We start from the raw sequence: 56,657 nt of genomic DNA on the forward strand, positions 1-56,657 counted from the left end.
CCTCGCGGCGGGAGTGGGCGGCCGTGCGGGCTGCGCGGGCCAGGGAGGAGGCGATCACGCCGTCGTCCACGACCACGGCGAGGCGGTCGTCGTCCACGGTGTGGCGGGCCCGGGCTCCGGGTGCCAGTGCGAGCACCAGAAGGACCAGAGCGAGGACGCCCGCGCCGACGGCCACGCCGATGAGGGCGGGGTTCGCCAGCGACGCGACTCCGACGATCGCGCCCAGCAGGGCGGACGGTGCGGCGAGCAGGGGCGCGGCGCCGAGGATCGCGAGCACCGCCTCCGTGCCGACGTAGGCCGCGACCAGGGCGATGAGCACCAGGACGACGATCTGCGCGGCGGAGCGGGACTTGTGGGTCTCGCGACGGAGGTAGCGGCTGTAGCGGGTGTCGGGCGCCGACGGTGCGGGGCTCATGCGACTCTCCTCGTGCTTCGGGTGCGGGTGCCCGTGACCCGGATGTCGATCCGGCTGACGGTGCGCCCGGTCAGCGCCTCCATGCGGGAGGCGATGCGGGTGCGGTCGCCGTGCAGGCGCTCGAGCAGGGAGCCGCCGGCCGGGGCGGTGCCCGGCTCGACGACGACCGGCGCGGTCACCGCGAGGGCGAGGCCGCCCCGGTCGTCGGAGAGGCGGACGCGGATCGCGGAGACCTCCACGCCCAGCTCCTCGTGGACGATCGCCACGGCGGCGCGCTCGATGGAGCGGACGGTGATGGTGACGGTGCCCGCCACCGGCGATGCGGGACGCGTGTCGAGAGCGGTCACGGTGGGCTCCTAGCGGGAGGTGGTGCGGCCGCGGAACACGTCCACGAGGCTGCGCACGTCGAGGGTGCCGTCGGCGATGCGGGCGATCACGACGCCGAGGGCCATGAAGAGGGCGGTCAGGACGAAGCCCCAGAAGCCGAACATCAGGGCCGCGAAGGCGAGGATCGCGCCGATCACGACACCGAGCACGGTGCTGCGGCCGCCGGGGGCGGTGGGCGCGGGTCGCTGGAAGTCGCTCATCGGACGCGGCTCTCGGTGGCCTCGTCGTCCTTGTCGTCGCCGGGGATGTGCACGTCGACGACGGCGACGTTGATCTCGGAGACGGCCATGCCGACGAGCTCGGTGATGGCCTCGGAGACGGCGGCGCGGACGGAGTCGGCGACCTTCTGCATCGGCACGGGGTACTCGACGACGATGGTCACGTCGGCCGCGACCTGGGTCTCGCCGACCTCGACGCTCACGCCCTGGGCGTGGTCGGCGCCGCCGACGGCCTGGCGGATCGCGCCGAAGGCGCGGGCGGCGTTGTTGCCGAGGGCGAAGACGCCGGGCACTTGACGGGCCGCGATGCCGGCGACCTTGGCCACGACGCTGTCGTCGATGACCGTGGTGCCCTGAGCGGTGCCGGAGGTCCGCGAGCCGCCGAGGGTCGTGACCGTGTCGACGGAGGTCTTGTCGACGCGGGTGGTGGAGGGGGTGCGCGTGGTGTCGCTCATGAGGTCTCCTGGACGTCTCATCGGCTGCCGTTGCTGAGCAGACCGGGGTCGAAGGCCCGGCGGGAATCCGGTCGGGCTGTGCTTTCATGAGTGAGACGGAGCCCGGACGGCGTTCGTCACGGTGCTCGGCGGACTTTTTCCTGAGCGTCACCTGTAAGGCGGCCCGAGGCCGCGTGAGCGGAGAGGGAGGAGGCGCCGTGCCCGGACTGGAAGCGGCGAGCGACGCGCTGCTCGCCGAGCGCTCCGCCGAGGGCGACGTGCGCGCCTTCGAGGTGCTCGTCAAGCGGCACCAGTCGATCCTCCGCGCCTACGCCTGGCGCCTCACCGGCTCGCAGGCCGACGCCTCCGACGCCGTGCAGAACGCGCTGATCACGGTCTGGGCGCAGCTCCCGCAGCTCAAGGAGCCGGCGAGCGTGCGCAGCTGGATGATGCGGATCGTCAGCCGCTCCAGCGTCGACCTGCTGCGCCAGCGCCGCCCGACCGACGACGTCGACGCCGTGGAGCATCCCCCGGCCCGAGAGCCCGGCCCGTTCGAGGCCGCCGAGCAGAGCGACGCCATGCGGGCTCTCGCGCACGCCCTGTCCGAGCTGCCGGAGTCGCAGCGGCAGTGCTGGGTGCTGCGCGAGGTCGGCGGGGAGTCGTACAACGAGATCGCCGATCACCTCGGTCTCACGGTGACCGCCGTGCGGGGCAAGCTGGCCCGCGCGCGCGAGTCGCTGGTCGTGGCGATGGAGGACTGGCGATGAGGGAGCAGACGCGATGAACGCGGACCAGGGTCCCGGCGACGGGCCGGAGCGCGCGGGGGAGCACGACGTCGTGCTGCCGCCCGCGCTCGAGCAGGAGGCGGACGCGACGGAGCAGGAGGGCGACGGCATCGGCATCGACGAGCTGAGCGACTACCTCGACCGCGGGCGCACGCCGTACGACCCCGCCATCGAGGAGTCGCCGGAGCACCGGCGCACTCTGCGCGCCCTCGAGCGCGTGCGCGCCCTCTCCGGCGCGCTCATCGACGACGACGCCGCACGCCTGCCCGCGCCGGAGGAGAGCTGGTTCGGCTCGATCCTCACCCAGGTCCGCCGCGAGTCGCGGGCCGGACGCGACATCCCGCTGGCGAGCGTCCAGCCCGACGTGGCGCTCACGATCACCGAGGGAGCGGTCCGCGGACTCGTGCGCGAGGCGGGGGACAGCGTCGCCGGCGTGCTGGTCGGCCGCTGCCGCCTGGTCGGCGACATCGCCGAGCCGGGCGCGGAGGTCGTGGTGGAGCTGACGATCTCGGTCTTCTGGGGGGTGCCGATCGCCGAGGCGGCCCAGCAGGTGCGCGAGCGCGTGCACTCGCGGCTGCTGACCCAGACCGAGCTGCGGGTGTCGAGGATCGACGTCCGCGTGGAGGACGTCTACGTCCCCGGGACGGAGGAGTCGTGAGCGGCCTCGAGTCGGCGGCCCCGGTCGATCCGGTGTCCGCGCTCGTTGCGGAGCTGCGCGCCCTGGACGGCGTCGCGACCCTGATGCCGGCCAGGCCCGAGGTGCGCGACGTGCTCGCGCACGCGGCGACGGCGCTGAGCGCGACCGGGATCGTGGTCGAGCCGCTGGGCACCGCGAGCGGCGGCACGTTCGCCGATCCGGTTCTGGTCCGCGTCGCGGGGGACGAGGTGTCCGTGGCCGTCGACCTCTGCGTGACCGCGGAGGCGTCCGCGCCGGACGTGGCGCGCGCGATCGGAGCCGCGGTGCGCGAGTGGTGCGTCCGGGTGCATCCGGAGCTGCGGCCGCGGGTGACCGTCCGGGTCGCCGCGATCGACTAGCCGGATCGGGGAGCGGGCGCGGCTGTCCGCCGGGCGGGACGCCCCGCCGTGAGGAGCGGAGCCGGGCCGAGCGCTCTCGTGCTTCTCCGGAGTGCACCGTGCCGACCGGAGCGACGGTGCTGCAGGGCGCCCGAGGTCGGTGTCCGCTCCGTCCTCCCTGAGGAGCTTCCCGCTCAGGCGAGCCTCCCCGAAGAGCTTCCCCCTCAGGCGCGCTCGGCGAGGAACGCGTCCGTCTCGGCCGCCGTCGGCGCGGACACCGCCGCTCCGGCGCGTGTGACCGAGATCGCCGCGGCCGCGCTCGCCCAGCGGGTGAGGGCGACCAGCTGCTCCGGATCGTCGAGCCGTGCTCCCGTGGCGGCGAGCCGGGCCGAGAAGGCGCCGCAGAAGGTGTCGCCGGCGCCGGTGGTGTCCACGGCCTCCACCCGGAAGGCCGGGGTGCGCTCCGGCTCGCGGTCGCGGACCGCCACGACGACGCCGTCGGAGCCGAGGGTGACCAGCACGAGCGGCACCAGCGCGGTGAGGGCAGCGGCGAGCGCGTCGTCGTCGGCGGCGGTGATGCCGCGATCGGCGGCGAGCTCGCGGGCCTCGTGCTCGTTGACGATCAGCACGTCGAGCACCGCCAGGAGCTCCTCCGGCAGCGGTCCGATCGGAGCGGCGTTCAGGATCGACACCGTGCCGCCGGCGCGCGCGGCGCGGGCCGCTTCCGTCACCGTCGCTGTCGGGATCTCGAGCTGGAGGAGCAGGGCGTCGGCCGCCGCCACCAGGGCCGACTCCTCGGCGGTCAACCCGACCAGGGCGGCGTTCGCTCCGGAGTCGACGACGATCGCGTTCTCCCCGCGCTCGTCCACGGTGATCTGCGCGGTGCCGGTGCGGACGTCGCCGCGGCGGGCGCGCAGCTCCAGCGGCTCCTCGCCGAGGACCGCGGCGAGCCGGTCTCCCGCCGAGTCGCGTCCGAGGCTCGTGACGAAGACGGTGCCGGGCTCGGTCCGTGCGGCCGCGACGGCCTGGTTGAGGCCCTTGCCGCCCGGGAAGGTGCTCGCATCGAGGGCGAGCACCGTCTCTCCGGGAGCGGGGATGCGGGCGACCCGGTGGACGTGGTCGAGGTTGGCGCTTCCGAGCACGAGGAGGGGCATGCCCTCGACGTTAGAGCACGCGCAAGGGGGTCCGCCGCGGGCTCGGCCGCACCTACGGTGGAGGCATGGAAACTCGAATCCTCGGACGCACCGGCGCCCCCGTCTCCGTCGTCGGCCTCGGAACCTGGCAGCTCGGTGCCGACTGGGGGGACGTCGCCGAGACCGACGCCCTCGCCGTGCTCGACGCAGCGGTGGAGTCGGGGGTGACCCTCTTCGACACCGCCGACGTCTACGGCGACGGCCGCAGCGAGCGGACGATCGGCGCCTACCGCGCGGCGCACCCCGACGCGCAGGTCTTCGTCGCCACCAAGATGGGCCGTCGCGCGGAGCAGATCCCCGCCAACTACGTGCTCGACAACTTCCGCGCCTGGACCGACCGCTCGCGCGCCAACCTCGGCGTCGACACCCTCGATCTGGTGCAGCTGCACTGCCCGCCCACCTCCGTCTACTCCGACGACGCCGTCTACGACGCCCTCGACACCCTCGTCGCCGAGGGCGCGATCGCCGCCTACGGCGTCTCGGTCGAGCGCACGGAGGAGGCGCTGACCGCCATCGCCCGCCCGAACGTCGCGAGCGTCCAGATCATCCTGAACGCGTTCCGCCTCAAGCCGCTCGACGAGGTGCTGCCCGCCGCCCGCGAGGCCGGCGTCGGCATCCTCGCGCGCGTCCCGCTCGCCTCGGGCCTGCTCAGCGGCCGCTACACGACCGAGACCGTGTTCGCGCCGGAGGACCACCGCAGCTACAACCGCGACGGCTCCGCCTTCGACGTCGGCGAGACCTTCTCGGGCGTCGACTTCGCGACCGGCGTGGAGGCCGCGCAGGAGTTCTCCCGCCTCGCCGACGACCACGGCCTCGCCCCCGCGGCGGCCGCACTCGCCTGGATCATCCAGCAGGAGGGCGTCACCTCGGTGATCCCCGGCGCCCGCTCGCCCGAGCAGGCCCGCGCCAACGCGGCCGCCGCCTCCGCCGCGCCCCTCGGCCCCGCCTTCATGGAGGCCGTGAACGCCCTCTACGACACCCACTTCCGCCCCACCGTCCACCCGCGCTGGTAGCCGGCCCTTTCCTCACCGCCGCTGAGTCGCCCGAGAAGGCTCGTCCTCCTGGGCGGGAACGAGCCTTCTCGGGCGACTGAGCGCAGCGCCTAGGAGTTCAGCGCCGCGTCCACGATCGTGCGCGCCTCGGCCTGGACCTCGTGCAGGTGGTCGAGGCCGCGGAAGCTCTCGGCGTAGATCTTGTAGACGTCCTCGGTGCCGGAGGGGCGCGCGGCGAACCAGGCGTCCTCCGTGACGACCTTGACGCCTCCGACGGCCGCGCCGTTGCCGGGCGCCTTCGAGAGCTTCGCGGTGATCTCGGACCCTGCGAGGGTCGTCGCCGCGATCGCGTCGCCGTCCAGCTTGCCGAGGGCCGCCTTCTGCGCCTTCGTCGCCACCGCGTCCACGCGCTCGTAGACCGGGTCGCCGAAGCGCTCGGTCAGCTCGCGGTAGAGCGCCGACGGGCTCTTCCCGGTGACCGCCACGATCTCGGAGGCGAGCAGCGCGAGGAGGATGCCGTCCTTGTCGGTGGTCCAGACGGTGCCGTCGAAGCGGAGGAACGAGGCGCCCGCGGACTCCTCGCCCCCGAAGCCGACCGAGCCGTCGACCAGCCCGGGGACGAACCACTTGAAGCCCACCGGGACCTCCCAGAGGCGCCGGCCCAGCGACTCCGCGACCCGGTCGATGATCGAGGAGGAGACCAGTGTCTTGCCGATCGCCGCGTCCTCGCGCCAGCCGGTGCGGTGGCGGTAGAGGTAGTCGATCGCGACGGCCAGGTAGTGGTTGGGGTTCATCAGCCCGCCGTCGGGGGTGACGATGCCGTGCCGGTCCGCGTCGGCGTCGTTGCCGGTGAGGATGTCGAAGTCGCCGGCGCGCGCGACCACCGAGGCCATCGCGCTGGGGGAGGACGGGTCCATCCGGATCTTGCCGTCCCAGTCGAGGGTCATGAAGCCCCAGGCCGGGTCGACCTCCCCGTTCACCACGGTCAGGTCGAGGCCGTGCATCTCGGCGATCAGCTGCCAGTAGTGCACGGAGGCGCCGCCGAGGGGGTCGGCCCCGATCCGCACGCCGGCCTTCCGGATCGCGTCGAGGTCGATGATGTTCGCCAGGTCCGCGACGTAGTGCGTGCGGTAGTCGTAGGTCTCGACCGCGGAGGGCTCGGCCGAGGTCACGCCGCGGTTGCCGTCGGCGATGAGCTCGTTGGCCCGGTCGGCGATCCAGGTCGTCGCGTCGGAGTCGGCGGGGCCGCCGTGCGGCGGGTTGTACTTGAAGCCGCCGTCGCGGGGCGGGTTGTGCGAGGGGGTGACCACGATGCCGTCGGCCCGGTCGGTGTGCGCGGGGTCGTTGTTGTAGCGGAGGATCGCGTGGCTGAGCGCCGGGGTCGGCACGAAGTCGTCGAACTCGTCCACGAGCACGCGGACCTGGTTGCCCACCAGGACCTCGAGGGCGGTGGTGAGGGCCGGGCGGGAGAGCCCGTGCGTGTCGGCGCCGATGAACAGCGGGCCGGTGATGCCCTGCTCGGTCCGGTACTCGACGATCGCCTGGGTGACGGCGGCGATGTGGTCCTCGTTGAAGGCCGTGTCGAACGAGGATCCGCGGTGGCCCGAGGTGCCGAACACCACCTTCTGAGCCGGGTCGGAGACGTCCGGCTTCTTCTCGTAGTACGCCCTCACGAGGGCCTCGACGTCGATGAGATCGGAGGCCTGTGCCGGCTTCCCTGCGCGATCGGTCATGCGGTCCATAGTGGCAGTCCGGCCCCCTCCAGGGGTACCGCGGCTGGCTAGGCTTGCGCCATGCCCGACAGCGCCCCCGAGACCCGTGCCTACAGCTATCTCGGGCCCAGCGGCACGTTCACGGAGGCGGCCCTCGCGCAGGTCCCGGAGGCGCGCGGACAGCTGTGGCGCAGCGTCGCGAACGTGGGGGAGGCGCTGAGCGATCTGGTCACCGGCCGCAGCGACGGCGCGGTGATCGCGATCGAGAACTCGGTCGAGGGCGGAGTGACGGCCGCGCAGGACGCGCTGGCGCGGATCCCGGGGCTGCGCATCGTCGGCGAGTACCTGGTGCCGGTGTCGTTCATCCTGGTCGGCCGCCCGGGGACGAGCCTCGAGGAGGTGCGCACCGTCGCCGCGCACCCCGTCGCCTACGGGCAGTGCCGGGTGTGGCTCGACCGCGAGATCCCCAGCCACGAGCACCTGACGGCCTCCAGCAACGTCCAGGCCACCGTCGACCTGCTGGGCGGATCTCCCGCGGACGCGGCCATCGCCCCTCCCGGGATCGTCGCCCACCACGACGTCGCGGTGCTGGCGGAGCGGATCGGCGACAACCCGAACGCCGTCACGCGCTTCGTGCACGTCTCGCGCTCGCACGCGCTGCCCGAGCCGACCGGCGCCGACAAGACCAGCGTGATCGCCGAGCTCCCGGCCGACCAGCCGGGCGCCCTGCTCGACATGCTCGAGCAGTTCGCGACCCGCGGGGTGAACCTGAGCATGATCCAGTCGCGGCCGATCGGCGACGCCCTGGGCCGGTACCGGTTCGTCATCGACCTCGACGGGCACGTCCAGGACGAGCGGGTCGCCGACGCGCTGATGGGGCTGCGGCGCTTCAGCCCGAAGGTGATCTTCCTCGGCTCGTATCCGCGCGCTGACCGCCGCCCGGTCACCTCCGTGCGACGCTACGACGACGAGGTGTTCCTCGAGGCCCGCGACTGGCTGCGCGGGATCCTCTCCCATGAGCCGGAGGTCGACGATGACCGGGGACGACGATGACGGGTCGCGACGATGACTGACGACGACGAACGGGTCGACCCGCGCTACGACCCGGCCTTCCAGCGCGGGTTCTCGGGACCGGTGGAGCGTCTGAGAGGCGACGAGCGGGCGTTCGCCAGGCCCGGCACGGGTGCCGCCCCCGGCGCTCCCGCCGCCACGTCCGGAGCCGCCGCTCGTCCCGCGCCCCCGGAGTCGCGCGTGGTCCGCCCCGGCTCCTCGTCCGTGCCGGGACCGCGCCGCATCATGGCCCTGCCCGACATCGCCGGAGCCGCCGAGGGCCGGCGGTCGCACCGCCTCGGCGCCGAGACTGCGCCCGCACCCCTGCCGGAGCCGGCCGCCGACCCCGCTCCCGCACCTCCCGCCGAGCCCGTGCGCGAGGCGCCCCTGCTGCGGAACCCGTGGCTCCTCGTGCTCCTGCTCGCCGGCCTCGCGGGGACCCTGATCGGCCTCGCGCTCCTCTACACCGGCTACTCCTCGCCGCCTCCGCCCTACTACGGCGACTCCGACGTGCCCTCGCCCGCGTGGATCCAGCGGCAGCTCCTCTACTACTCCTGCATCCCCCTGCTGGGCTGCCTGCCGGCGTCGCTGCTGCTGGCGGTCGGAGTGGCCGCGCTGCGGTGGCGCGGCGTCGTCGTGCGGCCCCGCGCCGAGGAGCCGCGCGAGTCCGCGCAGCTCCTCGAGGCCGAGGCTCAGACTCCGGACGCGCCGAAGAGCAGGCCGAGGAGGTAGGTCACCAGTGCCGCGCCGTAGCCGATCCCGAGCTGGCGCAGCGCCCGGGCCAGCGGCGGGGCGCCTGAGAGCAGCCCGACGACCGCGCCGGTGGCGAGCAGGGCGATGCCCACGAGCACGCAGGCGACGACCACCGCGGCGAGCCCCGTCAGGCCGAGCAGGTAGGGCAGCACCGGGATGATCGCGCCCGAGGCGAAGAAGCAGAAGCTCGACAGCGCCGCGCCCATGCCCGTGCCGATCGACTCGTGCTCGTCGACGTCGGGGTCTCCTGCGGGACCGCCCAGCGTGATGGGGGAGGTGACGGCGCCGCCGCGCAGGCCCGTGAAGACGGAGGCGGCACGCGCGTCGGCCTGCTCCTGGGTCATCCCGCGAGCGCGGTAGACCAGGGCGAGCTCGTTCGCGTCGACGTCCAGATCGGGGACGATGCGGTTCGCGTCGAGGTCCGGGCTGGAGGCCGAGAGCAGCTCGCGCTGCGAGCGCACCGAGACGAACTCGCCCGCGCCCATCGAGAGGGCGCCGGCGAGCAGGCCCGCGATGCCCGTGAACAGGACGACGCCCGTCCCGACTCCGCTCGCCCCCACTCCGAGCACGAGGGCGAGGTTCGAGACCAGGCCGTCGTTCGCTCCGAAGACCGCCGCGCGGAACGTCCCGGAGAGGCGGTTGCGACCGCGCTCGGCGAGCCCGCGGACGACCTCGCCGTGGATCCGCTCGTCGGCGGCCATCGCCTCGGTGGCGTCGTCGTCGTCGGCGTAGGGGGAGCGGGCCTCGGCGCGCTGGATCAGGGCGAGGACGAACACGGAGCCGAAACGGCGGGTGAGGAAGCCGAGGAAGCGCGTGCGGAGGTCCGGGCGGGGCGCGGGCTCCGCCGCGGAGCCGAGCAGCTCGCGCCAGTGCTCCTCGTGGCGTCCCTCGGCCACGGCGAGCGCGAGCAGGATCTCCCGCTCCTCGCCGGAGCGGCGGCCGGCGAGGTCGCGGTACACGGAGGCCTCGGCGAGCTCGTCGGCGAGGTAGCGGCGCCAGCGGCGCACCTGTGCGGGACTGGGGGTGGGGGCGGTGGTCGCCATGCGATCTCCTGGCTCAGGTCCGCCGACCCGCGCGAGAGGACCGGTCAGGACGTGCGTCGACTGACCGAAGGTCTCGTTCGCCCCGGCCGGAGCCGGGGTGGAGCGCCGGGCCCGGATCGTCCCGGACCAGCATGTCGACGCGCCTCGTCGTCCGCTCGGCGGACGGTGGGAACTACTCCCCTTCGCGGGGACCACCGTAGCCGAGATCGGAGGAGAACGCCCGGCCGATCCGCGGGCCGTCGGGCGGACGTCCGCCCGGCCCGGAGCCGGAGCGTCGTCGAGGACGCTCGCGCCGGGTCAGAGCGAGGCCGTCGCCCGGGCGGCGCGTCGGGCCTGGCGCTCGTGCTCGGCGTCCAGGAGCGTGCGCGTGGCGGGGACCGCCAGGAACTCGACCAGGGTGTCCGTCTCCTCGACGATGCGCTCGGCGCGGTCGAGCGGGTCGGTGCGCAGGAGGCGGCGGGCGGCGGACGCGACGTGCGCCGGCTTCGCCGCCAGGGCGCGCAGGCGCTCGTCGACGCGGCCGGCGAGGTCGGCGCGCGGCACGACCTCGGTCACGAGCTGCCACTCCAGCGCCTCGGCCGCGCGGACCGGGCGGCCGGACAGCACGAAGTCCAGCGCGCGGCGGCGGCCGACGACGCGGGGGAGCGCGGCGGTGACTCCGACGTCCGGGACGAGCCCGACGTCGCCGTACGCGCTGAGGAAGAGGGCGGCGGGAGTCGCTATCACGATGTCGGCGGCCAGAGCGAAGGCGATGCCGGCGCCGGCGACCATGCCGTCGATCGCGCAGACGACGACGGCGCGGCTGTCCTCGAGCAGGCGGATGACCTGGGCGGTCGTGGTCGCGACGTCGCGCAGGTAGTGGTCCGGGTGCTCGGACCCCATGATCGCCGAGATGTCGCCGCCCGTGCAGAACGCGCGGCCGGCCGCGGCGATCACGATGACGGAGCAGCCGGCGTCGGCGTCGAGATCGGCGACGGTGCTCAGCAGCAGTCGCGCGGTGCCGAGATCGATCGCGTTGAGGGCGTCGGGGCGGTTGAGGGTGATCCGGGCGACGGAGCCGTCGCGCTCGAGGACGACGCCGGGGGTCGCGTCGATGAGGGGGGTGGCGTGCATGGGAGAGCCTTCAGGGGAGCAGGGGTGTCGAACGCGGGGGGACGTTCTCGGGGGACGACTCACATTCGCAGCCGCCCGCGCGATCGGATGCCTCCTCGCGGCCGATGCTCAGCCGGCCCCGGGGGTACGCGCGGGCGGCGGCCCGTCCCGGCCCTCCTCTACACTGCTGGGGTGATTGATCCCGTACTTCTGCGCGAGAACCCGGACGTCCTGAAGCGCTCGCAGGAGGCGCGCGGCGACTCCGTCGAGCTGGTCGACGAGGCGCTCGAGGCCGACCGCGTGCGCCGTGCGGCGATCACCGAGGCGGAGCGGCTCCGAGCCGAGCAGAACGCCTTCGGCAAGACCGTCGCCAAGGCTCCGAAGGACGAGAAGGCGGCCCTCGTCGCCGAGGCCCAGCGCCTCGCCGCCGCCGCCAAGCAGGCCCAGCAGGAGGCGTCCGAGGCCGACGACGCCTTCACCGTGCTGGTGAAGCGCATCGCCAACCCGATCATCGAGGGCGTCCCCGCGGGCGGCGAGGAGTCGTTCGAGCTCGTCAGGACGGTCGGCGAGCGCCCCGTCTTCGACTTCGCCCCGCGCGACCACCTCGAGCTCGGCGAGCTGCTGGACGGCATCGACATGCAGCGCGGCGCGAAGGTCAGCGGCGCGCGCTTCTACTTCCTCAAGGGCCTGGTCGCCCGCCTCGAGATCGCGCTGATGAACCTGGGCCTCGAGAAGGCGCTCGCCGCCGGCTTCACCCCGCTGATCACGCCGACCCTCGTGCGCCCCGAGATCATGGACGGCACCGGCTTCCTCGGCGAGCACGACGACGAGGTGTACCGCCTCCGCGACGACGACCTCTACCTCACCGGCACCAGCGAGGTCGCCCTCGCCGGCTACCACGCCGACGAGATCCTCGACCTCTCCGGCGGCGCGAAGCGCTACGCGGGCTGGAGCACCTGCTACCGCCGCGAGGCGGGCTCGGGCGGACGGGACACCCGCGGCATCATCCGCGTGCACCAGTTCAGCAAGCTCGAGATGTTCGTCTACGCCCTCCCCGAGGACGCCGAGGCGGAGCACGCGCGCCTCCTCTCGTACCAGGAGGACGTCCTGCAGAGCCTCGGCCTGCACTACCGCGTCATCGACACGGCGGCCGGCGACCTCGGCCAGAGCGCGGCGCGCAAGTTCGACGTGGAGGCGTGGGTCCCCACGCAGGAGACCTACCGCGAGCTGACCTCGACCTCGAACTGCACCACGTTCCAGGCCCGCCGCCTCGACACCCGCTACCGCACCGAGTCGGGGAGGACGGCTCCGGTCGCCACCCTCAACGGCACGCTCGCGACCACCCGCTGGATCGTCGCCCTCCTCGAGACCCACCAGCGGGCGGACGGCTCGGTGCTCGTCCCCGAGGCGCTGCAGCCCCACCTCGGCGGCCTCGAGGTGCTCGAGCCCGTCGCATGAGCGCGGCCCGCGCCTCCGGCCGCCGCCTCGTCGCCCTCGACATCGACGGCACCGTCATGCACGAGGACGGCACCATCACCCGCGCGGTGACGGACGCGATCACCCGCGTGGCCGCCCAGGGCGACGAGGTGATGCTCGCCACCGGGCGCTCGCCCTCCTCCACCCTGCCCGTCGTTGAGCGCCTCGGGATCTCGCCCGAGTACGTGATCTGCTGCAACGGAGCGGTCACGCTCCGCCGCGACGCGTCCGGTGCGTACGTCCCCGAGACGGTCGAGACCTTCGACCCGACGGAGGTCCTCGAGACCATGCGCCGTTCCCTCCCCGACGCGCACTACGCCGTCGAGGACGCGGACGGCGCCTTCTTCTACACCGAGGCGTTCCCGGGCGGTGCCGTGATGGGTGCCGAGACGACCCACGTCCCCTTCGAGGAGCTGCTCGGCCGGCTGTGCACCCGCGTCGTCGTGATCTCGCCCGAGACCGGCATCGAGGAGTTCACCTCGCTGGTCGAGGAGATGGGCCTGCACCAGGTCAGCTACGCGATCGGCTGGACCGCCTGGCTCGACATCGCCCCGCACGGCGTCAACAAGTCCACCGCGCTCGAGGTCGTCCGCGAGGAGCTGGGCATCGAGCGGAGCGACGTGGTCGCGCTGGGCGACGGCCGCAACGACATCGAGATGCTCACATGGGCCGCCGCCGAGGGCGCAGGGCTCGCGATGGGGCAGGCGCCCGACGAGGTGCGGGCCGTGGCCTCCGCCGTGATCCCCTCGGTCCACCAGGACGGCGTGGCGGTCGCGCTCTCGGCGCTGCGCTGACCACGGTCCCGCGCGCTCGGCGGTTACTATCGGGTGTCGCTCCTGCGGGAGCGGCCGGGAGGGCTGTCCGAGCGGCCGATGGAGCCAGTCTTGAAAACTGGTGGGCGGAAACGTCTCGTGGGTTCGAATCCCACGCCCTCCGCCACGCCGTCCCGTTCTTCGCGTCGCTTCTCGCCGGCGCCTTCCGATGCCCGTCCTGGCGCGCGACGACGGAGGGCCGCCCGCTCTCCTTCGGAACGCGCCACCCCTCTGTATAGGATTGCGCGACGCCCGGGACCGACGCCCGGCCCTCACCTCCGCACCACTGACGCCTCGACACCGGGAGACGGATGCGCCGCACGGGCCCTTCGACACAGACGAGCGACACTCCGCGCACGCCGCGCCCCTTCGTGCGGCACGGCCGCCAGAAGCGGCACACCCTCGCGCGGACCCTGGTGAAGGGAGCCGCCCTCGTGGGCGGTGTCGGCGTGGTCGCCTCGGTGTCGGTGGTCGCGATCGCGGCGACGCTGATCGTCCAGTCCGTGCAGCCCTCGGTCGACCTGCACCCGGGCGCGGCCGGCTCCAGCGTCGAGGCCGGAGGCGCCCCGGAGATCGGCGCACTGGAGGGCGGCTTCAACGTCCTCGTCGTCGGCAGCGACTCGCGGAAGGGCCAGGGCGACGCCTACGGCGACCCCGATGAGGAGACGAGCGTCCTCAACGACGTCAACATGCTGATGCACGTCTCGGCCGACCACAGCAACGCGACGGTCGTGAGCTTCCCCCGCGACATGTACGTCGACATCCCGGAGTGCGTGAACGCCGCCACGGGTGAGACGATCCCCGCCCGGTACGACACCAAGATCAACGAGGCGATGGGCAGCGACGTCAGCCTCGGCTGCGTGGCAGGGGTCGTCGAGGACCTCATGGGCGTCCGGGTCGACTACGGCGCGGTCGTGCAGTTCAACGGCGTGATCGAGATGTCGAACGCGGTCGGCGGAGTCGACGTCTGCGTCGCGACCGAGATCGCGGACCCCTACACGAACACCTACCTCGAGCCGGGCGTGCACTCGCTCGAGGGCATGGCGGCGCTGCAGTTCCTCCGCAGCCGCCACGGCATCGGCGACGGCAGCGACCTGACCCGCATCAGCAACCAGCAGGTCTTCCTCTCGGCGCTCGTGCGCCGGATCAAGAGCGCGGACACCCTCCTCAACCCGGTCGCGCTCTACGGGCTCGCGAAGGCGGCGCTCGGCAACATGACGCTCTCGACCGGTCTCGACAACGTGAACACGATGGTCCAGATGGGACTCGCGCTGAAGGACGTCGACCTCGCGGACGTCGTCTTCGCGCAGTACCCGACCGGGGCGACTCCGAGCGGGGTGGAGCCGGACCGCGCTGCGGGCGACGTCCTGGCGAGCGCCCTGCAGACCGATCAGCCGATCGCCATCACCGGCGGCACGGGCGCCGGCGCGACCGTGGAGGGCGAGGCGGCGGCCCCGGCCGACACCGCCGCTCCGTCGGGCCCGGCGACCGCGGATCCGCTGGCGACGGCCGAGGCGGCACCCGGCACTCCGGCACCCGGCACTCCTGCACCCGGCACTCCTGCAGCGACTCCCGAGGACGGATCCAAGGTTGCCCTGCCAGAATCGGTCACCGGCCAGAGCGCCGACCAGCAGACCTGCTCGGTCGGCTTCTTCGGCTGAGCCGAGGGCGGGCGGCACCACGGGTGCTCTCCACCTCGCGCGCTGACTCCGGGACGACACGCGTCCCGCAGCCGAGAGAGAGTACGACCCGATGAGCGAACGCGCGTCCACCCGGACCACAGCAGCACGGCACGGCCGCCTGCGCCGCCCGAGCGGCGTGCGCTTCGCCGCGCGGATCCTCGCAGCCTGCGTGGGCGTCGGCGTGCTCAGCGCGGTCTGCATCGTGGCGATCGCCGCCTCGCTGATCGCCGGGAGCGCGCGTCCGTCCGTCGACCTAGGGATCGACTCGGGCGGAGGCGACGTGCCCGAGATCGGGGCGATCGAGGGCGGCGTCAACATCCTGCTCGCCGGCAGCGACAGCGCCGACGGATCGGCCGCCGGGGCCTACGGCGAGCGTGCCGAGAACCTCAACGACGTCACGATGCTCATGCACATCTCGGCCGACCACTCGACCGTGGAGGTCGTCAGCTTCCCCCGCGACCTCTACGTCCCGATCCCCTCCTGCACCGACCCGGCCACCGGCGCCGTCTCGGACGCGGTGGACTCGGCGAAGATCAACACCTCGCTCGAGGCCGGCGGGCTGGCGTGCACCGTGCAGACGGTCGAGCAGCTGACCGGGCTCGAGATCCCCTACGCGGCGCTCATCCAGTTCGAGGGCGTCATCGAGATGTCGAACGCGGTCGGCGGAGTGGACGTCTGCGTCGCCACCCCGATCCAGGACGAGTACACGGGGCTGAACCTCGACGCGGGCACGCACACGCTCGTCGGCGCCGAGGCGCTGGCGTTCCTCCGCACCCGGCACGGCGTCGGCGACGGCAGCGACCTCACCCGCATCTCGAGCCAGCAGGTGTACCTCTCATCGCTGGTGCGCAAGGTGAAGAGCGCGTCGACGCTCTCGAATCCGGTGAACCTCTACGGCCTCGCGAAGGCGGCCGTCTCGAACATGCAGCTCTCCACCTCGCTCGAGAACGTGAACACCCTCGTGTCGATCGGCCTCGCGGTGAAGGACGTCGACCTTGCGAACGTGGTCTTCGTGCAGTACCCGACCTTCATCGACGGCAACGGCGTGTACCCCAGCGAGGACGCGGCGGCGGCGCTGAACGCGGCGCTCCTCGCCGACCAGCCGATCGCGCTGAGCGGCACCACCGGCGGCGGCTCGCAGTCGACGGGGGAGGAGCCCGGGGCGACCAATGCTCCGGCGGCCACGGAGTCGCCGGCCACCGACGCCCCCGCGACCGACGCCCCCGCGACGAGCGCACCCGACGGGCCGGTCACCCTCCCGAGCGACGTCTCCGGGCAGACCGCGCAGCAGGAGACCTGCACGATCGGCCGGCCCCTGTCGGACCAGTAGGCGGCTTCTCGCCTTCCCGCGGAGGGGCGGGCGCCCGTGTCGCGAGGCCCTCGCGGGTGCGGTTATGATGGTCGTCGTGCGTCCGCCAGCGGGCGCTCGGGAGTCGTCGCATAGTCCGGTCGAGTGCACCACCCTGCTAAGGTGGAGAACCCTTTATTGGGTTCCGTGGGTTCAAATCCCACCGACTCCGCATCGTCCGAAGGCCCCGCTCAGGCGGGGCCTTCGTCGTTCCCGGCGGTGACTGCGCCTGCCGCAGTACCGGCGTCTCCCGGCGGTGCCGGTGTCGCCGCAGTGCCGGGGTCTCGCGGTGCCGGAGCCCTCCGGCCGGCGCTCCGTCGCTCGCGCGCGGCGTCGGCGGCCCAGGCGACCCGACGCCCCGGCCGCCCGGGATCCGCCGCCGATCCGCCGGGCGGGTGCGCTCCCGGAGCGGCTACCCTGATCGGATGCCCAGCCCGATCCTCGACGCCCTGTCCGCCCCTCCCGCGCGGAGGGACGTCGCCTCGATCCGGGGTGCTCTCGCCGAGGTCGCGATCGGCGACTCGGTGCGCGTCCTCGTCCGCTCCCCGCGCTACGGCCTCTACGGGATCGAGGGGGTCGTCCGGCAGGCCGTCGGCGGCGAGCTCGTCGTCGCGGACGTCTTCCTCGGCACGGGGACCGAGATCCAGAGCATCGCCCTGGCTCCGGACGCCGACGAGGTCGGCGGGGAGCGCTCGGCCGAGGGACTCGAGCACGGGGATCCGGTGCGCGTGGCGTTCTCGACTCCGGCGCTCGGGTCGTTCACGATCACGGGCCCGCTGACGGCCGGCGGCCGCGACGGGTTCCTCCTCGTCGGCAGCTGGATCGTCGCGGACGGCGGCGAGCCCGGCCGCCACGTCGACCGCATCGAGCGCCTGACGGACGTCGGCGTCCACGAGAAGCACGTCCCCGGGCGCCGCTCCGCGGTCGAGGAGTAGCCCCTCAGCTCTGGCAGTTCGGGCACCAGTAGGTGACCCGCAGCTGCAGCTCGTCGTCGCCGAGCTCGCCGCGCTCGATCGGAGTGCCGCAGCGCCGGCACGGCTTGCGGTCGCGGCCGTAGACCCAGAGCTGCTGGCCCGGGCGCAGGTTGCCGGTCGTCGTGCGCTCGATCCGCTCGCGGTTCACGGTGATGAGCCGCTTCGCGAGCGCGATGGTGCGCACGAGGTCGCCGCTCCCGCCGACCGGGCGCGTGGGCAGCACGCCGCGCAGGAAGCACAGCTCGGCGCGGTAGACGTTGCCGAGTCCGGCCATGATCCGCTGGTCGAGCAGCGCGAGCCCGATCGGCCGCTCCGGATCGGCGGACAGGCGTCGCAGCGCCTCGTCCGCGTCCCAGTCGGCGCCGAGCAGATCGGGGCCGAGATAGCCGACCACGTCCTCCTCGGCCGAGCGCGGGACGATCTCGAGGAGCCCGAGCTCGAAGCCGACCGCCTGCCAGTCCTCGGTCTCGAGGACGATCCGGGCCTGGAACGCCGGCCGGTGCCACTTCGGCCGCTCGCCCTCGCCGCGGGCGTAGAGGTGCCAGCTCCCCTCCATCTTGAGGTGGGAGTGGATCAGCGCGTCGCCGACCCGCATCAGCAGGTGCTTGCCGCGGGGGACGACCTCGTCGATCGTCTCGCCGGTGAGGTCGACCGTCGCGTACTTCGGCACGCGGACGTCGCACCGGGTCAGGACCTCGCCGTCCAGCGCCTCGGCGAGGTTGTGGGCGGATCGGTAGACGGTGTCACCCTCGGGCACGCGGGCTCCCTCCGGCGCTCACGAGCGCATCCTCAGGCCGCGCGGATTCGCGACGAAGCCGGCGGCGACGAGGGCGTCGCCGAAGGGCGTGCCGAGCGCGAAGACGCCGTCGATCTTCTCGACGGTCAGCTTCTCGACCCCGCGGGAGCGGACGAGCTGCGAGAGGGCGCCGGCCGCGTCGGCGAGGGCCGCCTCGTCGGCGGTGAAGGTGAGGGCGGTCTTGCCGCCGCGCTCGAGGTAGACCGCGAGCGCTCCGTCGACGACGGCGACCAGCGCGCCGGCCTTCCGACCGGGGCGGTGCCCCTCGCCCTGCGGCCACGGCAGAGCGGCGCCGAACGGATTGGCGGGGTCGGTCGCCGCCAGCGCGAGCACCGGTCGTGAGCGCTCCTGCGCCTCGTCCTGCGGGGCGAACGTGCGGAGCCGGTCGACGCTGCCGGCGGTGCCGAACTGTGCTGCTCCCAGCTTCTCGATGAAGTAGCCCCTCCGGGCGCGGCCCTGCTGCTCGAAGCCGCTCAGCACCTTGTAGGCGAGGGCGAAGCCGCCCAGGACGCCCTCGGCCTGCACGGAGCCGCGGGTGACGATCCCGTACCGCTCGAGCAGCGTCTCGCCGAGCGCGTGCCCGCGTATCGTCGCGTCCGACTCCGCGAGCGGCACGATCGACCAGCGGCCGCCGGCGGTCGGCGGCCCCACGCGGGTGGCCATCGTGGGGCGGGCGGTCATCCGGCCCCGGGGCGCGCGGGCGCGGGCGGGGGCGCGCGGCTGGCGGTGGGCGCCGCCGGTCGAGCCGACGAGGGTGCGCAGCGGCGCCAGGGTGTCGTTCGTGACGAGCCCGGCCCAGACCAGCTCCCACAGGGCCTCGACGAGGCCCGCGTCGTCGGTGGAGCCGACCGCGTCGGAGAGCTGGCGGAAGAAGTAGCCGCCGCCCGAGCCGAGCACGCCGACGATCTCCTGCTGGAGCTCGGTCAGGGTCACGGACTCGGCGGCGGGGACGGGGAGGGTCAGCCCTGCCGTGTCGGCGAGATGGAGGCTCACCCAGCCGTCGTTGCCGGGCAGGGTGCCCGCGCCGGCCCAGAGGACCTCGCCGGTCGCGGTGAGCTCGTCGAGCATCGCGGGGGAGTAGTCGCGCACCCGGGCGGGCAGGATCAGCGACTCCCAGGCGGACGCGGGGATGGGCGCGCCGGCCAGCTGGTCGATCACGGAGGCCACGCCGTCGATGCCGCGGAGCGAGCCGCCGACGTGCTGCCAGGCGGGGAGGAAGCGGGCGTACGCGGCCGCGTCCACCGGCTCCACCTCCTTGCGGAGTGCGGCGAGAGAGCGGCTGCGCAGGCGGCGCAGCACCTCGGCATCGCACCACTCGGTCCCGGTGCCGGTGGGGCGGAACTCGCCCTCCGAGACGCGGCGCTCGCCCGCGAGGCGGCGCAGGGTGTCGGTGACGACCGCGACTCCGAGGCCCAGGCGGGTGGCGACCGCGGCGGCGGTGAAGGGGCCGTGGGTGCGCGCGTAGCGGGCGACGAGGTCGCCGAGCGGATCGCGGACCGGGTCGATGAAGGCGACGGGGACGCCGATCGGCAGGGGCACGCCGAGAGCGTCGCGGAGCCGGGAGGCGTCCTCCATCGCGGCGTACCGCTGCTCACCGCCGAGGCCCACGGGCAGGACGCGCTTGGCCTTCACGAGCGCGGCCACGTCGGCCTCGAGCACCGCGCGCTCGATCGCGGGCGCCTTCGCGACGTCCGCCGAGGCGACCGATTCGTCGACCAGGCGCTCCCCGAGCTCGTCGAGCGTCAGCGGGCCGAGCAGCCGGAGCAGGTCGGCGGCGCCCTCGAGCCCGCGGAGGCGGCGCTCGGGCTCGACGCGCTGCAGCTCGCGCTCGATCTGCGCGAGGACGGCCGGGTCGAGCAGCTCGCGCAGCTCCGCCCGGCCGAGCAGCTCGCCGAGGAGCGTCGCGTCGACCGAGAGCGCCGCGGCACGGCGCTCGGCGAGCGGGCTGTCGCCCTCGTACATGAAGGCGGCGACGTAGCCGAAGAGCATGGACCGCGCGAACGGACTGGCGGTCGGCGTCTCGACCTCGAGGATCCGCAGCTCGCGCCCGTCCAGCCGCGCGGCGAGCCGGAGCAGCGCGGGCAGGTCGTAGACGTCCTGGAGGCACTCGCGGACGGTCTCGAGGATGATCGGGAAGGTCGGGTAGGTGCGGGCGACGTCGAGCAGCTGCGCCGCCCGCTGCCGCTGCTGCCAGAGCGGGGAGCGCTTGCCCGGGTTGTACCTCGGGAGCAGGAGCGCCCGCGCCGCGCACTCGCGGAACCGGGCGGCGAAGAGGGCGGAGCCGCCGACCTCGCTCGTGACCAGCTGCTCCAGCTCCTCGCGCTCGAACAGGAACAGCTCGGAGCCCGGCGGCTCCGACTCCGTGTCGGGGATCCGCACGACGATGCCGTCGTCCCCGGCCATGGCCGCTCCGTCGACGCCGTGCCGCTCGCGGACGCGAGCGCCGATGGCGAGCGCCCATGGCGAGTGCACCTGCATCCCGTACGGGGAGTGCAGCACCAGCCGCCAGTCGCCCAGCTCGTCGCGGAAGCGCTCGAGCACGAGGGTGCGGTCGTCCGGGATCTGCCCTGTGGCCAGGCGCTGCTCGTCGAGGAAGGAGAGGAGGTTGTTGGTCGCGTACTCGTCGAGCCCGGCCGCCGTGCAGCGCTCGCGGGCCGTCTCGGGGGCGGCGGCGCCCACCTCGCGGGTGAACGCCCCGATCGCCTCGCCGAGCTCGGCGGGGCGCCCCTGCGAGTCGCCCTTCCAGAACGGGAGGCGCCCTGGCTCGCCGAACGCCGGCGTCACGATCACGCGGTCGTAGGTGATCTCCTGGATGCGCCAGCTGGTGGCTCCGAGCGCGAAGACGTCGCCGACGCGGGACTCGTAGACCATCTCCTCGTCGAGCTCTCCGACGCGGTTGCCGGTCGAGCCCGGCTCGCCGACCATGAACACGCCGAAGAGCCCGCGGTCGGGGATGGTGCCGCCGCTGGTGACGGCGAGGCGCTGGGCGCCGGGCCGGCCGGTGAGCGTGTTCGCGTCGCGGTCCCAGACGAGCCGCGGCCGCAGCTCCGCGAACTGGTCGGAGGGGTAGCGGCCCGAGAGGAGGTCGAGGGTCGCCTCGTAGGCGGAGCGGGGCAGGGACACGAAGGGGGCGCTGCGGCGGACGGTGTCGAACCAGTCGTCCACGTCGAGGCTCTCGAGGGCGGTCGCGGCGACGGTCTGCTGCGCGAGGATGTCGAGCGGGTTCGCGGGGACGGCGATCGCCTCGATCAGGCCCGAGCGCATCCGCTCCGTCGTCACGGCGGAGTGGAGGAGGTCGGCCCGGTGCTTGGGGTAGAAGGACCCGCGCGAGACCTCGCCGACCTGGTGGCCGGCTCGACCCACGCGCTGCAGGGCGCTCGCGACAGAGGGCGGCGTCTCGACCTGGACGACGAGGTCGACCGCGCCCATGTCGATCCCCAGCTCGAGGCTCGAGGTCGCGACCACGCAGCGCAGGCGGCCGGACTTCAGGTCGTCCTCGATGATCGCGCGCTGCTCCTTGCTCACCGAGCCGTGGTGGGCGCGGGCGAGCAGCGGCTCCTCGTCGGGCGCGGACTGCCCGCTGCCGCTCGTGCCCCCGGCCGCTCCCATCGCCTCGGCCGGGGAGCGGCGGACGGAGGAGGAGGCCGCCTCGGCGAGCAGGGCCCCGACGGCGACGGGCTCGCCCGCCTCGCGCGCCCGCTCCCCGGCGAGCTCGCGGCGCTCGGCGTAGATCTCGTTGAGCCGGGCGGTCAGCCGCTCGGCGAGGCGGCGGGAGTTCGCGAAGACGATGGAGGAGGTGTGCGCGAGGACCCGGTCGACGATCGACTCCTCGACGTGCGGCCAGATCGACCCGCTCTGCGGACCGGTGGCCCCCATCGTCGATCCGTCCTGCGGAGCCGCCGTCCCCAGCTCGGACATGTCCTCGACCGGGACGACGACGCTGAGGTCCCACTGCTTCTCGGACGCCGGAGCCACGATCGCGACCGGGGAGCGGCCGGCGAGGAACCGGGCCACCTCCTCGCGCGGACGCACCGTCGCCGAGAGGCCGATGCGCTGCACCGGCTTCGGGAGCAGGGCGTCGAGCCGCTCGAGGGAGACGGCGAGGTGCGCCCCGCGCTTGGTCGACGCGACCGCGTGGACCTCGTCGACGATGACCGTCTCGACGCCGCGGAGCGACTCGCGCGCCGCCGAGGTGAGCATGAGGTAGAGCGACTCGGGGGTCGTGATCAGGATGTCCGGCGGCGTCTTCTGCAGCACGCGCCGCTCGGCGGCGGGCGTGTCTCCCGACCGCACCCCGACGGTGACCGTGGCCGGCGCGCTGCCGATGCCCTCGGCGCTCAGCCGCAGCGCCGTCTGGGTGACGCCGACGAGCGGCGAGCGGAGGTTGCGCTCGACGTCGACGCCGAGAGCCTTCAGCGGCGAGACGTAGAGCACGCGCGTGCGGTGCTGCGGATCCTCCGGCGGCGGGCCCTGCACGAGCCGGTCGATCGCCCAGAGGAAGGCCGAGAGCGTCTTGCCGGAGCCGGTGGGAGCGACCACGAGGGCGTGCGCTCCACTCGAGATGGCCGACCAGGCGCCCTCCTGGGCGGCGGTCGGCGCCGGGAACGCGCCCTCGAACCACGCGCGCGTGGCGGGGGAGAAGCGCTCGAGGACGTCCGGCATGAATCCATCCTCCCTGCCACCTCCGACATTGCCGGGGCCGCGGCCCGGGGGCGAGCCCTTGACGCGGGGGAGTCCGCCCGTCAGGCGAAGCCGAGACGCACGAACGTGCCGATGTCGGCGAGCTCGGCCTGCCCGACTCCGTGGGCGACGCCCTCGTAGACCCGGGCGTCGAGCGCCGTGTGCTCCGGGAACCAGGCCGCCGCGTCCCGCACGAGCTCCTCCGGGATCACCGTGTCGAGCGTCCCGCGGCCCCAGAACACCGGCGGACGCTCGCGGGCGAGCCGCTCGTCAGCGTCGTCGCCCTCGGCGAGCGGGACCACGAACCCGGACAGGGCGACCGCGAAGGCGAAGCGGCCCGGCGCGCGCCGCAGCAGCTGCACCGCCAGCGCGGCGCCCTGGGAGAAGCCCAGCAGCCCCACCGGGCCCGGGTGCTCCAAACCGTCGAGCCACTCGATCACCCCCGCCGCCGCCGCTTCGACGGCCTCGGGATCGGCCCGCGGCTCGTCCGGCACCAGCGGGACACGGAGGGGCCACCACGCGTTCGCCCCGCCGCCCAGGGCGAGAGGCGCCCGGAGGGACGCGAGGACCGGCTCCAGCGGCAGGTAGGCGCCGAGCGAGAACAGGTCCCCCTCGTGCGAGCCGTAGCCGTGCAGCAGCACCAGGAGGGGCCTGCCGACGCGGTCGCGCTCGGAGGAGGACCACAGCACCGCGTTCGCGTCGATTCCCATCGCACCATCATCCCCCTGAGTGCGGGATCGCCGCCGCCGGTCGGAACACCAGCCGCGAAGGGTGAGAATGGCTGCATGAGCGTGCGCACCCCTGACCCGAACTCCGGGTGGCTGTCCGACGACGAACTCGCCGAGATCCGCCGGCGGCTCCCGCTGCTGTACGTGGAGGCCGTGCCCGTCCGGGTCGACGGGCTCGGGCAGGTCACCGAGGTCGGCGTGCTCCTGCGCGCGACCCCCTCCGGCCAGATCACCCGCACGATCGTCTCGGGCCGCGTGATGTACGGCGAGACGTTGCGCGACGCGCTGTTCCGCCACCTCGAGAAGGATCTCGGCCCCATGGCCTTCCCCCTCCTCCCGGCGAGCCCGCTCCCCTTCCACGTCGCCGAGTACTTCCCGATGCCCGGCATGGGACCGTTCACCGACGACCGCCAGCACGCGGTCTCCCTCGCCTACGTCGTGCCCGTCACCGGCACCTGCGACCCCCGCCAGGACGCCCTCGAGCTCACCTGGATGACCCCCGACGAGGCCTGCTCCGACGCGATCTCCGCCGAGATGGAGGGCGGGCGGGGCGCGCTGATCCGCGCCGCGCTCGCTTCCGTCGGCCGCCTGTCCTAGCGGCGCGGATCGGCCGCGGTGCTTCCTGCGCCGATAGCGGCGCGCCGCGGTCGGCTCGCAGGGACAGCAGGCCGCCTGGAGCATCGTGCGTCCGCCTGGACCGATTCGCCGGCACGCGACTCGGCCGTTCGGCTTGTGGATCCGGCATCCACGGGACCTCTGTGACCGGGCGAGGAGAGGCGGCGCTCCTGCCCGACGACGGCGCAGCAGGGGACCGCCTGATCAGGACGCGGTGAGGACTTCCGGAGCTCCCTGCGCGGGACTCCGCTCGAAGAGGTGAAGCGGGAACGACGAAGGGCCGGGGCCCGCGACCAGTAGTCGCGGGCCCCGGCCCTTCGTGATGTCGGCGCCCTGATCAGGACGAGCGCTGAGGTGCGATCACCGAACGCTCAGCCCGGTCGCGACACGCTCTGCGCGTCGCAACCGTGCTTGAAGCCGAGCGCGGAGCGCCGCTACGCGGCGCACAAAACGGTTCAGCCCTGCGCGCGGCGGCCGCCGCGGCGGGCGCCGCCGCCGGCGGACTCGCGGGCGGGAGCGGCCGAGGCCGCTCCGCCGGTCGCGGTGCTGTAGAACGAGCGCGATCCGCCCGAGGTCGAGGGGGCACCGGCGGCCGAGCGGCTGCGGCCTCCGCGGGCGCCGCCGCGGGCGGGTCCCTCGGCGGCGGTGCGGTCGCGGCGGGGGCGGTCGCCTCCGCCGGTCGCGGCACCCGTCGAGCGTCCGCCGCGGGGTGCGGCGGTGCCCTCGGTGCGGGCCGCGCGCTTGCGCTGCGCGTTGGCGCCCTGCGAGCGTCCGCCCTGCGACTGGCCGCGGACGGGCTCGACGACGGCGCTGGGGGTGACGTACGGAGCGACGTCGCCGACGAGCTTCGCGACGGCGGCCGAGTCGGCCGTCACCTGCTGGGGCGCGACCTGGATCGCGGCCTTGCGGAGGAGGGTCTTCACGTCGCTGCGCTGCGTGGGCAGGACGACGGTGACGACGTCTCCCTCGCTGCCGGCGCGGGCGGTGCGGCCCGAGCGGTGCAGGTACGCCTTGTGCTCCATCGGCGGGTCGACGTGGATGACGAGCTCGACGTCGTCGACGTGCACGCCGCGGGCGGCGACGTCGGTGGCGACGAGGACCTTGACGGTGCCGGCGCCGAACGCGGCGAGGTTGCGGTCGCGGGCGACCTGCGAGAGGTTGCCGTGCAGGTCGACCGCGGGGATGCCCTGGCCGGTGAGCTGCTTGGCGAGCTTCTTCGCGTGGTGCTTGGTGCGCATGAAGAGGATGCGGCGGCCGGTGCCGGACGCGAGGGTCTTCACGAGCGCGTTCTTGGCGTCGAGGCCGTCGACCTCGAACACGTGGTGGGTCATCAGCGCGACGGGCGAATTGGCCTCGTCGACCGAGTGGAGCACCTCGTTCTGGAGGTACTTCTTGACCAGCTTGTCCACGCCGTTGTCGAGCGTCGCGGAGAACAGCAGGCGCTGCCCGCCGCGGGGGGTCTTGTCGAGGATGCGCGTGACGACCGGCAGGAAGCCGAGGTCGGCCATGTGGTCGGCCTCGTCGAGGACGGTGATCTCGACGGCGTCGAGGTTCACGAAGCCCTGCTTCATCAGGTCCTCGAGGCGGCCCGGACAGGCCACGACGATGTCGACGCCCTGCTTGAGCGCGGCGACCTGGCGCTGCTGCGAGACGCCTCCAAAGATCGTGGTGGTGACGATGCCGTAGGCGTCGGCGAGGGGCTGCATCGCGGCGGTGATCTGCGTGGCGAGCTCGCGGGTCGGCGCGAGGACGAGTCCGAGCGGGCGGCCGGGGCGGCGGCGTCCGCCGGCGAGCGAGCCGCCGAGTCGGGCGATCATCGGGATGGAGAAGGCGAGGGTCTTGCCGGAGCCGGTCTTGCCGCGGCCGAGGACGTCGCGTCCGCCGAGGGTGTCGGGCAGCGTGTCGACCTGGATCGGGAAGGGCTCGGTGATGCCGCTCGCGGTGAGCGCGGCCACGAGGGGGGCCGGCACGCCGAGGGCGCTGAAGGAGAGGGGGGTGTTCGACATGGAGTGGTGCCTTTCGGGGGCATCATGCCGATCGAGGACGCGCGGGCGGTGGCCGGGGCGCGGGTGATCGGCGTTCGGGCGAAGGTGACGGTGGTCACATCCGTTCGCCGTACGATTCGGTGCGCGCGGCCGGGGGCCTCATGCACGTGCGCCAGATGGTCGGGACGGATCCTCGACGGTCAGAGTCCTAGGGGACAAGGGGCGTTCTACGACGCGGGGGAGCGCAGTCGCTGCGCTCGCACCGTCCCACTCTAGTGGATGCCGATCCATCCGCGCATCGCGGCCTGCACGCGGGAGCCGTCGCGGTCGCTCAGCTTGGTCCCGACGAAGTCGCCCGCCCAGTCCGAGGTCTGCACGCGGAAGGCCGGCTCCGGGTCGCGCAGGGTCTTCAGGATGACGGCGGCGACGTCGGACGGGTCCTGCGCGTGGGTCGAGGAGAAGGACGACGCGGCGCGGTCGAGGTAGGCGCCGAGCGCCGGCGAGTAGGGGCCGGCCTGCGCGAGCATCGCCGCCGCGTCGATGCCGACGTTCTCGACGAAGCTGCTGCGGACCGCTCCCGGCTCGATCAGCGACACGTGGACGCCGACGGAGGCGGCGACCGGGGCGAGCGCCTCGAAGAACCCCTCGACCGCGAACTTCGCCGCGCAGTAGTCCTCGTTGAACGGCTGCCCGATCGCGCCGCCGACGCTCGAGACGGTGACGATGCGACCGCGGGACGAGCGCAGCATCGGCATCGCGGCGCGGGTGACCGCGACGGTGCCGAAGAAGTTGACCTCCATCACGCGGCGCAGCTCCTCCGGATCCTCCAGCTCGAGGGTGCCGAGGTGGCCGGCTCCGGCGTTGTTCACGAGGGCGTCGAGACCGCCGAGCTCCTCCTCCACGGCGCGGAGGCAGCCGGCGACGGAGTCCGCGTCGGTCACGTCGAGCGCCCGCAGGTCGAGCTCGACGCGTGCCTCGGCGGCGGCGGCGCGCAGGCCCTCCGCCCGCTCCGGATCCCGCACGGTGGCGACCACCCGCCAGCCCGCGCGCGCGGCCTCGATCGCGGTGGCGCGGCCGATGCCGGTGGAGGTTCCGGTGACGAGGAGGACGGGACGGGGCATGCGGCTTTCCTGCTTTCCGGCGCACGACGGCGCCGCCCGGAGGCTATCGGCCGCCCCTCCGAGAACGTCCAGGGTCGGTGTCAGCCCCGGTAGCGCTCGCCGACCGGCACCTCGACCGGCAGCCGGTTGCCCGCCTGGGCGAGCGGGCAGGCCCAGGCCGGGTCGTAGGCGCAGGAGGGGTTGTAGGCGAAGTTGAAGTCGAGGACCAGCGTCCCCGGGGCGGAGCCCGGACCGAGGTCGGCGCCCTTCACGGTGTCCAGGAGGTAGCGGCCACCGCCGTAGGTGCCGCCGGGTGTCCCCGCGAGGGCGTCCTTGACCGGCAGGAACAGGCCTCCGCCGTAGGACGCGAGGCGCCAGACGTCGAGGCTGCCGGCGTCCGGCACCTCGACCGTGCCGATCAGCTCGAAGGGGACGGTGCCGTCGGTGCCGGTCTCCACGTCCATCCGCCGCGCCTCCTCGGCGGGGGCCACCTCGAGCTCGAAGCGCCAGGCCGCGTCGTAGGGCGCGATCGGCAGCGAGCGGAAGTGCGCACGGTCGGCCGGGAGGAGGGGGGTGGAGGGGTGCTGCGCGAAGAGCGCGTTGCGCCCGCGGATCCAGGACGCGTGCGCGGCGAGCAGGTCCACGTTCGAGAGCCGGCGCACCTCCGCGTAGAGGGCCTGGACGTGGCGGCGCCAGTCCGACACCTCGACCGCGTTCGTGAGGCGGCGGCGGGGCGAGACGCCGTCGTCGTCCTGCTCCTCCTCGTCGGCGGAGGGCCACTGGAGGCGCAGGAGCTCCGAGCGCGACAGCTCGGTCTCCTCCTCGGCGACACCGTCGGGGCTCATGCGGCGGACTCCCCGCGCGGGCGGGTGTCGGCACCGACATCGTGGCGCCAGGACGGGGCGAGGGAGCGGATGCGGATGCCGCGCCACTGCCAGAACGCCCACATCGACGGCCAGAGCGCGGCCGAGGCGAGGCCCGCCGAGAACTCGAGGCGGTCGCGGAAGAGCGTGCGCCCGTCGGGGAGCGGGGCGACGGCCATGCGGTGGTCCCACGCGGTGATCAGTCGGAGGGAGCCGGTGAGGGGACCGCCGCTGTCGCGCAGGATCCGCACGTCGGGCATCGAGGGGACGCGGCGGTAGGAGAGGTCGATCTCCTGCGCGCCCATCGGCACGATCCCGAGGGCGTCCATCGCGACCTCGTGGGAGCCGAGCCCCCAGGTCGGGCGGAAGCCGCCCTCGTCCAGCGACGCGGCGGTCAGGAGCGGGGACATCACCTCCCGGAACACGGCCGGACTCTGCAGGGCGCGCCAGGCGGAGTCGGCGTCGGTGTCGAGCACGTGCTTGAGCATCACCTTCACGAGGGACATCCTCCTCCGCCCGCCCCGGCGCGGGAACCGGGTGCGCGCGGAGCCCCGGACGTGTATGCGCCTCCGGTGCTCGCTACCGTGTCAGGGTGACCGCTCCCGCCGCCTCCGTCGACCAGTCGACCTACCAGATCCGCTTCGAGTGGGGGGCCCGCGCCCTCCGCGTGCTCGCCCCCGCCCACGTCACGGTGCTCGTCGACGCTCTGCCCGGAGGCGAGAGCCCCGACCTCGGGGGAGTGGAGGGCCGCGTCGTCCGCGCGGGCCTGGCCGACCGCTCGGCCGTCGCCCGCTGGATCCTGGAGCGCCAGCACGAGAACGGCGGGCGCACCAGCGTCAACGTGATCGCCCTCGGCGACATCGATGACAGCGGAGCGGCGCGGTTCGCGATGGAGGACCAGCTGGCGGCCGGCGCCGTCGTCGACGCGCTCATCGGGCTGGGCATCGACCACGTCTCGCCCGAGGCCGCGGTGGCCTGCGCGTCCTACGAGGGCCTGCGCCGGGCGTGCGCGCATCTGCTCACCGCGTCCGAGTCCGGCCGCCTGCTCGCCGCCGAGGGGCGGGCGGACGAGGTCCGGGCCGCTGCCCGGGTCGACACCGTCGACGAGGTGGCGGTCCTCCGCTGACCCGCCGCTCCGGCGGGCGCGGCCTCCGAGCGGTGCAGGGCGTCCGCGGAGCGCACAAGCCCCTGCGGATCCGAGCCGCCGCCTCGACCACTCGCCCGCCCCCGGCGTAGCGTTCGGCGGAGGCGGTCCCTCCGTCCCCGCCCCGACCGAAAGCTGGCCCGCATGAAAGCCGTCCTCAACGACGTCGTCCTCGCCGACGCCCCCGACTCCGACCTGATCTCGATCGAGGGCAACTGGTACTTCCCGCCGTCGAGCATCGCCGAGGGCGTGCTCGTCGAGAGCCCTACGCCCTACACCTGCCCGTGGAAGGGCGAGTGCCAGTACTTCTCGGTGCAGACCGGCGACGGCCTGCAGAAGGACAAGGCCTGGTCGTACCCGCACCCCTACCCGACGGCGTTCGACCGCGTCGGCAAGGACTTCTCGGGCTACGTCGCCTTCGACCGCTCGGTCCGCGTCTCCGACTGACCCGTCCCGCCGCGGTGCCGCTCCCGGTGCCGCGGCGGTGCGTCAGCCGCGCGGGGCGGCGGCGCGCGCCCGGTACGCCCGGACCTTCGACCGGTTCCCGCATCGCTGCATCGAGCACCAGCGGCGCGACCCGGCTCGGGACGTGTCGAGGTAGAGCATCCGGCACTCCGGATCCGCGCAGCGCCTCAGCCGTCCGGCCACGGCCGGGCCCAGCAGCCCCACGGCCTCCCGGGCGATGGACGCGAGCGCCTGCCTGCCCGCCGCGTGGAGCCGTCCTGCCTGCCGCGATCCGCCGCTCAGCACCGGCGGGATATCGGGCATCGCCGCGACCAGGTTGACCACGTCGACGTCGCGCGGGTCGGGCGCGGTGCCCGCCTCGGCCGCGACGGCCAGCCGGGCGATCGCGCCTCGGAGCATCAGCGCGTCGTCGAGGCGCGCGTCCCGGCTCTCGGGGACGACCGCCTCGAAGCGCTCGGCGAGCCAGGCGGCCAGGGCGGCATCGGAGTCGAGGTGCTCGGCCGCTCCCGGAGGCAGTGCTCCGGTCGTGGCGAAGTCGAGTGCGAGGCTTCCGGAGTCGAACCACCAGCGCCGGCCGTCGGCCTCGGGGAGCCACTGCCCGGTGACCGGCGTGCGGCCGCCGTGAGAGGCCTCGTCCGGGGTCACGGCGCCGGGACCGGTCGGCGCCGCCACTGGATCGCGTTCGCGGGCTCGAACCGGCGCGCGCAGCGGCCGCAGGCCAGGGGCCGGGTGGGCCGGCGATGGCGGTAGAAGAGGTGTCCGCCCGGGCAGGTGCCGACCCACGGCGCGAGCTCGTCCGCGGTCGGGTTGCTGTGGGTGCGCGATCCCGTGTAGCCGAGCCGTGCCGCGATCCGCCGCCACGGCGGTCCGTGCCCGGCGTCGGGCCCGGCGAGCGCGTGCGCGACCTCGTGCAGGAGGGTCTGCCGGACCTCCTCGTCGCTCCAGCGGGCGGCGAGGTGGCGCGAGACCGTGATCCGGCGGCGCGTCCAGTGGCAGGCGCCGCCGCGGGTGCGCGCGTGGTCGAGCGCGAAGGACCAGGAGGGGTCGAGGTGCTCCTCGATCAGCGCGTCGGCCCAGCGGGCCACGTCCTCGAGGTCGGCCACCGGTGGCGCTGCCTAGGACTCGTCGCCGTCGGCGCGGCGGCGGCCGCGGGCGGTGCCGTCGGTGCGGGCTTCGCGGTCGGTCCCGTCCTGGAACTCGGAGGCGGCGGCGTAGCCCAGGCGCGCGACCTCGAGCTCCTCCTCGGGGACCCCGACGCGTTCGCCGAGGGCGGTCGCGGCGTCGAAGTCGCGCATCGCCCGGCCGTACTCGCCCAGCTCGAAGAAGGTGAGGCCGCGGTGCTTGAGCGCGAAGGAGTGCTCGAGGTGCCACTCGTGCGTGCGGGCCTCCTCGACGCAGAGCGCGAGCTCCGAGAGGGCCTCGTCGGTGCGGCCCCGCAGCTGCATGAGGCGGGCGCGGCGGACGCGGGCGGTGAGCAGCTCGGCGCGGTCGCCGGAGAAGCGGGTGCGGCGGACGGCCTCGTTCGCGAGGTCCCACGCCTCGTCGACGCGCCCGAGCAGGCGCAGCAGCTCCGCCTTCTCGGTGAGCGCGGCGAGGCTGCGCAGCGCGCCGATCTCCTCCAGGCGCTCCTGGGCGGCGTCGACGTCGATCTCCTCGTGGAGGGTCGCGGGGTCGTGGCGGATGATGATGCTCAGGGCGATGCTTCCTCGTGGAGTGCGGATCCGGATCGTCGCGCGCGGCGGACGAGAGGACGGTCGGGGTCGCTGACCCCGGCGTCGAGTGTACCGGCGGGTCCCCGGACGGCGCCCCGACGCGCGGCCCGGGTCAGCCCCGTCGCACCTGGAAGATGCTCCGCGCCGGCAGCGGCGACGGGGTGGCGGTCTCGTCCGTGACGACGAGGGCGCCGGCGATGAAGTTCTCGAGCTCCCGCCCCTGCACCAGCTTGGAGGGCGCGGGGTCGGAGGCGAGGCGCCGCGGCAGGCCGTCGAGCGGCAGCGGATCGGCCGAGGCGAGCATCACCACGTTCCCGAAGCGCTTGGCCTTGAGCATCTGGGTGTCGGTCATGATCGCGGTGTGCGCGAAGACGGAGGCGAGCGTCGCGGCCTGGGCGCGGGCGAAGGCGAGCGCGCCGCCGTCTGCCACGTTCACCGCGACCAGGCCGCCGGGGGCGAGCAGCGGCGCGATCGCCCCGTAGAACTCGGCGCTGGTCACATGCGCGGGAGTGCGCGCGCCCGAGAAGATGTCGACGACGACCACGTCGACCGTGCCGCGCAGCCCGGGCGGCAGCTTGCCGAGCACCTCGCGGGCGTCGCCCTGGCGGATGCGGATCTGCGCCCCGCGGGGAAGCGGGAGCGCCTCGCGCACCAGCTCGACCAGAGCGCCCTCGATCTCGACGACCTGCTGGCGCGAGCCCGGCCGGGTCGCGGCGACGTAGCGGGGGAGGGTCAGCGCTCCGGCGCCCAGGTGGAGCGCCGTGACGCTCTCGCCCTCGGGGGCGACGAGGTCGATCGCGTGGCCGATCCGGCGGACGTACTCGAACGAGAGGTGCGTCGGATCCGCGAGGTCGACGTGCGACTGCGGAGTGCCGTCGACGACCAGGGTCGCCGCCTCGGGCGAGTGGCGGTCGGGCTCGATCCGCGCGGTGTACCCGCTGGCGAGCACGGCGCGGGGGTGCTCGGAGTCGTCTCCGCGTCGGCGGCCGGTGCGTTCCTGCATCCGACCAGTCTGCCGCGGCGGCGGGACGGCGGGGCTCCGCGCCCGGCCCGGTCGGATCGATCCGGGAGGCCGCGGCCTCGTATACCGGACCCCGCGGGGCGGCGCAAGCATCCGCACTTGCGCGGCGTGGCGCGATGCGGCTATATTCGTACTTTGCGCTCCCGAGTACCCATGCCCTCATATCGCGGTCGGCAGGTCACCGGAACCCGGCATCAGATGGTGGATGCCGTTGCCACACTCTAGCCCCGCCCCCAAGACCGAGTCGCCTCGGTCCGCACGGCGTGCGGGCAGGGGTGGCGGCCCGTCCGGCGGGAGCCCACTCCACACATCCCACAGATTGAGACCCGCGAGGGTCTACGGAGGTTCCTTCCTTGGCTGCTGCGTCCACCGCGACCACCACCTCACCCAAGAACGGACGCGGAGCTTCGCGTCTCTCGTTCGCCAAGATCAGCGACACCCTGACCGTTCCGGATCTGCTCGCGCTGCAGACCGAGAGCTTCGACTGGCTCGTCGGCTCGGAGGCGTGGAAGACCCGCGTCGCCGAGGCGAAGGCCGCCGGCCGGGAGGACCTCCCCGCCAACTCCGGCCTCGACGAGATCTTCGAGGAGATCTCCCCGATCGAGGACCTCAGCGAGACGATGCAGCTGAGCTTCACGAACCCGTACCTCGAGCCCGAGAAGTACACGATCGAGGAGTGCAAGGAGCGCGGCAAGACCTACGCCGCTCCGCTGTACGTCGAGGCCGAGTTCATGAACCACCTCACGGGTGAGATCAAGACCCAGACGGTCTTCATGGGCGACTTCCCGCTGATGACCGAGAAGGGCACGTTCATCATCAACGGCACCGAGCGTGTCGTCGTGTCCCAGCTCGTGCGCAGCCCCGGCGTCTACTTCGAGCGCCAGCAGGAGAAGACGTCCGACAAGGACATCTACTCCGCCCGCGTCATCCCGAGCCGCGGCGCCTGGCTCGAGTTCGAGATCGACAAGCGCGACCAGGTCGGCGTGCGCATCGACCGCAAGCGCAAGCAGTCGGTCACCGTGTTCCTCAAGGCCCTCGGCCTCACGAGCGAGGAGATCCTCGAGCAGTTCGCCGGCTACGAGTCGATCGAGCTGACCCTCGAGAAGGACAACATCCTCACCAAGGAGGACGCCCTCCGCGACATCTACCGCAAGCTCCGTCCGGGCGAGCAGGTCGCCGCCGAGGCCGCCCGCGCGCTGCTGGACAACTTCTACTTCAACTCCAAGCGCTACGACCTCGCGAAGGTCGGCCGCTACAAGATCAACCGCAAGCTCGGCATCGACAAGGCGCTGTCCGACTCGGTGCTCACGGTCGAGGACATCATCGCGACCATCAAGTACCTGGTCGCCCTGCACGACGGTCGCACCGCCCTCCCCGGCGTGCGCGACGGCGAGCCGGTCGAGCTGCGTCTCGACGTCGACGACATCGACCACTTCGGCAACCGCCGCATCCGCGCGGTCGGCGAGCTGATCCAGAACCAGGTCCGCACCGGACTGTCCCGCATGGAGCGCGTCGTCCGCGAGCGCATGACCACGCAGGACATCGAGGCGATCACCCCGCAGACCCTGATCAACGTGCGCCCCGTCGTCGCCGCGATCAAGGAGTTCTTCGGGACCAGCCAGCTGTCGCAGTTCATGGACCAGAACAACCCGCTCGCGGGTCTGACCCACAAGCGCCGCCTGTCGGCGCTCGGCCCCGGCGGACTCTCCCGCGAGCGCGCCGGCGTCGAGGTCCGCGACGTCCACCCCTCGCACTACGGCCGCATGTGCCCGATCGAGACCCCGGAAGGCCCGAACATCGGCCTGATCGGATCGCTCGCGTCCTTCGCGCGCATCAACTCGTTCGGCTTCATCGAGACCCCGTACCGCAAGGTCGTCGACGGCACCGTCACCTCGCAGATCGACTACCTCACCGCGTCCGAGGAGGACGAGTACCTGGTCGCCCAGGCGAACGCCCCCCTCACGAAGGACTTCCGCTTCGCGGAGGGCAAGGTCCTGGTCCGCCCCAAGGGCGGAGAGGTCGAGCTCGTCGACGCCGAGCGCGTCCACTACATGGACGTCTCGCCGCGCCAGATGGTCTCGGTCGCGACCTCGCTGATCCCGTTCCTCGAGCACGACGACGCGAACCGCGCGCTCATGGGCGCGAACATGCAGCGTCAGGCCGTCCCGCTGCTGCGCAGCGAGTCGCCCGTCGTCGGAACCGGCATGGAGGGCTTCGCGGCCATCGACGCCGGCGACGTCATCACCGCCGACAAGGCCGGTGTCGTCCAGGAGGTCTCCGCCGACTCCGTCACCGTCCAGCTGGACGAGGGCGGCACGCAGACCTACTTCCTCCGCAAGTTCGACCGCTCCAACCAGGGCACCTCGTACAACAACCGCGTGGTCGTCTCGGCCGGCGAGCGCATCGAGGTCGGCGAGGTCGTCGCCGACGGCCCCGCCACCGAGAACGGCGAGCTCGCGCTGGGCAAGAACCTGCTCGTCGCGTTCATGCCGTGGGAGGGCCACAACTTCGAGGACGCGATCATCCTCAGCCAGAACCTGGTGAAGGACGACGTCCTCTCCTCGATCCACATCGAGGAGTACGAGGTCGACGCCCGCGACACCAAGCTCGGCAAGGAGGAGATCACCCGCGACCTCCCCAACGTCAGCCCGGAGCTCCTGGCCGACCTGGACGAGCGCGGCATCATCCGCATCGGCGCCGAGGTCCGCCCCGGCGACATCCTCGTCGGCAAGGTCACGCCCAAGGGCGAGACCGAGCTCTCGGCCGAGGAGCGCCTGCTCCGCGCGATCTTCAACGAGAAGAGCCGCGAGGTCCGCGACACGTCGCTGAAGGTGCCCCACGGCGAGCAGGGCACGATCATCGGCGTCAAGGTGTTCGACGCGCAGGACGGCGACGACGAGCTCGGCTCGGGCGTCAACCAGCGCGTGGTCGTCTACATCGCCCAGAAGCGCAAGATCACCGAGGGCGACAAGCTCGCCGGCCGCCACGGCAACAAGGGCGTCATCTCGAAGATCCTGCCGGTCGAGGACATGCCGTTCCTCGCCGACGGCACCCCGGTCGACATCGTCCTCAACCCGCTCGGCGTCCCCGGCCGCATGAACTTCGGCCAGGTCCTCGAGATCCACCTCGGGTGGATCGCGAAGCAGGGCTGGAAGGTCGAGGGCCAGCCGGAGTGGGCCGCCCGCCTGCCCGAGCACGCCCGCGAGGCGGCGCCCGGCACCAAGGTCGCGACCCCCGTCTTCGACGGTGCGGCGGAGGAGGAGCTCGCAGGGCTCCTCGACTCCACCACCCCGACACGCGACGGAGAGCGCCTGATCGGCTCGTCCGGCAAGACGCAGCTGTTCGACGGCCGCTCCGGGGAGCCCTTCCCGGACCCGGTCTCGGTCGGCTACATGTACATCCTGAAGCTGCACCACCTCGTCGACGACAAGATCCACGCGCGCTCGACGGGCCCGTACTCGATGATCACCCAGCAGCCGCTCGGTGGTAAGGCGCAGTTCGGCGGACAGCGCTTCGGCGAGATGGAGGTGTGGGCCCTCGAGGCCTACGGCGCCGCCTACGCCCTCCAGGAGCTCCTCACCATCAAGTCGGACGACATCCTCGGCCGCGTGAAGGTGTACGAGGCCATCGTCAAGGGCGAGAACATCCAGGAGCCCGGCATCCCGGAGTCCTTCAAGGTCCTCATCAAGGAGATGCAGTCCCTGTGCCTGAACGTCGAGGTCCTCTCGGCCGACGGCACCGCGGTCAGCCTGCGCGACACCGATGACGAGGTCTACCGCGCCGCGGAAGAGCTCGGCATCAACATCTCCTCCCGGTTCGAGTCGTCCTCCGTCGACGACATCTGATCCGCGCCAGCATCTGACGACCTCCCGTCTCTGACGAGACACCCTGTTTTCCGACAAGGAGAAAACATTGCTCGACGTAACCACTTTCGATGAGCTGCGCATCGGCCTCGCAACGGCCGATGACATCCGTCGCTGGTCGCACGGTGAAGTGAAGAAGCCCGAGACCATCAACTACCGCACCCTGAAGCCCGAGAAGGACGGCCTGTTCGGCGAGCAGATCTTCGGACCCTCTCGCGACTGGGAGTGCTCCTGCGGCAAGTACAAGCGAGTCCGCTTCAAGGGCATCGTCTGCGAGCGCTGCGGCGTCGAGGTCACCAAGTCCTCGGTCCGCCGCGAGCGGATGGGCCACATCGAGCTCGCCGCCCCCGTCACCCACATCTGGTACTTCAAGGGCGTCCCCTCGCGCCTCGGATACCTGCTGGACATGGCGCCGAAGGACCTCGAGAAGGTCATCTACTTCGCGGCGTACATGATCATCGACGTGGACGACGACGGCCGTCACGCCGACATGCCCGGCCTCGAGAACGAGCTCCGGCTCGAGATCAAGACCCTCTCGGACCAGCGCGACTCCCGCATCGCGGACCGTCTGGCGCGCCTGGAGACCGACCTCGCCGCCCTGGAGGCGGAGGGCGCCAAGAGCGACCAGAAGCGCCGCACCAAGGACGGCGCCGAGAAGGAGATGGGCCAGATCCGCAAGTCCTTCGACGAGGACATCGCGCGGCTCGAGAGCGTGTGGGAGCAGTTCCGCACCCTCAAGGTCGGCGACCTCAAGCCCGAGGACGCGGTCTTCAACGAGCTCGTCGACCGGTACGGCGTCTACTTCGAGGCCTACATGGGCGCCGAGGCGATCAAGAAGCGCCTCGAGCAGTTCGACCTCCAGGCCGAGGCCGAGACGCTGCACCTGCAGATCGCCGAGGGCAAGGGCCAGAAGAAGATCCGCGCCATCAAGCGGCTGCGCGTCGTCAACTCGTTCCTCGCCACCGGCAACTCGCCGGCCGCGATGGTCCTCGACGTCGTCCCGGTCATCCCGCCGGAGCTGCGCCCGATGGTGCAGCTCGACGGAGGCCGGTTCGCGACCAGCGACCTGAACGACCTCTACCGTCGCGTGATCAACCGCAACAACCGACTCCGCCGCCTGCTCGACCTCGGTGCCCCCGAGATCATCGTGAACAACGAGAAGCGCATGCTCCAGGAGGCGGTCGACGCCCTCTTCGACAACGGCCGCCGCGGCCGCCCCGTCACCGGAACCGGCAACCGCGCCCTCAAGTCCCTGAGCGACATGCTCAAGGGAAAGCAGGGTCGCTTCCGCCAGAACCTGCTGGGCAAGCGCGTCGACTACTCGGGACGCTCGGTCATCATCGTCGGCCCGCAGCTCAAGCTGCACCAGTGCGGTCTGCCCAAGCAGATGGCGCTGGAGCTGTTCAAGCCGTTCGTGATCAAGCGCCTGATCGACCTGTCGCACGCGCAGAACATCAAGGCCGCCAAGCGCATGGTGGAGCGCTCGCGCCCGCAGGTGTGGGACGTGCTCGAGGAGATCATCCGCGAGCGCCCCGTCCTGCTGAACCGTGCGCCCACGCTGCACCGTCTCGGCATCCAGGCCTTCGAGCCCCAGCTGGTCGAGGGCAAGGCGATCCAGCTGCACCCGCTCGTCTGCGCCGCGTTCAACGCGGACTTCGACGGCGACCAGATGGCCGTCCACCTGCCGCTGTCCGTCGAGGCCCAGGCCGAGGCGCGCATCCTGATGCTCGCGTCGAACAACATCCTCAAGCCCTCGGACGGCCGTCCGGTCACCCTGCCCACGCAGGACATGATCATCGGCCTCCACCACCTGACGACGATCCGCGAGGGCGCCGCCGGCGAGGGCCGCGCGTTCTCCTCCGTCTCGGAGGCGATCCTCGCGAAGGACCAGGGCTCGCTGCACCTGAACTCGAAGGTCAGGATCCGCATGTCGGACGTGTACTTCGCGCAGGGTCAGGCACCCGAGGGCGTCGAGATCGACGAGAACGGCAAGGTCACCGCGCCGGTCCTCCTCGAGACCACGCTCGGCCGCGCCCTCTTCAACGAGGCGCTGCCGGTCGACTACCCCTACTTCGAGCAGGTCGCCGACAAGACGACCATCTCCGGGATCGTCAACGACCTCGCGGAGCGCTACCCGAAGGTGGAGGTCGCCGCCTCCCTCGACCGGATCAAGGACGCCGGCTTCTACTGGGCCACCCGCTCGGGTGTCACCGTGGCGCTGTCCGACATCCTCACGCCTCCGTCGAAGCCCGAGATCATCGCGGGCTACGAGAAGAAGGCCGCGAAGGTCGAGTCCGAGTACGACAAGGGTCTGACCACTCAGGCCGAGCGCCGCCAGGAGCTCGTGAAGATCTGGACCGAGGCGACCGACGAGGTCGCCAAGGCCATGCGCGCGAACTTCCCGACGGACAACACCATCAACCGCATGGTCACCTCCGGTGCCCGCGGCAACTGGCTGCAGGTGCGCAACATCGCCGGCATGCGAGGCCTGGTGAACAACCCGAAGGGCGAGATCATCGCCCGACCGATCATCTCCTCGTACCGCGAGGGCCTGTCGGTCGCCGAGTACTTCATCGCCACGCACGGTGCCCGCAAGGGCCTGGCCGACACCGCGCTCCGCACCGCGGACTCGGGCTACCTGACGCGTCGACTCGTCGACGTCTCGCAGGACGTCATCATCCGCGAGGAGGACTGCGGCACCTCGAAGGGCCTCGACCTGCCGATCATGCTCCAGGACGCCACCGGCGCCTGGATCAAGGACTCCAACGTCGAGAACTCCGTCTACGCCCGTTCGCTCGCCACCCCGGCGTCGAACGAGGCCGGCGAGCTCGTCGCCGAGGCCGGCGAGGACGTGGGCGACGTGCTCATCGAGAAGCTGGTCGGAGCGGGCGTGCGCCACATCAAGGTGCGCTCCGTCCTGACCTGCGAGTCCGCCGTCGGCGTCTGCGCGGCCTGCTACGGCCGCTCGCTCGCCACCGGCAAGCTCGTCGACATCGGAGAGGCCGTCGGCATCATCGCGGCCCAGTCGATCGGCGAGCCCGGCACGCAGCTCACGATGCGCACCTTCCACACCGGTGGATCGGCCTCGGCCGACGACATCACGCAGGGTCTTCCCCGCGTGCAGGAGCTCTTCGAGGCCCGCACCCCCAAGGGCGCGTCGCCGATCGCGGAGGCCGCCGGCCGGATCACCATCGAGGACACCGACCGTGCCCGCCGCGTCATCCTCCAGCCGGACAACGGCGACGAGGCGGTCATCTACCCGGTGCTCAAGCGCTCGCAGCTCCTCGTCGAGGACGGCCAGCACGTCGAGCTCGGGCAGCAGCTGCACGTCGGAACGGTCGACCCCAAGGAGGTCCTGCGCGTGCTGGGCGTCCGCGAGGTCCAGAAGCACCTGGTGGGCGGCGTCCAGGGCGTCTACCGCTCGCAGGGTGTGCCGATCCACGACAAGCACATCGAGGTCATCGTGCGTCAGATGCTCCGCAAGGTCACCGTGGTCGACCACGGCGACACGGAGCTGCTGCCGGGCGAGCTCGTCGACCGCTCGCGCTACAGCGAGGTCAACCGTGCGGCTCTGACCGAGGGCAAGCGGACCGCGTCCGCCCGCCAGGAGGTCATGGGCATCACCAAGGCCTCGCTCGCGACCGAGTCGTGGCTGTCGGCCGCGTCCTTCCAGGAGACCACCCGCGTCCTCACGCAGGCGGCCATGGAGGGCAAGCGCGACCCGCTGATGGGCCTGAAGGAGAACGTGATCATCGGAAAGCTGATCCCGGCGGGAACCGGTCTGCCCAAGTACCGGAACGTGTCGGTCGAGGCGACCGAGGAGGCGAAGGCCGAGCGGTACCCCAACCGCATCTTCGCCGACGACGCCGCGTTCAGCGACGCCGACCTCTCGTTCGTCGACTTCGACTCGTTCTCGAGCGACGGCTACGAGCCGGGCAACTACAGCTGATCCAGGTGAGCTGAACGATCGAAGGCCCCGTCGGGACACCGGCGGGGCCTTCGTCGTCCCCGACCCGCGGTCACCCGCACGGGGGGCCGCCCGTTCGCGACGAGCGGCCTTCCCCGCAGGAGCGGGGTGATTGACTCGATGGGTGCTCGTCGGGTCGAGCCTGTACCCGTTCCCCGTCCTGGTCGCGGCACGTGAGGAAACGCGCGGATGAGACTCGTGATCGTCGTGCTGGCCGCACTGCTCGTGGTGGTCGGCGTCGTCGTGGTGCCCGCGGTGCGGGCGGAGGCGGCAGAGGCGGTCGCACCCTCGTCCTGCGGCGTCGCGGAGCTGGCTCCCGTGCTCGCGGGCGACGACGTCCGGCCGCGCTCCGCCGCCGCGCTGGTCCCCATCGTGATGCTGCACGGCTGGCTGGGCACGGCGACGCACGACGCCGACCGCACAGGGGCCTTCTCCCATCTCGTCGACATGGTGTCGTCGGAGTCGGCGACCGCTCCGCTCGACGCTCCCGAGACGTCCCTCCTCGGCCGGCTGCAGCAGATCGACGGCGCCGCGGTCTACACCTTCGACTACCGCCGGCTCGCCGCGCGCTGGGTCACCGACCCGGGGATCAGCGACGCGCTCGCCTCCTCGATCGCCTGCCTCGTCTCCGCGACCGGGCACCGCGCCGTCGTCGTCGCGCACTCGATGGGAGGGCTCGCCGCCCGCCAGGCGCTGAGCGGCTCGGTCGACGGGACCGCCGTCGCCTCGATGGTCTCGTCCGTCCTCACCTTCGGCACCCCGAACACGGGATCCGACGTCGCGGAGCGCCTCGGACGGATGGTCGACGACTCCGGCCAGGTCAGCCCCGCGGTGATCGCAGGACTGGACCCGCAGAGCCGGCTGAGCGTCTCGGCGATGCTCGCCTCCTGCGGGGACGCCGTCTCGGAGGACGCCGAGTACGCGGGGGAGTGCACGGGAGTGCCGATGATCGACGCCCTCGCCTCGGCGGCGGGCAAGGGCCTGCGGACGGGATCGACCGAGCTCGGCTCCCTGCCGCCCTGGCCCGCCGGCGTGCACGTGACGGCGCTGGTGGGTGACATCCAGGTGACCGCCGCGGTGGCGCTCGGCCTCGCCACCGCGCCGGTCGACCTCGGCGACATCATGGTCGCGACCGGATCGGCGACGGCCGGAGTCGACGACTACGTGGTCTCGACCTGCCGCTACACCTACCTCGCCGCGGCGGACGTGCCGTCCCTCGTCGCCGAGCTCTCGCCGTTCGCGCGGCTCGGCGATGCTCTGCGCTTCGCGAAGCTCGTGGTCGACGTCGACGCGAGCCCGTGCCACCACGCGCGGCTGACCCGGAACCTCGACCTCGTCGAGCACGCCACCGGCGTCGTGTCGGACGTCGTCGCGGGCGAGCTGTCCGCTCCGCACGCCTCTCGAGCGCAGACCGCGGCGAGGGCGCTCCCGGCGGCGGAGGAGTCCCGGAGGCGGTCGTAGTGACGGGTCGGCGGACACCGCCGAGGAGACACCATGTCGCGTCAGTTGACGGACGTCTGTCGGGAAGCATACGGTCGGACCGGCCCATGGGGAGGCCGCCTGGGGGACAGGCAGCGCGGCCCGCGCGGCACCCGAGCCGCATGCGCGGGCCGCGCCCGTCTCCGATCTCCTCTCACGTTCCGCGCTCCCTCCGGGTACGCTCGGCTGGACAGTAGATGTCGGAGGCTCCTCCGTGCATCCCGGCGCCGGAGGCCTGATGAGCGACGACCCCCTCGATGCGGAGGAGCCGGCGCGTCCTCCCCGCCTGACCCGCGAGCAGGTCCGCACCCGCCTGCTGGACGCCGCTCTCGCGGTCGTCCGCGCCGAGGGCCTGCGCGTCGGAGTCGCCCACCTGCCCCTCGAGGACGTCATCCGCTCGGCGGGTGTTCCGCGCAGCACCGTGTACCGGATCTGGCCCACTCGCCAGTCGTTCTACGACGAGCTGATCGCCGCGATCCCGGAGCGGGTCCTCGCCACCCGCCTCGACCAGCCGTCCCTGCGGGCCGGGAACTCCCACCTCCACCGCAGCCTCGACCCCGAGCCGACCCCGGCGCAGCGCCGCGAGGCCCTGATCGCCTCCGTCCGGGTCGCCGTCGACGCGAACGTCGACAACGTCTTCTCGTCGCAGCACTGGCGCAACTTCATCGCTCTCGCCGGCGCGGTGGGCTCGCACGAGGAGCCGGCGCGGACCGCCATCGGATCCGCTCTGCGGTCCCGCCAGCTGCACTTCATCGACAACATGGCGAAGTACTACGAGCACACCCTCGCCGAGGCGGGGCTCCGGCTGCGCCCGGACCGCGGCGCCGCCGCTCTCGCCTCCGCCGTCTCGGCCCTGATCGAGGGTCTGTGCATCGCGCGGATCGCGGCACCGGAGCTGGTGACCGGCCCGCTCGACCCGGCCGATCCCGACGGACCGTCGCTGGCGGTGGTGTCGGTGCTGCTGCTGATCGACGGGTTCACCGAACCGGACGAGTGATCCGGGTCGCGAGGTCCGCTCAGTCCTCCGCGACCGGCTCCAGCATCCCGTCGACGATCGAGCGGATCGTCCAGGCCGCCAGGGTCCACTCGACCGGCTCGCCGTCGAGGCCGGGGGCGGTCACCGGAGTGTCGAGGTCGTCGTCGAGGAGCCGGCCGCGGTGGGCGAGCCCATCGATCACGATCGCGGTGAGGTGGGCGAGCTGGAGCGTCGTGAATCCCGGGCGCATCGTCCCGCCGAAGACCTGCAGCGTCTCCTCGTAGAAGTCGCGCATCCGGCGCGTGAGCATGCCCTCGATCCGCTTCGCCGTGGCGCGCACGGCGTCGCGTGCAGGCCCCTCCTCCATCGAGAAGGTGCAGGCGAGCAGTGCGTTGTACGACGACCAGTCGGCGGAGCGGCGGAGCGACTCGGCATTGGCCCGCGCCCCGATGCGGATGGTCTCCCAGGCGACCCGGCGGCGGCCGGCGGCCGTGGAGAGCAGATCGGTGGAGCGCTCGTAGACCTCGCGCATCTCCTCCTGGGCCTCGGGATCGGCGCCCTCCGCGTACCGGTCCCGCACGAAGACCTCGCCGACCAGGTCGGCCACGAACTCCTCGCGCGTGCTCCAGATCCGGTAGACGGAGCTGCGCGGCACGCCGGCCAGGCGGATGTACTCCTCCATGGGCAGGTGCGCGAAGCTCACCGTGAGGCCGTGGTCGGAGACGACGTCGCGCGCCGTGGCGATCATGCGGCTGCGGACCTGCTCCGCGGGGATCCTCCGGGCCCGCCGGGAGCCCTCTGCGCTGTCGTCCATGGAGAGGGACACTAGCCGGACACGGTGCCGCGGGTGGTCCTCCACGCGCTCCGTGAGCCGATCCGGAGCGCTCTGGGGGCGTCCTCCCACTGAGACGGAATGTCCCATCACGTGCACGACGACGTCGCGGACCGCTACGGTGCAGCCGGGGCGGACCCGAACCTGCCCCTGCTAGGGGACCCCCGTGACCGGATTCGATCGGTTCACGCTGGCCGTCGTCGACGGACCAGCGATCGAGCGCGCCGCGCTGCAGGCGCTGCTCGCGCAGCTGCTGCCGCAGTTCTCGCACGACGAGGAGGGCGTCGACCGCATCGCGGTCCTCGACCTGGACGGTGTGCCCGGCGAGGAGGTGGCCGACACCCTCGAGCGTGCGGCTACCCGGACCGTCGGCCTCGTCGTGCTCTCCTCCTCCGACTCCCTGGAGCCGGTGCGGGCCGTGCTGCGACGGGAGAGAGCGGCCTACGTCTGGAAGGGCGACGACCCCAGCGAGCTCGCCGCGGCGGTCGTCTCCGTCGCCTCCGGCCGCACCTGGATCTCGGACACCGCCCGCCACCGGCTCGTGCACGGGCGCGAGGAGCGCCGCCCGGTGCTGAGCCCCCAGGAGAGCCGTGTGATGCGCGCCTACGGAGCGGGTGCCGCGGTCCGCACCGTCGCGGTCGACCTCAGCGTCGCCGAGCACACCGTCCGCACCTACATCAAGCGGATCCGCGCCAAGTACCTCGAGACCGGCGTCACTCTCGACTCACGGGTCGACTTCTACCGCCACCTCGGCGACCACGACGTCGCCATCCGCCGCGGCGGAGACCGGGTGCGGGCCGGCCTGCAGCAGGCGGCCGGCGACGTGGTCGGCGAGCGCCGAGCCTGAGGCGAGCAGGATCGCGTTCCCGCCGGTGCGCCCCTCGACGAAGGCGGTCGATCCGACCGCTGCGGTCACCGGGAGCAGCTCGCGGACGACCCCGCGCAGGCGGTCCAGCCTCCGGTGGTCGGCGTCGTCGGCGACATTGACCGCGAGGAGCCCGTCGGCGCCGACCCGGGCGGCGAGCGGAGCGAGGACGGACGCGCGGTAGAACGCCTCCGGGATCTCGTCCCCGTCGTAGACGTCGAGCACGACGAGGTCGGCGCTCCAGGGCGGCAGGGGCCCTGCGGCGTCGGCCGTGAGGAGTCGGACGCGCGCGCCGCGGGGGAGCGGCGCGTGCTCGAGCACGAACTCCACGAGTCCCGCCGCGCTCTCCACCGCGAGCTGCTCGGAGCCCGGCCGGGTCGCGGCGACGTAGCGGGCCAGGGCCAGGGCTCCGGCTCCGAGGTGCAGCACGCGCAGCGGCTCGCCGGGCGGGGCGGCGGCGTCGACCACCGCGCCGAGGCGCGCGAGGTACTCGAGGTGCAGAGCCCGGGGATCGCCCGGATCGATCAGCGACTGCTCCGCGCCGTCGACCGTGAGCAGCAGCGCCTCCGGCCGCACGGGATCCGGCCCCAGCACGGCTGTGCGGCCTCCCGGCAGCAGGAGGGACGGAGGCATCCCGTCACGCTAGCGCTCCTCGCGCGATCCGCCCCGCCGCCGCTACGGTGACAGGCATGGCCGCCCTGATCCTGCTCGACGTCGACGGCGTCCTGAACCCCTCCGTCCGCAGCGATCGCGCCTCGGGCTCGCACCGCCTGGAGCTCGAGCCGGAGCGGGCGGCGCTCGTCGCCCGCCTGGCCGCGGTCGGCACGATCGTGTGGGCCACGACCTGGCCGCCGCGCTTGACGCGGGTCCTCGCCCAGGACCTCGGGCTGCCGGCGGGTACGGAGGCGATCGTCTTCGACGGCGGCCTCCCGCGCGACCCGCGGTTCCCGGGCCGGACGGGCAAGCTCCAGCCCGTAGCGGTGTGGCTGGAGGCGGCCGCCGAGCGCGGCGCGATCGACGCCGTGGTGTGGATCGACGACAACCTCCACGAGGACGCCTACGACTGGGCCCGCGAGCAGAGCACCCCCTTCCACCTGGTGCGTCCGGAGTCGGCGGCGGGCCTCACGAGCGACGAGGTCGCCGGTGCCGAGCACTTCCTGGCCGGACTCCCGGCGTCACACGGCGACATCCGGGAATAGGGCCGCCCCCTCCACTGGTTATCGTCACTCCGGGCGGTTCCGCCGAGCAGCGGTCCGCCCCGGGACGACCCGTCCCCTCGTCGATCCCCGCGCCGCATCCGGCGCAGCGGGACCGCCACGACTCCGTGATGCACCGAAGGACAACACCGTGACCCTCTCCGCCCGCACCTCCCTGCGCGTCCTGCTCGGCACGACCGCCGCCGCCGCCGCCCTGGTCCTCGCCGGCTGCGCGCCCGCCTCGACCGACGACGTGGTCTCCGGCTCGAGCGGCGAGGGCACCGCCTCCGCGAGCTCCGGCCTGACCCTGGCCGAGGTCGAGGAGTCGGGGAAGCTCACCATCGGCACCGAGGGCACCTACCCGCCCTTCTCCTTCCACGCCGACGGCGGGACCGGAGCTCTCACCGGCTACGACGTCGACGTGATCACCGCCGTGGCCGAGAAGCTGGGCGTCGAGCCCGACTTCCAGGAGACGCAGTGGGACGCCATGTTCGCGGGCCTGGACGGAGCGCGCTTCGACGTGATCGCGAACCAGGTCTCGATCAACGACGAGCGCGAGGCGAAGTACGACTTCTCGGAGCCGTACTCGGTCAGCCCCGGCGTCGTGATCGTCCCCTCGAGCGACACCTCGATCACCGACCTCGCCGGCCTCTCCGGCAAGACCACCGCGCAGTCGCTCTCGAGCAACTGGTACACCGTCGCGCAGGAGAACGGCGCCGAGGTCGAGGGCGTCGAGGGCTGGGCGCAGGCCATCGCCCTCGTCGAGCAGGGCCGCGTGGACGCGACCGTGAACGACCGCCTCACCTGGCTCGACTGGTCCACGACCTACCCCGACCAGGCCGCGGGCCTCAAGGTCGCCGTCACCACCGACGACACCTCCGAGAGCGCCTTCACCTTCCCGAAGGGCTCGGACGACCTCGTCGAGGCCGTCGACTCCGCCCTCGACGAGCTGCGCGAGGACGGCACCCTCGCCTCCATCTCCGAGCGCTACTTCGGAGCCGACGTCTCCCAGTAGCCCCACCCCGAGGCGGCTCCTCCCCTTCCGGGAGGGGCCGTCTCGTGCGTGAGCGGCCCCGACGCGGGGGAGCGGCGGAGCGGCTCAGGCAGCGGGTCAGCCCGCAAGGGCGCCCGCCCCGGCGCGAAGCGTGCCAGCATTCCCCAGGAGGCGGAGACGATCCGCCCCCGACGCCACCACCCGATCGAGCCGACCGCGGATCCTCCCGCGAAGGCGGGAGAACACAATGGACCTCGTCCTCCGGTCGTTCTGGCCGATCCTCTCCGGGGGCATCGTCGGGACGATCCCGCTCGCGCTGGCGAGCTTCGCCATCGGGCTCGTGCTCGCGCTGGCGGTCGCCCTGATGCGGCTCTCCCGGGTGCGGATCCTCTCCTGGATCGCGCGTGCCTACATCTCCGTCATCCGGGGCACGCCGCTCCTGGTGCAGCTGTTCGTGATCTTCTACGGGCTGCCGAGCCTCGGACTGAAGATCGATCCCTGGCCCAGCGCCACCATCGCGTTCGCCCTCAACGTGGGCGGCTACGCGGCGGAGGTGATCCGCGCGGCGATCCTCAGCGTCCCGAAGGGGCAGTGGGAGGCGGCGCACACGATCGGCATGAGCCGCTCGCTCTCGCTGCGGCGCATCATCCTCCCGCAGGCCGCGCGCGTCTCCGTCCCGCCGCTGTCGAACACCTTCATCTCGCTGGTGAAGGACACCTCGCTGGCCTCCCTCATCCTGGTGACCGAGCTCTTCCGGCAGGCGCAGAAGATCGCCACCGCGTCGAGCGAGTTCATGCTCCTCTACCTCGAGGCCGCTCTGATCTACTGGCTCATCTGCCTGGTGCTCTCCAGCGGCCAGGGCCTGCTCGAGAAGCGATTGGACCGCTATGTCGCCCGCTGACACTCCGACCGACGCCCGGCCCGTGCTCACGGCCCGCGGCCTCCGCAAGTCGTTCGGCGGGGTGGAGGTGCTGCGCGGCATCGACCTGGAGATCCGCCGCGGCGAGGTCGTCGCCCTGATAGGGCCGTCCGGCTCGGGCAAGACCACCGTCCTGCGCTCGCTGAACAGCCTCGAGGTGCCGGACGGCGGGGTGGTCGAGCTCGCCGACGGCAGCGTCCTCGACTTCGACCGCGGCGTCGGACGGAAGGCGCTGACCGGGCTGCGCGACCACTCCGCGATGGTCTTCCAGCACTTCAACCTCTTCCCGCACCTGACCGTCCTCCAGAACGTGACGGAGGGGCCGCTGCGAGTGCAGCGCCGTCCCGCGTCCGAGGTGGTCCCGGAGGCGGAGCGCCTGCTCGAGCGCGTCGGCCTCGGCGGTCGGGGGAGCGCCTACCCCTTCGAGCTCTCCGGCGGTCAGCAGCAGCGCGTGGGCATCGTCCGGGCGCTCGCGCTGCGGCCCGATCTGCTCCTCTTCGACGAGCCCACCTCGGCGCTGGACCCGGAGCTGGTCGGCGACGTGCTCTCGCTGATGCGGGAGCTGGCGGGGGAGGGCTGGACCATGCTCGTCGTGACGCACGAGCTCGAGTTCGCCCGGCAGGTGGCCTCGGAGGTCGTCTTCATGGCCGACGGCGTGGTCGTCGAGCGGGGCGCCCCTGCGCAGATCCTCCGGGACCCGCGCGAGCCGCGCACACGGCAGTTCCTGCACCGCCTCCTCCACCCGCTCGAGTAGACGGTCGGCGCTGTCCCCCGTCGACGGGGAGCCGCGCGGCGCACCGGGCGCGGCGGAAGGCGTGCCTATGCTGTCCGGGTGACCTGGAGCAGCGACGCCGAGACCACGCGGATCCCCTCCGCGACCGAGACGTCCGGCGGAACCGGACCCCAGCCGACCCGGGAGTACGTCTGGCCCGAGCCCGTGACGGGTCGGCAGCCGACCGTCGAGCCCGCCGCACCGGCCGCCGCGGCGTCCGCCCCCAGCGCCCTCGGGCCGATCGAGGCCGAGCCCGAGCCGGTCCGGCGCTCCGGCAACCGCCTCGCGGGCCTCGCGCTCGCCCTCCTGACGACCGCGGTCTTCGCCGTCCTGTACCTCGTCGCCCTGACGGCGATCCGCCTGCTCGTCGATCGCGTCGGCGGCGACCCGGTCGCCCTCGCGCTCGACGCTGCGCCGACCGCGCTCTTCCTCGCCCCGGTGGCCGCGTTCCTCGTCGGCCTGGCGCTGATCGTGCTGGTCGTGAACCGCGCGGGCTGGTGGGCCTACGTCCTCGGCGGCTTCCTCGTCGCCCTCCTCACGGCCGCGGCCGCGCTGGTCGGCGGCTGGAGCGCCGTCGGACCGCTCGCCCTGCCGATCGACCGCTCCCTCGCGCTCGACTACGTCCGCGATCCCGCCGTCCTCGCGGCGGTCCTCGCCGCCGGCGTCCTCGGCCGGGAGGCGAGTGTCTGGGGCGGCGCCGCGATCGCGGGCCGTGCCCGGGGCGTCAAGCGCCGCAACGCCGAGCGCGAAGCGGCCGCGCAGTCGTGACTCCGGAGGGGCAGGGGCAGGGCCGCGGAGCCGGCCTGGGCTACGGCCTCGCGCTGGCCGGCTTCGCCGCGTTCCTCTACCTCGCCCTGGTCGTCTGCGCGTTCGGGGTCCTCAGCCTCCTGCTGGACCAGGACGTCGTGCCCGAGCGCGACGCCGGTCCGCTGCTGGGGCCGGTGTCAGTGGCGGTCTGCGTCGTCGCCGTGCTGGTCGCGATGGTGACCCTCGCCGCCCGTCCCGCCGTCCACCGCGTCCTCGGCCCGTCGCTGCTGACCGGGGTCGTCGTCTACCTGCTCTTCCTCGTCACGGGCGGAGCGCTCTACGGGCTCGGCCGCCAGGAGCCGGGGGAGATCCTCGGATGGATCCTCGACCACGCCCCCACTGTCTTCGCGATCGCGACCGGCGTGCTCGCGGCCGCCGTCCAGCTCGTGTTCCTCCTGCTCCTGGCCCGTCGCGACGCCGGCGGCCGCAGCCCTCACTGGGGCTGGGAGGGCGACGAGCGGGAGTGAGGGCGGAGTCCCGGCGCGTCTCGTCGCGGCGCTGCGGCATCTCCCAGGGCGAACGCCGCTCGGTTGACCGGCCCCGTCACTCCCCGTAATATTCTTCGGGTGTGCGCTTTGCCGTGCGCTCGTGTCGTGCCTCCGGGTCGATGCGGTCGCCGCACTTCGCTCCACCGGGTCCGCGAGGATCCGCGGGTTCGTCCGATCGGGCGGCCCCCACGGCATACCCCTCACCCTCCCGGTCCCGCTCGCGGGGCCGCGGGGTGCGTCGGGTCCAGATGAACTCGGCCGTTCCCGGAGACGGGAGGGCCGAATGTCGACCATCGATCCGCTGTCACCGTGCAGCATTCAAGGAGCAAAACCAGTGCCAACGATTCAGCAGTTGGTCCGCAAGGGACGCACGCCGAAGGTCACCAAGACCAAGGCTCCCGCCCTGAAGGCCAACCCCCAGCAGCGCGGCGTCTGCACGCGCGTCTACACGACCACGCCCAAGAAGCCGAACTCGGCCCTCCGCAAGGTGGCCCGCGTGAAGCTCTCCAACGGCACCGAGGTCACCGCCTACATCCCCGGCGAGGGCCACAACCTGCAGGAGCACTCGATGGTGCTCGTGCGCGGCGGTCGCGTCAAGGACCTCCCCGGTGTCCGCTACAAGATCGTTCGCGGCGCCCTGGACACCCAGGCCGTCAAGAACCGCAAGCAGGCTCGCAGCCGGTACGGCGCGAAGATGGAGAAGAAGTAATGCCTCGTAAGGGCCCCGCTCCCAAGCGCCCCGTCGTCGCAGACCCCGTCTACGGCGCCCCCATCGTCAGCCAGCTCGTCAACAAGATCCTCCTGGACGGCAAGAAGGGCCTCGCCGAGCGCATCGTCTACGGTGCCCTCGAGGGCGTCGCCGGCAAGAACGGTCAGGACGCGGTCGTCACCCTCAAGAAGGCGCTCGACAACGTCCGCCCGACCCTCGAGGTCCGCAGCCGCCGCGTCGGCGGCTCGACCTACCAGGTCCCGGTCGAGGTCAAGCCCCACCGCGCCAACACCCTCGCGCTCCGCTGGCTCACCAGCTACGCGAAGGCCCGACGCGAGAAGACGATGACCGAGCGTCTCATGAACGAGATCCTCGACGCGTCGAACGGTCTGGGCGCCGCTGTCAAGCGTCGCGAGGACACCCACAAGATGGCCGAGTCGAACAAGGCCTTCGCGCACTACCGCTGGTAGCGCACCCCGCGGCCGCCTCCGGGCGACCGCGACCACCGGGCCCGCGGCGTCACCGCTGCGGGCCCGGTCCCGGCGGCGGATCGCCCGATCCCCGCGACCGGGCGACCGCCACCACCAGAATCCCAGCCATTCGGCCATGAACCCGGTGCGCTGGCTCCATCACCTATCGGAGGAACTCCGTGGCACAAGATGTGCTCACCGACCTGAACAAGGTCCGCAACATCGGCATCATGGCCCACATCGATGCCGGCAAGACCACCACCACCGAGCGCATCCTGTTCTACACGGGTATCACGCACAAGATCGGCGAGGTCCACGACGGCGCCGCGACGATGGACTGGATGGCGCAGGAGCAGGAGCGCGGCATCACGATCACGTCCGCCGCGACGACCTGCTTCTGGAACAAGAACCAGATCAACATCATCGACACCCCCGGTCACGTCGACTTCACGGTCGAGGTCGAGCGCTCGCTCCGCGTCCTCGACGGCGCCGTCGCCGTCTTCGACGGCAAGGAGGGCGTCGAGCCCCAGTCCGAGACCGTCTGGCGTCAGGCCGACAAGTACGACGTCCCGCGCATCTGCTTCGTCAACAAGATGGACAAGCTCGGCGCCGACTTCTACTACACGGTCGACACGATCATCAAGCGCCTCGGCGCGAAGCCGCTGGTCATCCAGCTGCCCATCGGCGCGGAGTCCTCCTTCGAGGGCGTCGTCGACCTGGTCGAGATGCGCGCGCTCACGTGGCGCGGCGACTCGAAGGGCGACGTCGCGCTCGGCGCGAAGTACGAGATCGAGGAGATCCCGGCCGACCTCGCCGACAAGGCGGCGGAGTACCGCGAGAAGCTCCTCGAGACCGTCGCGGAGACCTCCGACGAGCTGCTCGAGAAGTACTTCGGCGGCGAGGAGCTCACCGTCGCGGAGATCAAGGGCGCCATCCGCAAGATGACCGTCAACTCCGAGATCTACCCGGTGCTCTGCGGCTCGGCGTTCAAGAACCGCGGCGTCCAGCCGATGCTCGACGCTGTCGTGGACTACCTCCCCTCCCCGCTCGACGTCCCCGCCATCGAGGCGCACGACGTCCGCGACGAGGAGAAGGTCATCATGCGCCACGCGGACTCGACCGAGCCCTTCTCGGCGCTCGCGTTCAAGGTCGCCGTGCACCCGTTCTTCGGCCGTCTGACCTACGTCCGCGTCTACTCGGGCAAGCTCGACTCCGGCGCCCAGGTCATCAACTCGACCAAGGGCAAGAAGGAGCGCATCGGCAAGATCTTCCAGATGCACTCCAACAAGGAGAACCCGGTCGACTCGGTCACCGCCGGCCACATCTACGCCGTCATCGGCCTCAAGGACACCACCACCGGTGACACCCTGAGCGACCCGGCCGCGCAGGTCGTGCTCGAGTCGATGACCTTCCCGGAGCCCGTCATCGAGGTCGCCATCGAGCCCAAGACGAAGGCGGACCAGGAGAAGCTCGGCACCGCGATCCAGAAGCTCGCGGAGGAGGACCCCACCTTCCGCACCGAGCAGAACCAGGAGACCGGTCAGACGGTCATCAAGGGAATGGGCGAGCTGCACCTCGACATCCTGGTCGACCGCATGAAGCGCGAGTTCAACGTCGAGGCCAACGTGGGCAAGCCCCAGGTCGCGTACCGTGAGACGATCCGCCGCACGGTCGAGAAGTACGACTACACCCACAAGAAGCAGACGGGTGGCTCCGGCCAGTTCGCGAAGGTCCAGATCACCATCGAGCCGATGGAGGTCGAGGCCGACAAGACCTACGAGTTCGTCAACGGCGTCACCGGTGGCCGCGTCCCGCGCGAGTACATCCCCTCCGTCGACGCGGGCATCCGCGACGCCATGCAGGTCGGCGTGCTCGCCGGCTACCCCATGGTCGGCGTGAAGGCGACCCTGGTCGACGGAGCGGCGCACGACGTCGACTCCTCCGAGATGGCGTTCAAGATCGCCGGCTCGATCGCGTTCAAGGAGGCCTCGCGCAAGGCGCAGCCGGTCCTCCTCGAGCCGCTCATGGCCGTCGAGGTCCGTACTCCCGAGGAGTACATGGGCGACGTCATCGGCGACATCAACTCGCGTCGCGGGATGATCCAGTCGATGGAGGACGCCACCGGCATCAAGGTCATCCGGGCCAACGTCCCGCTGTCCGAGATGTTCGGCTACATCGGAGACCTGCGCTCGAAGACCTCGGGCCGCGCCGTCTACTCGATGACGTTCGAGACCTACGCCGAGGTCCCCAAGGCCGTGGCCGAGGAGATCGTCCAGAAGAACAAGGGCGAGTAGCTCCGCCCCTGGGCCGTCGCCGTTCCCCGGAACGGCGGCGGCCTGGTAGTGTCGTGCGGGTTTGCTGCCGAGTGCAGCGCGCCCCCTGTCGCAGCGGGACGGCCGCACGACCACTGCCGGTAACATACGTACACAAAACCCCCGCAAGTCCTCCTGTCCTCGTGCCGCCCCGTGCGGCCGCCCGGATGCGGATGCTTGCACCTAAGTCCTGAGGAGGACCCACAGTGGCTAAGGCCAAGTTCGAGCGGACCAAGCCGCACGTCAACATCGGAACCATCGGTCACGTCGACCACGGAAAGACCACGCTCACCGCGGCGATCTCGAAGGTTCTGGCGGACAAGTTCCCGTCCGCGACCAACGTCCAGCGTGACTTCGCGTCGATCGACTCCGCTCCCGAGGAGCGCCAGCGCGGCATCACGATCAACATCTCGCACGTCGAGTACGAGACGCCGAAGCGCCACTACGCGCACGTCGACGCCCCGGGTCACGCCGACTACATCAAGAACATGATCACCGGCGCGGCCCAGATGGACGGCGCGATCCTCGTGGTCGCCGCCACCGACGGCCCGATGGCTCAGACCCGTGAGCACGTCCTCCTCGCCAAGCAGGTCGGCGTCCCCTACCTCCTCGTCGCGCTGAACAAGGCCGACATGGTGGACGACGAGGAGATCCTGGAGCTCGTCGAGCTCGAGGTCCGCGAGCTCCTCTCGTCGCAGGGCTTCCCCGGCGACGACGCCCCCGTCGTGCGCGTCTCCGGCCTCAAGGCCCTCGAGGGCGACGACACCTGGACCCAGTCGATCCTCGACCTGATGGACGCGGTCGACGAGTCCATCCCGGACCCGGTGCGCGACAAGGACAAGCCGTTCCTCATGCCGATCGAGGACGTCTTCACGATCACCGGTCGTGGAACCGTCGTCACCGGCCGTGCGGAGCGTGGAACCCTCGCTCTGAACTCCGAGGTCGAGATCGTCGGCATCCGCCCGACGCAGAAGACCACGGTCACCGGAATCGAGATGTTCCACAAGCAGCTCGACGAGGCCTGGGCCGGCGAGAACTGCGGTCTGCTCCTCCGCGGCACCAAGCGCGAGGACGTCGAGCGCGGCCAGGTCGTCGTCAAGCCGGGTTCGGTCACGCCGCACACGGACTTCGAGGGCACCGCGTACATCCTGTCCAAGGATGAGGGTGGGCGTCACAACCCGTTCTACGCGAACTACCGTCCGCAGTTCTACTTCCGCACCACCGACGTCACCGGCGTCATCACGCTGCCCGAGGGCACCGAGATGGTCATGCCCGGCGACACCACCGACATGACGGTCGCGCTGATCCAGCCGATCGCCATGGAGGAGGGCCTCGGCTTCGCCATCCGTGAGGGTGGACGCACCGTGGGTGCCGGTACGGTCACCAAGATCATCAAGTAGGTCCGTCCTACTGATCTCTCGAGAGGGGTCGTCCGCTTCGGCGGGCGGCCCCTCTCGTCGTTCCCGGGGACGCCCGGCTAGCGTGGCGGCATGCCCTTCGTGAAGAGCGACCCCCGTGCCCTCCCGCAGTTCTTCGAGTGGGAGGCGGCCGGCCTGGACTGGCTGCGCGAGGCGGACGGCGGTGCGCGCTGTGTCGGGGTGGAGAGGGTGTCGCCCGGGCGCATCGAGCTGGAGGAGATCCGCTCCGCGCGACCCTCCGCCGAGTCGGCTCGGGCCTTCGGCGCCGCGCTCGCCCGGACGCACGACGCCGGAGCCGCGGCGTTCGGAGCGCCGCCCCCGGGATGGACCGGCCCCGCCTACATCGGCCGCCGCGAGATGCCGTGCCGCCCGGACGACTCGTGGGGGCGCTTCTACGCGGAGCAGCGGGTGCGGCCGTTCCTCGGCCCTGCCGTGGAGGCGGGCAACCTCACGGCAGCCGAGTCGCGGCTCGTCGAGCAGGCTCTGGGCCGGGTGGCGGCCGGAGCCTTCGACGACGGTGCGGGGCCCGCCCGGATCCACGGGGACCTCTGGACCGGCAACGTGCTCTGGACGGCGGACGGCGCCGTCCTGATCGACCCCGCCGCTCACGGGGGACACCGCGAGACCGATCTGGCGATGCTGGCCCTCTTCGGCGCTCCGCACCTCGACGCCGTCCTCCAGGGCTACCGCGACCAGCATCCGCTGGGGGCCGGCTACGAGGAGCGGGTGCCACTCCACCAGCTGCACCCGCTCGCCGTCCACGCCGCCGGTCACGGTCCCTCCTACGGCCGCGCCCTGGCAGACGCAGCGGAGCAGGTGATCGCACTGGCCGGTTGACCGGCGCGCCCGCACCGTTCCCCCAGCCGGGAGCGCCACACTGAGGCACGCGCCGCCCTGTGCGCGTTTACAAGGAGGCATCATCGTGGATCTCGGGAAGCTCGGACGCCAGGCCGGCGAACTGCTCAACAGCCGGAAGGCCCAGGACGCGCTGCGGAGCGAGAAGGCCGAGCAGGTCTCCGACCAGACCCTCGAGAAGGCGGGCGAGATCGCCAGCCGCCTCACCAACGGCAAGTACGACGACCGCATCGAGGACCTGAAGCGCCAGGCCGACAAGCGGATCGGCAACGAGTAGCGGCTGCCGACCGACTGCTCGTCCCCGCCGTCAAGCGGGTGCGGGCCTCGGATCCGCCGTCCTATCGTCGGATCGATGGCTGACACTCGCGCGCGACGACTCCGTAGGACCGATTCGAGCGGGCGCGGCTACACCCGGGTGCGCGCGGGCTCCGGCTTCAGCTACCGCGACCCGAAGGGCGCGACCGTCGCCGACAAGGAGCTGCGCGCGCGCTTCGACCGTCTCGGCATCCCGCCGGCCTGGACGGACGTCTGGATCGCCCCGTACCCCAACGGGCACATCCAGGCCACCGGTGTCGACTCCGCCGGCCGCCGCCAGTACATCTACCATCCGACCTGGCGCGAGCAGAAGGACCGGATCAAGTTCGACCGGGCGCTGCGGCTCGCGGAGGCCCTGCCGGGGGCGCGCCGGGCCGTGACCATCGCCCTCCGCTCGGACGGACCCAGCCGCGAGCGCGCGCTGGCCACCGCCTTCCGGATGCTCGACACCGGATCGCTCCGCGTCGGCAGCGAGAGGTACGCGAAGGAGCACGGCAGCATCGGCCTCTCGACGCTCCTGTGCGCGCACGCCACGACCCACGGGGACCGGGTCGCCCTCGCCTTCCCCGGGAAGAGCCATCAGGCGTGGACGAGCGAGATCCTCGACCACGACCTCTCGCGCGTCGTCCGTGCTCTCAAGCGTCGTGGGCCGAACGCCCGCCTGCTCGCCTGGAAGGACGGGCGGGAGTGGCGGCCGGTCTCGGCGCCCGAGATCAACGACTACGTGCGCGAGCGCGCCGGCGACGACTTCACGGCGAAGGACTTCCGCACTCTGCACGGCACGGTCGCGGCCGCGCTGAGCCTGGCGAAGTCGGGCCCGCGGGCCACGCAGCGCGCTCGAAACTCCGCGATCGCCCAGGCGATGCGCGACGCCTCGGACGTGCTCGGGAACACGCCGACGGTCGCCCGCGCCAGCTACGTCGACCCGCGG

At 72.5% G+C, this 56,657-nt stretch carries 51 protein-coding genes, 2 tRNA genes and 1 pseudogene (1 of these 54 running past the window's edge); 34 read left to right on the top strand and 20 right to left on the bottom strand.

What is annotated here, in order from left to right; translation table 11 throughout:
* From C5D04_RS04275 to C5D04_RS04290, 4 genes and pseudogenes are all read right to left on the bottom strand, one after another.
* A pseudogene (locus tag C5D04_RS04275) lies at positions 1 to 415 on the bottom strand (hypothetical protein); the annotation flags it as partial.
* Positions 412 to 762, bottom strand: a complete 351-nt coding sequence (locus C5D04_RS04280) for a hypothetical protein (protein WP_104224953.1) — start codon at positions 760 to 762, stop codon at positions 412 to 414. The pseudogene C5D04_RS04275 and the gene C5D04_RS04280, both read right to left, overlap by 4 nt.
* A 9-nt stretch (positions 763 to 771) precedes the next feature.
* Positions 772 to 1,002, bottom strand: a complete 231-nt coding sequence (locus C5D04_RS04285; protein WP_104292500.1) for a DUF2273 domain-containing protein — start codon at positions 1,000 to 1,002, stop codon at positions 772 to 774.
* Positions 999 to 1,475, bottom strand: a complete 477-nt coding sequence (locus C5D04_RS04290; RefSeq protein ID WP_104224955.1) for an Asp23/Gls24 family envelope stress response protein — start codon at positions 1,473 to 1,475, stop codon at positions 999 to 1,001. Before C5D04_RS04290 ends, C5D04_RS04285 begins: the two co-directional genes overlap by 4 nt.
* 197 nt (positions 1,476 to 1,672) lie before the next feature.
* Between C5D04_RS04290 and C5D04_RS04295 the strand changes: the two genes are divergently transcribed.
* The 3 genes from C5D04_RS04295 to C5D04_RS04305 are packed head-to-tail and all read left to right on the top strand — an operon-like array spanning position 1,673 to position 3,274.
* Positions 1,673 to 2,221: an RNA polymerase sigma factor gene (locus C5D04_RS04295; protein WP_104224956.1), complete on the top strand. Its 549-nt coding sequence runs from the start codon at positions 1,673 to 1,675 to the stop codon at positions 2,219 to 2,221.
* 13 nt (positions 2,222 to 2,234) lie between these two features.
* Positions 2,235 to 2,897 carry an Asp23/Gls24 family envelope stress response protein gene (locus C5D04_RS04300; protein WP_104233947.1) on the top strand — a complete coding sequence of 221 codons (663 nt, stop codon included), beginning with the start codon at positions 2,235 to 2,237 and terminating at the stop codon, positions 2,895 to 2,897.
* On the top strand, positions 2,894 to 3,274 hold the full coding sequence (locus C5D04_RS04305; RefSeq protein WP_104326048.1) for a hypothetical protein: 381 nt from the start codon (positions 2,894 to 2,896) through the stop codon (positions 3,272 to 3,274). Before C5D04_RS04300 ends, C5D04_RS04305 begins: the two co-directional genes overlap by 4 nt.
* 203 nt (positions 3,275 to 3,477) lie before the next feature.
* Here C5D04_RS04305 and C5D04_RS04310 read toward each other — a convergent pair whose 3' ends face one another.
* Positions 3,478 to 4,407: a ribokinase gene (locus C5D04_RS04310; protein WP_104347289.1), complete on the bottom strand. Its 930-nt coding sequence runs from the start codon at positions 4,405 to 4,407 to the stop codon at positions 3,478 to 3,480.
* A 65-nt stretch (positions 4,408 to 4,472) separates the two neighbouring features.
* Between C5D04_RS04310 and C5D04_RS04315 the strand changes: the two genes are divergently transcribed.
* On the top strand, positions 4,473 to 5,459 hold the full coding sequence (locus C5D04_RS04315; RefSeq protein ID WP_104226781.1) for an aldo/keto reductase: 987 nt from the start codon (positions 4,473 to 4,475) through the stop codon (positions 5,457 to 5,459).
* An 89-nt stretch (positions 5,460 to 5,548) separates the two neighbouring features.
* Here the strand turns inward: C5D04_RS04315 and pgm are convergent, their stop codons facing one another.
* Positions 5,549 to 7,171 carry a phosphoglucomutase (alpha-D-glucose-1,6-bisphosphate-dependent) gene (pgm, locus tag C5D04_RS04320; RefSeq protein ID WP_104226793.1) on the bottom strand — a complete coding sequence of 541 codons (1,623 nt, stop codon included), beginning with the start codon at positions 7,169 to 7,171 and terminating at the stop codon, positions 5,549 to 5,551.
* A gap of 60 nt (positions 7,172 to 7,231) precedes the next feature.
* Here pgm and pheA point away from each other — a divergent pair, with 60 nt between their 5' ends.
* Both pheA and C5D04_RS04330 read left to right on the top strand, forming a co-directional pair.
* Positions 7,232 to 8,203 (top strand): prephenate dehydratase, encoded by a 972-nt coding sequence (pheA, locus tag C5D04_RS04325; protein ID WP_104347290.1) that lies wholly within the window; start codon positions 7,232 to 7,234, stop codon positions 8,201 to 8,203.
* Between the two features lie 12 nt (positions 8,204 to 8,215).
* Positions 8,216 to 8,932 (top strand): hypothetical protein, encoded by a 717-nt coding sequence (locus tag C5D04_RS04330; protein ID WP_104347291.1) that lies wholly within the window; start codon positions 8,216 to 8,218, stop codon positions 8,930 to 8,932.
* Here C5D04_RS04330 and C5D04_RS04335 read toward each other — a convergent pair.
* On the bottom strand, positions 8,893 to 9,996 hold the full coding sequence (locus C5D04_RS04335; RefSeq protein WP_104224963.1) for a VIT1/CCC1 family protein: 1,104 nt from the start codon (positions 9,994 to 9,996) through the stop codon (positions 8,893 to 8,895). The genes C5D04_RS04330 and C5D04_RS04335 overlap by 40 nt on opposite strands.
* Before the next feature lie 297 nt (positions 9,997 to 10,293).
* Positions 10,294 to 11,109 carry an enoyl-CoA hydratase/isomerase family protein gene (locus C5D04_RS04340; protein ID WP_104292497.1) on the bottom strand — a complete coding sequence of 272 codons (816 nt, stop codon included), beginning with the start codon at positions 11,107 to 11,109 and terminating at the stop codon, positions 10,294 to 10,296.
* 171 nt (positions 11,110 to 11,280) lie between these two features.
* Here C5D04_RS04340 and serS point away from each other — a divergent pair, with 171 nt between their 5' ends.
* The 7 genes from serS (at position 11,281) to C5D04_RS04375 (ending at position 17,341) form a co-directional block, all read left to right on the top strand.
* A complete protein-coding gene (serS, locus tag C5D04_RS04345; protein WP_104347292.1) occupies positions 11,281 to 12,546 on the top strand; it encodes a serine--tRNA ligase in 1,266 nt (421 codons plus the stop codon).
* Positions 12,543 to 13,358: an HAD family hydrolase gene (locus C5D04_RS04350; RefSeq protein WP_104347293.1), complete on the top strand. Its 816-nt coding sequence runs from the start codon at positions 12,543 to 12,545 to the stop codon at positions 13,356 to 13,358. The genes serS and C5D04_RS04350 overlap by 4 nt, the downstream gene beginning before the upstream one ends.
* Positions 13,359 to 13,415: 57 nt before the next feature.
* Positions 13,416 to 13,503 (top strand) — tRNA-Ser (locus C5D04_RS04355).
* Positions 13,504 to 13,687: 184 nt separating this feature from the next.
* Entirely contained in the window at positions 13,688 to 15,037 is a 1,350-nt protein-coding gene (locus C5D04_RS04360; protein WP_104347294.1) for an LCP family protein, read from the top strand.
* A 91-nt stretch (positions 15,038 to 15,128) separates the two neighbouring features.
* Complete coding sequence (locus tag C5D04_RS04365) at positions 15,129 to 16,388, top strand: LCP family protein (protein ID WP_104226775.1); 1,260 nt, start codon at positions 15,129 to 15,131, stop codon at positions 16,386 to 16,388.
* 99 nt (positions 16,389 to 16,487) lie between these two features.
* Positions 16,488 to 16,578 (top strand) — tRNA-Ser (locus tag C5D04_RS04370).
* 253 nt (positions 16,579 to 16,831) lie between these two features.
* Positions 16,832 to 17,341 carry a hypothetical protein gene (locus C5D04_RS04375; protein ID WP_104233937.1) on the top strand — a complete coding sequence of 170 codons (510 nt, stop codon included), beginning with the start codon at positions 16,832 to 16,834 and terminating at the stop codon, positions 17,339 to 17,341.
* Positions 17,342 to 17,345: 4 nt separating this feature from the next.
* On the opposite strand, the gene C5D04_RS04380 is transcribed toward C5D04_RS04375, so the two are convergent.
* The 3 genes from C5D04_RS04380 to C5D04_RS04390 form a co-directional block, all read right to left on the bottom strand.
* Positions 17,346 to 18,137 (bottom strand): DNA-formamidopyrimidine glycosylase family protein, encoded by a 792-nt coding sequence (locus C5D04_RS04380; RefSeq protein ID WP_104233936.1) that lies wholly within the window; start codon positions 18,135 to 18,137, stop codon positions 17,346 to 17,348.
* An 18-nt stretch (positions 18,138 to 18,155) separates the two neighbouring features.
* Entirely contained in the window at positions 18,156 to 22,838 is a 4,683-nt protein-coding gene (locus tag C5D04_RS04385) for an ATP-dependent helicase (RefSeq protein WP_104347295.1), read from the bottom strand.
* An 80-nt stretch (positions 22,839 to 22,918) separates the two neighbouring features.
* Positions 22,919 to 23,566 carry an alpha/beta hydrolase gene (locus C5D04_RS04390; RefSeq protein ID WP_104260904.1) on the bottom strand — a complete coding sequence of 216 codons (648 nt, stop codon included), beginning with the start codon at positions 23,564 to 23,566 and terminating at the stop codon, positions 22,919 to 22,921.
* A 75-nt stretch (positions 23,567 to 23,641) separates the two neighbouring features.
* On the opposite strand from C5D04_RS04390, the gene C5D04_RS04395 reads away from it, so the two are divergent.
* On the top strand, positions 23,642 to 24,181 hold the full coding sequence (locus C5D04_RS04395; protein WP_104225113.1) for an NUDIX hydrolase family protein: 540 nt from the start codon (positions 23,642 to 23,644) through the stop codon (positions 24,179 to 24,181).
* Between the two features lie 473 nt (positions 24,182 to 24,654).
* On the opposite strand, the gene C5D04_RS04400 is transcribed toward C5D04_RS04395, so the two are convergent.
* From C5D04_RS04400 to C5D04_RS04415, 4 genes are all read right to left on the bottom strand, one after another.
* Positions 24,655 to 26,205, bottom strand: coding sequence for a DEAD/DEAH box helicase (locus C5D04_RS04400; RefSeq protein ID WP_104225114.1), 1,551 nt, complete (start codon positions 26,203 to 26,205; stop codon positions 24,655 to 24,657).
* A 251-nt stretch (positions 26,206 to 26,456) separates the two neighbouring features.
* Positions 26,457 to 27,305 carry an SDR family oxidoreductase gene (locus tag C5D04_RS04405; protein WP_104233932.1) on the bottom strand — a complete coding sequence of 283 codons (849 nt, stop codon included), beginning with the start codon at positions 27,303 to 27,305 and terminating at the stop codon, positions 26,457 to 26,459.
* An 80-nt stretch (positions 27,306 to 27,385) separates the two neighbouring features.
* Complete coding sequence (locus C5D04_RS04410) at positions 27,386 to 28,129, bottom strand: DUF1684 domain-containing protein (protein ID WP_104233931.1); 744 nt, start codon at positions 28,127 to 28,129, stop codon at positions 27,386 to 27,388.
* Positions 28,126 to 28,653, bottom strand: coding sequence for a hypothetical protein (locus tag C5D04_RS04415; RefSeq protein WP_104238079.1), 528 nt, complete (start codon positions 28,651 to 28,653; stop codon positions 28,126 to 28,128). The genes C5D04_RS04410 and C5D04_RS04415 overlap by 4 nt, the downstream gene beginning before the upstream one ends.
* Positions 28,654 to 28,739: 86 nt before the next feature.
* Between C5D04_RS04415 and C5D04_RS04420 the strand changes: the two genes are divergently transcribed.
* Entirely contained in the window at positions 28,740 to 29,273 is a 534-nt protein-coding gene (locus C5D04_RS04420) for a 2-phosphosulfolactate phosphatase (RefSeq protein ID WP_104292493.1), read from the top strand.
* 162 nt (positions 29,274 to 29,435) lie between these two features.
* Entirely contained in the window at positions 29,436 to 29,738 is a 303-nt protein-coding gene (locus C5D04_RS04425) for a DUF427 domain-containing protein (RefSeq protein ID WP_104224584.1), read from the top strand.
* A gap of 42 nt (positions 29,739 to 29,780) precedes the next feature.
* Here the strand turns inward: C5D04_RS04425 and C5D04_RS04430 are convergent, their stop codons facing one another.
* From C5D04_RS04430 to C5D04_RS04445, 4 genes are all read right to left on the bottom strand, one after another.
* A complete protein-coding gene (locus C5D04_RS04430; RefSeq protein ID WP_258068829.1) occupies positions 29,781 to 30,428 on the bottom strand; it encodes a CGNR zinc finger domain-containing protein in 648 nt (215 codons plus the stop codon).
* Positions 30,398 to 30,859 carry a SprT-like domain-containing protein gene (locus tag C5D04_RS04435; RefSeq protein WP_104233929.1) on the bottom strand — a complete coding sequence of 154 codons (462 nt, stop codon included), beginning with the start codon at positions 30,857 to 30,859 and terminating at the stop codon, positions 30,398 to 30,400. The genes C5D04_RS04430 and C5D04_RS04435 overlap by 31 nt, the downstream gene beginning before the upstream one ends.
* A gap of 12 nt (positions 30,860 to 30,871) precedes the next feature.
* Complete coding sequence (locus C5D04_RS18115; RefSeq protein ID WP_181027192.1) at positions 30,872 to 31,201, bottom strand: hypothetical protein; 330 nt, start codon at positions 31,199 to 31,201, stop codon at positions 30,872 to 30,874.
* A 379-nt stretch (positions 31,202 to 31,580) separates the two neighbouring features.
* Positions 31,581 to 32,471, bottom strand: a complete 891-nt coding sequence (locus C5D04_RS04445) for a spermidine synthase (protein WP_104226766.1) — start codon at positions 32,469 to 32,471, stop codon at positions 31,581 to 31,583.
* A 371-nt stretch (positions 32,472 to 32,842) separates the two neighbouring features.
* Between C5D04_RS04445 and rpoB the strand changes: the two genes are divergently transcribed.
* The 4 genes from rpoB (at position 32,843) to C5D04_RS04465 (ending at position 42,795) form a co-directional block, all read left to right on the top strand.
* Positions 32,843 to 36,334 (top strand): DNA-directed RNA polymerase subunit beta, encoded by a 3,492-nt coding sequence (gene rpoB / locus C5D04_RS04450; protein WP_104224581.1) that lies wholly within the window; start codon positions 32,843 to 32,845, stop codon positions 36,332 to 36,334.
* Positions 36,335 to 36,401: 67 nt separating this feature from the next.
* Positions 36,402 to 40,301 carry a DNA-directed RNA polymerase subunit beta' gene (locus tag C5D04_RS04455; protein ID WP_104295961.1) on the top strand — a complete coding sequence of 1,300 codons (3,900 nt, stop codon included), beginning with the start codon at positions 36,402 to 36,404 and terminating at the stop codon, positions 40,299 to 40,301.
* A gap of 207 nt (positions 40,302 to 40,508) precedes the next feature.
* On the top strand, positions 40,509 to 41,780 hold the full coding sequence (locus tag C5D04_RS04460) for a triacylglycerol lipase (protein ID WP_104295962.1): 1,272 nt from the start codon (positions 40,509 to 40,511) through the stop codon (positions 41,778 to 41,780).
* A gap of 256 nt (positions 41,781 to 42,036) precedes the next feature.
* On the top strand, positions 42,037 to 42,795 hold the full coding sequence (locus C5D04_RS04465; protein WP_104267764.1) for a TetR/AcrR family transcriptional regulator: 759 nt from the start codon (positions 42,037 to 42,039) through the stop codon (positions 42,793 to 42,795).
* Positions 42,796 to 42,814: 19 nt separating this feature from the next.
* On the opposite strand, the gene C5D04_RS04470 is transcribed toward C5D04_RS04465, so the two are convergent.
* Positions 42,815 to 43,588: a TetR/AcrR family transcriptional regulator gene (locus C5D04_RS04470; protein WP_146087835.1), complete on the bottom strand. Its 774-nt coding sequence runs from the start codon at positions 43,586 to 43,588 to the stop codon at positions 42,815 to 42,817.
* 184 nt (positions 43,589 to 43,772) lie between these two features.
* Between C5D04_RS04470 and C5D04_RS04475 the strand changes: the two genes are divergently transcribed.
* From C5D04_RS04475 to C5D04_RS04540, 14 genes are all read left to right on the top strand, one after another.
* Positions 43,773 to 44,453, top strand: a complete 681-nt coding sequence (locus C5D04_RS04475; RefSeq protein WP_104267766.1) for a LuxR C-terminal-related transcriptional regulator — start codon at positions 43,773 to 43,775, stop codon at positions 44,451 to 44,453.
* A gap of 707 nt (positions 44,454 to 45,160) precedes the next feature.
* Complete coding sequence (locus tag C5D04_RS04480; protein WP_104233923.1) at positions 45,161 to 45,670, top strand: HAD domain-containing protein; 510 nt, start codon at positions 45,161 to 45,163, stop codon at positions 45,668 to 45,670.
* Between the two features lie 148 nt (positions 45,671 to 45,818).
* A complete protein-coding gene (locus C5D04_RS04485; protein WP_374953606.1) occupies positions 45,819 to 46,682 on the top strand; it encodes an amino acid ABC transporter substrate-binding protein in 864 nt (287 codons plus the stop codon).
* Positions 46,683 to 46,908: 226 nt separating this feature from the next.
* Entirely contained in the window at positions 46,909 to 47,562 is a 654-nt protein-coding gene (locus tag C5D04_RS04490; RefSeq protein ID WP_104224574.1) for an amino acid ABC transporter permease, read from the top strand.
* Entirely contained in the window at positions 47,549 to 48,334 is a 786-nt protein-coding gene (locus C5D04_RS04495; protein WP_104347297.1) for an amino acid ABC transporter ATP-binding protein, read from the top strand. Before C5D04_RS04490 ends, C5D04_RS04495 begins: the two co-directional genes overlap by 14 nt.
* 78 nt (positions 48,335 to 48,412) lie before the next feature.
* Positions 48,413 to 49,120: a hypothetical protein gene (locus C5D04_RS17855; RefSeq protein WP_146086381.1), complete on the top strand. Its 708-nt coding sequence runs from the start codon at positions 48,413 to 48,415 to the stop codon at positions 49,118 to 49,120.
* On the top strand, positions 49,117 to 49,626 hold the full coding sequence (locus tag C5D04_RS04505) for a DUF6121 family protein (protein WP_104224572.1): 510 nt from the start codon (positions 49,117 to 49,119) through the stop codon (positions 49,624 to 49,626). Before C5D04_RS17855 ends, C5D04_RS04505 begins: the two co-directional genes overlap by 4 nt.
* Before the next feature lie 355 nt (positions 49,627 to 49,981).
* Entirely contained in the window at positions 49,982 to 50,356 is a 375-nt protein-coding gene (gene rpsL / locus C5D04_RS04510; protein ID WP_011186743.1) for a 30S ribosomal protein S12, read from the top strand.
* A complete protein-coding gene (gene rpsG, locus C5D04_RS04515; RefSeq protein WP_068251443.1) occupies positions 50,356 to 50,826 on the top strand; it encodes a 30S ribosomal protein S7 in 471 nt (156 codons plus the stop codon). Before rpsL ends, rpsG begins: the two co-directional genes overlap by 1 nt.
* Before the next feature lie 179 nt (positions 50,827 to 51,005).
* Positions 51,006 to 53,120: an elongation factor G gene (gene fusA / locus C5D04_RS04520; protein WP_104224571.1), complete on the top strand. Its 2,115-nt coding sequence runs from the start codon at positions 51,006 to 51,008 to the stop codon at positions 53,118 to 53,120.
* Between the two features lie 224 nt (positions 53,121 to 53,344).
* The gene (gene tuf, locus C5D04_RS04525; RefSeq protein WP_104224570.1) at positions 53,345 to 54,538 is read left to right on the top strand and encodes an elongation factor Tu; all 1,194 of its coding nucleotides are present in this window, start codon (positions 53,345 to 53,347) and stop codon (positions 54,536 to 54,538) included.
* Positions 54,539 to 54,628: 90 nt separating this feature from the next.
* Positions 54,629 to 55,393 carry a fructosamine kinase family protein gene (locus C5D04_RS04530; RefSeq protein ID WP_104233921.1) on the top strand — a complete coding sequence of 255 codons (765 nt, stop codon included), beginning with the start codon at positions 54,629 to 54,631 and terminating at the stop codon, positions 55,391 to 55,393.
* Positions 55,394 to 55,478: 85 nt separating this feature from the next.
* Entirely contained in the window at positions 55,479 to 55,688 is a 210-nt protein-coding gene (locus C5D04_RS04535; protein ID WP_159939075.1) for an antitoxin, read from the top strand.
* Positions 55,689 to 55,763: 75 nt separating this feature from the next.
* Positions 55,764 to 56,657, top strand: partial view of a DNA topoisomerase IB gene (locus C5D04_RS04540; protein ID WP_104233920.1) — the 5' portion only. The gene runs 90 nt beyond the window's last position; the window shows 894 of its 984 coding nt (coding positions 1–894); it begins with the start codon at positions 55,764 to 55,766; its stop codon lies beyond the right edge, outside the window.

Source organism: Rathayibacter sp. AY1D2 (genome assembly GCF_002932695.1).
Classification (GTDB): Bacteria; Actinomycetota; Actinomycetes; order Actinomycetales; family Microbacteriaceae; genus Rathayibacter.

Excerpts from the sequence above, each read along its gene's own strand:
- pgm (WP_104226793.1), bottom strand. The coding sequence starts at position 7,171 with ATGACCGATCGCGCAGGGAAGCCGGCACAGGCCTCCGATCTCATCGAC.
- C5D04_RS04445 (WP_104226766.1), bottom strand. The coding sequence starts at position 32,471 with ATGCAGGAACGCACCGGCCGCCGACGCGGAGACGACTCCGAGCACCCC.
- C5D04_RS04395 (WP_104225113.1), top strand. The coding sequence starts at position 23,642 with ATGAGCGTGCGCACCCCTGACCCGAACTCCGGGTGGCTGTCCGACGAC.
- C5D04_RS04340 (WP_104292497.1), bottom strand. The coding sequence starts at position 11,109 with ATGCACGCCACCCCCCTCATCGACGCGACCCCCGGCGTCGTCCTCGAG.
- C5D04_RS04415 (WP_104238079.1), bottom strand. The coding sequence starts at position 28,653 with ATGTCCCTCGTGAAGGTGATGCTCAAGCACGTGCTCGACACCGACGCC.
- C5D04_RS04310 (WP_104347289.1), bottom strand. The coding sequence starts at position 4,407 with ATGCCCCTCCTCGTGCTCGGAAGCGCCAACCTCGACCACGTCCACCGG.
- C5D04_RS04390 (WP_104260904.1), bottom strand. The coding sequence starts at position 23,566 with ATGGGAATCGACGCGAACGCGGTGCTGTGGTCCTCCTCCGAGCGCGAC.
- C5D04_RS04365 (WP_104226775.1), top strand. The coding sequence starts at position 15,129 with ATGAGCGAACGCGCGTCCACCCGGACCACAGCAGCACGGCACGGCCGC.
- C5D04_RS04480 (WP_104233923.1), top strand. The coding sequence starts at position 45,161 with ATGGCCGCCCTGATCCTGCTCGACGTCGACGGCGTCCTGAACCCCTCC.
- C5D04_RS04460 (WP_104295962.1), top strand. The coding sequence starts at position 40,509 with ATGAGACTCGTGATCGTCGTGCTGGCCGCACTGCTCGTGGTGGTCGGC.
- C5D04_RS04495 (WP_104347297.1), top strand. The coding sequence starts at position 47,549 with ATGTCGCCCGCTGACACTCCGACCGACGCCCGGCCCGTGCTCACGGCC.
- C5D04_RS04410 (WP_104233931.1), bottom strand. The coding sequence starts at position 28,129 with ATGAGCCCCGACGGTGTCGCCGAGGAGGAGACCGAGCTGTCGCGCTCG.
- C5D04_RS04290 (WP_104224955.1), bottom strand. The coding sequence starts at position 1,475 with ATGAGCGACACCACGCGCACCCCCTCCACCACCCGCGTCGACAAGACC.
- C5D04_RS04400 (WP_104225114.1), bottom strand. The coding sequence starts at position 26,205 with ATGTCGAACACCCCCCTCTCCTTCAGCGCCCTCGGCGTGCCGGCCCCC.
- C5D04_RS18115 (WP_181027192.1), bottom strand. The coding sequence starts at position 31,201 with ATGCAGCTGCGGGGCCGCACCGACGAGGCCCTCTCGGAGCTCGCGCTC.
- C5D04_RS04385 (WP_104347295.1), bottom strand. The coding sequence starts at position 22,838 with ATGCCGGACGTCCTCGAGCGCTTCTCCCCCGCCACGCGCGCGTGGTTC.
- C5D04_RS04360 (WP_104347294.1), top strand. The coding sequence starts at position 13,688 with ATGCGCCGCACGGGCCCTTCGACACAGACGAGCGACACTCCGCGCACG.
- C5D04_RS04300 (WP_104233947.1), top strand. The coding sequence starts at position 2,235 with ATGAACGCGGACCAGGGTCCCGGCGACGGGCCGGAGCGCGCGGGGGAG.
- C5D04_RS04405 (WP_104233932.1), bottom strand. The coding sequence starts at position 27,305 with ATGCCCCGTCCCGTCCTCCTCGTCACCGGAACCTCCACCGGCATCGGC.
- C5D04_RS04315 (WP_104226781.1), top strand. The coding sequence starts at position 4,473 with ATGGAAACTCGAATCCTCGGACGCACCGGCGCCCCCGTCTCCGTCGTC.
- pheA (WP_104347290.1), top strand. The coding sequence starts at position 7,232 with ATGCCCGACAGCGCCCCCGAGACCCGTGCCTACAGCTATCTCGGGCCC.
- C5D04_RS04330 (WP_104347291.1), top strand. The coding sequence starts at position 8,216 with ATGACTGACGACGACGAACGGGTCGACCCGCGCTACGACCCGGCCTTC.
- C5D04_RS04530 (WP_104233921.1), top strand. The coding sequence starts at position 54,629 with ATGCCCTTCGTGAAGAGCGACCCCCGTGCCCTCCCGCAGTTCTTCGAG.
- C5D04_RS04375 (WP_104233937.1), top strand. The coding sequence starts at position 16,832 with ATGCCCAGCCCGATCCTCGACGCCCTGTCCGCCCCTCCCGCGCGGAGG.
- C5D04_RS04350 (WP_104347293.1), top strand. The coding sequence starts at position 12,543 with ATGAGCGCGGCCCGCGCCTCCGGCCGCCGCCTCGTCGCCCTCGACATC.
- rpsG (WP_068251443.1), top strand. The coding sequence starts at position 50,356 with ATGCCTCGTAAGGGCCCCGCTCCCAAGCGCCCCGTCGTCGCAGACCCC.
- C5D04_RS04425 (WP_104224584.1), top strand. The coding sequence starts at position 29,436 with ATGAAAGCCGTCCTCAACGACGTCGTCCTCGCCGACGCCCCCGACTCC.
- C5D04_RS04490 (WP_104224574.1), top strand. The coding sequence starts at position 46,909 with ATGGACCTCGTCCTCCGGTCGTTCTGGCCGATCCTCTCCGGGGGCATC.
- C5D04_RS04465 (WP_104267764.1), top strand. The coding sequence starts at position 42,037 with ATGAGCGACGACCCCCTCGATGCGGAGGAGCCGGCGCGTCCTCCCCGC.
- C5D04_RS04470 (WP_146087835.1), bottom strand. The coding sequence starts at position 43,588 with ATGGACGACAGCGCAGAGGGCTCCCGGCGGGCCCGGAGGATCCCCGCG.
- C5D04_RS04335 (WP_104224963.1), bottom strand. The coding sequence starts at position 9,996 with ATGGCGACCACCGCCCCCACCCCCAGTCCCGCACAGGTGCGCCGCTGG.
- C5D04_RS04285 (WP_104292500.1), bottom strand. The coding sequence starts at position 1,002 with ATGAGCGACTTCCAGCGACCCGCGCCCACCGCCCCCGGCGGCCGCAGC.